This is a genomic window from Marinifilum sp. D737 (assembly GCF_026672275.1).
Taxonomy (GTDB): domain Bacteria; phylum Bacteroidota; class Bacteroidia; order Bacteroidales; family Marinifilaceae; genus Marinifilum.
The window spans coordinates 1-46,033 of record NZ_JANQCD010000033.1; the positions used below are offsets into that span (position 1 = coordinate 1).

39 protein-coding genes are annotated in these 46,033 nt (G+C 35.2%); 14 read left to right on the plus strand and 25 right to left on the minus strand.

What is annotated here, in order from left to right; genetic code table 11:
• Positions 1 to 430: 430 nt before the first annotated feature.
• The 8 genes from NQ163_RS16515 to NQ163_RS16550 all read right to left on the minus strand — a co-directional run bounded on the left by NQ163_RS16515 (position 431) and on the right by NQ163_RS16550 (position 9,942).
• A complete protein-coding gene (locus tag NQ163_RS16515; protein ID WP_268191435.1) occupies positions 431 to 1,057 on the minus strand; it encodes a tetratricopeptide repeat protein in 627 nt (208 codons plus the stop codon).
• Positions 1,058 to 1,062: 5 nt separating this feature from the next.
• Positions 1,063 to 2,418 (minus strand): tetratricopeptide repeat protein, encoded by a 1,356-nt coding sequence (locus tag NQ163_RS16520; RefSeq protein WP_268191436.1) that lies wholly within the window; start codon positions 2,416 to 2,418, stop codon positions 1,063 to 1,065.
• Positions 2,394 to 4,616: an urea transporter gene (locus NQ163_RS16525; protein ID WP_268191437.1), complete on the minus strand. Its 2,223-nt coding sequence runs from the start codon at positions 4,614 to 4,616 to the stop codon at positions 2,394 to 2,396. Before NQ163_RS16525 ends, NQ163_RS16520 begins: the two co-directional genes overlap by 25 nt.
• Positions 4,616 to 5,965: a hypothetical protein gene (locus tag NQ163_RS16530; protein ID WP_268191438.1), complete on the minus strand. Its 1,350-nt coding sequence runs from the start codon at positions 5,963 to 5,965 to the stop codon at positions 4,616 to 4,618. The genes NQ163_RS16525 and NQ163_RS16530 overlap by 1 nt, the downstream gene beginning before the upstream one ends.
• A gap of 49 nt (positions 5,966 to 6,014) precedes the next feature.
• Positions 6,015 to 7,061, minus strand: a complete 1,047-nt coding sequence (locus NQ163_RS16535) for an ATP-grasp domain-containing protein (RefSeq protein ID WP_268191439.1) — start codon at positions 7,059 to 7,061, stop codon at positions 6,015 to 6,017.
• An 11-nt stretch (positions 7,062 to 7,072) separates the two neighbouring features.
• Complete coding sequence (locus NQ163_RS16540) at positions 7,073 to 7,315, minus strand: PqqD family protein (protein ID WP_268191441.1); 243 nt, start codon at positions 7,313 to 7,315, stop codon at positions 7,073 to 7,075.
• A gap of 182 nt (positions 7,316 to 7,497) precedes the next feature.
• A complete protein-coding gene (locus NQ163_RS16545; protein WP_268191442.1) occupies positions 7,498 to 8,103 on the minus strand; it encodes a helix-turn-helix domain-containing protein in 606 nt (201 codons plus the stop codon).
• A 231-nt stretch (positions 8,104 to 8,334) separates the two neighbouring features.
• Positions 8,335 to 9,942: a hypothetical protein gene (locus NQ163_RS16550; protein ID WP_268191443.1), complete on the minus strand. Its 1,608-nt coding sequence runs from the start codon at positions 9,940 to 9,942 to the stop codon at positions 8,335 to 8,337.
• Between the two features lie 257 nt (positions 9,943 to 10,199).
• Here NQ163_RS16550 and NQ163_RS16555 point away from each other — a divergent pair, with 257 nt between their 5' ends.
• Positions 10,200 to 10,886, plus strand: a complete 687-nt coding sequence (locus NQ163_RS16555; protein ID WP_268191444.1) for a LuxR C-terminal-related transcriptional regulator — start codon at positions 10,200 to 10,202, stop codon at positions 10,884 to 10,886.
• A 135-nt stretch (positions 10,887 to 11,021) separates the two neighbouring features.
• Here NQ163_RS16555 and NQ163_RS16560 read toward each other — a convergent pair whose 3' ends face one another.
• The 3 genes from NQ163_RS16560 to NQ163_RS16570 all read right to left on the minus strand — a co-directional run bounded on the left by NQ163_RS16560 (position 11,022) and on the right by NQ163_RS16570 (position 15,198).
• Positions 11,022 to 11,774: a nuclear transport factor 2 family protein gene (locus tag NQ163_RS16560; protein WP_268191445.1), complete on the minus strand. Its 753-nt coding sequence runs from the start codon at positions 11,772 to 11,774 to the stop codon at positions 11,022 to 11,024.
• Between the two features lie 107 nt (positions 11,775 to 11,881).
• A complete protein-coding gene (locus tag NQ163_RS16565; RefSeq protein ID WP_268191446.1) occupies positions 11,882 to 12,808 on the minus strand; it encodes a nuclear transport factor 2 family protein in 927 nt (308 codons plus the stop codon).
• 338 nt (positions 12,809 to 13,146) lie between these two features.
• On the minus strand, positions 13,147 to 15,198 hold the full coding sequence (locus tag NQ163_RS16570; RefSeq protein ID WP_268191447.1) for a TonB-dependent receptor plug domain-containing protein: 2,052 nt from the start codon (positions 15,196 to 15,198) through the stop codon (positions 13,147 to 13,149).
• Between the two features lie 396 nt (positions 15,199 to 15,594).
• Between NQ163_RS16570 and NQ163_RS16575 the strand changes: the two genes are divergently transcribed.
• Genes NQ163_RS16575 through NQ163_RS16590 form a run of 4 tightly spaced genes read left to right on the plus strand, consistent with a single transcriptional unit; the run spans position 15,595 to position 18,133 of the window.
• On the plus strand, positions 15,595 to 15,852 hold the full coding sequence (locus NQ163_RS16575; RefSeq protein WP_268191449.1) for a hypothetical protein: 258 nt from the start codon (positions 15,595 to 15,597) through the stop codon (positions 15,850 to 15,852).
• Positions 15,853 to 15,877: 25 nt separating this feature from the next.
• Positions 15,878 to 16,210 (plus strand): hypothetical protein, encoded by a 333-nt coding sequence (locus tag NQ163_RS16580; RefSeq protein WP_268191450.1) that lies wholly within the window; start codon positions 15,878 to 15,880, stop codon positions 16,208 to 16,210.
• A gap of 21 nt (positions 16,211 to 16,231) precedes the next feature.
• Positions 16,232 to 16,474 (plus strand): hypothetical protein, encoded by a 243-nt coding sequence (locus tag NQ163_RS16585; RefSeq protein WP_268191451.1) that lies wholly within the window; start codon positions 16,232 to 16,234, stop codon positions 16,472 to 16,474.
• 3 nt (positions 16,475 to 16,477) lie between these two features.
• Entirely contained in the window at positions 16,478 to 18,133 is a 1,656-nt protein-coding gene (locus tag NQ163_RS16590; RefSeq protein ID WP_268191452.1) for a hypothetical protein, read from the plus strand.
• A gap of 642 nt (positions 18,134 to 18,775) precedes the next feature.
• Here NQ163_RS16590 and NQ163_RS16595 read toward each other — a convergent pair.
• The 8 genes from NQ163_RS16595 to NQ163_RS16630 all read right to left on the minus strand — a co-directional run bounded on the left by NQ163_RS16595 (position 18,776) and on the right by NQ163_RS16630 (position 30,700).
• Entirely contained in the window at positions 18,776 to 19,039 is a 264-nt protein-coding gene (locus NQ163_RS16595) for a hypothetical protein (protein ID WP_268191453.1), read from the minus strand.
• Between the two features lie 116 nt (positions 19,040 to 19,155).
• Positions 19,156 to 20,433 carry a DUF4302 domain-containing protein gene (locus NQ163_RS16600; RefSeq protein WP_268191454.1) on the minus strand — a complete coding sequence of 426 codons (1,278 nt, stop codon included), beginning with the start codon at positions 20,431 to 20,433 and terminating at the stop codon, positions 19,156 to 19,158.
• Between the two features lie 78 nt (positions 20,434 to 20,511).
• Positions 20,512 to 21,396 carry a zinc-binding metallopeptidase gene (locus tag NQ163_RS16605; protein ID WP_268191456.1) on the minus strand — a complete coding sequence of 295 codons (885 nt, stop codon included), beginning with the start codon at positions 21,394 to 21,396 and terminating at the stop codon, positions 20,512 to 20,514.
• An 18-nt stretch (positions 21,397 to 21,414) separates the two neighbouring features.
• Positions 21,415 to 22,926, minus strand: coding sequence for a RagB/SusD family nutrient uptake outer membrane protein (locus NQ163_RS16610; RefSeq protein ID WP_268191457.1), 1,512 nt, complete (start codon positions 22,924 to 22,926; stop codon positions 21,415 to 21,417).
• Positions 22,927 to 22,939: 13 nt separating this feature from the next.
• Complete coding sequence (locus tag NQ163_RS16615; protein ID WP_268191458.1) at positions 22,940 to 26,542, minus strand: SusC/RagA family TonB-linked outer membrane protein; 3,603 nt, start codon at positions 26,540 to 26,542, stop codon at positions 22,940 to 22,942.
• A 149-nt stretch (positions 26,543 to 26,691) separates the two neighbouring features.
• A complete protein-coding gene (locus NQ163_RS16620) occupies positions 26,692 to 27,876 on the minus strand; it encodes a FecR family protein (RefSeq protein WP_268191459.1) in 1,185 nt (394 codons plus the stop codon).
• Positions 27,877 to 28,017: 141 nt separating this feature from the next.
• Complete coding sequence (locus NQ163_RS16625) at positions 28,018 to 28,536, minus strand: RNA polymerase sigma-70 factor (protein WP_268191461.1); 519 nt, start codon at positions 28,534 to 28,536, stop codon at positions 28,018 to 28,020.
• Between the two features lie 301 nt (positions 28,537 to 28,837).
• Positions 28,838 to 30,700, minus strand: a complete 1,863-nt coding sequence (locus tag NQ163_RS16630) for a tetratricopeptide repeat protein (RefSeq protein WP_268191462.1) — start codon at positions 30,698 to 30,700, stop codon at positions 28,838 to 28,840.
• Positions 30,701 to 30,898: 198 nt separating this feature from the next.
• On the opposite strand from NQ163_RS16630, the gene NQ163_RS16635 reads away from it, so the two are divergent.
• Complete coding sequence (locus NQ163_RS16635) at positions 30,899 to 31,423, plus strand: hypothetical protein (RefSeq protein ID WP_268191464.1); 525 nt, start codon at positions 30,899 to 30,901, stop codon at positions 31,421 to 31,423.
• A gap of 48 nt (positions 31,424 to 31,471) precedes the next feature.
• On the opposite strand, the gene NQ163_RS16640 is transcribed toward NQ163_RS16635, so the two are convergent.
• Entirely contained in the window at positions 31,472 to 32,032 is a 561-nt protein-coding gene (locus NQ163_RS16640) for a leucine-rich repeat domain-containing protein (protein ID WP_268191466.1), read from the minus strand.
• A gap of 225 nt (positions 32,033 to 32,257) precedes the next feature.
• Here NQ163_RS16640 and NQ163_RS16645 point away from each other — a divergent pair, with 225 nt between their 5' ends.
• The 3 genes from NQ163_RS16645 to NQ163_RS16655 all read left to right on the plus strand — a co-directional run bounded on the left by NQ163_RS16645 (position 32,258) and on the right by NQ163_RS16655 (position 35,260).
• The gene (locus NQ163_RS16645) at positions 32,258 to 33,799 is read left to right on the plus strand and encodes a YjjI family glycine radical enzyme (protein WP_268191468.1); all 1,542 of its coding nucleotides are present in this window, start codon (positions 32,258 to 32,260) and stop codon (positions 33,797 to 33,799) included.
• The gene (locus NQ163_RS16650; protein WP_268191469.1) at positions 33,774 to 34,631 is read left to right on the plus strand and encodes a YjjW family glycine radical enzyme activase; all 858 of its coding nucleotides are present in this window, start codon (positions 33,774 to 33,776) and stop codon (positions 34,629 to 34,631) included. Before NQ163_RS16645 ends, NQ163_RS16650 begins: the two co-directional genes overlap by 26 nt.
• A 239-nt stretch (positions 34,632 to 34,870) precedes the next feature.
• On the plus strand, positions 34,871 to 35,260 hold the full coding sequence (locus tag NQ163_RS16655) for an FKBP-type peptidyl-prolyl cis-trans isomerase (protein WP_268191470.1): 390 nt from the start codon (positions 34,871 to 34,873) through the stop codon (positions 35,258 to 35,260).
• A gap of 56 nt (positions 35,261 to 35,316) precedes the next feature.
• Here NQ163_RS16655 and NQ163_RS16660 read toward each other — a convergent pair whose 3' ends face one another.
• Positions 35,317 to 35,832, minus strand: coding sequence for a hypothetical protein (locus NQ163_RS16660; RefSeq protein WP_268191472.1), 516 nt, complete (start codon positions 35,830 to 35,832; stop codon positions 35,317 to 35,319).
• Positions 35,833 to 36,290: 458 nt separating this feature from the next.
• Between NQ163_RS16660 and NQ163_RS16665 the strand changes: the two genes are divergently transcribed.
• Complete coding sequence (locus NQ163_RS16665; protein ID WP_268191474.1) at positions 36,291 to 38,744, plus strand: DUF294 nucleotidyltransferase-like domain-containing protein; 2,454 nt, start codon at positions 36,291 to 36,293, stop codon at positions 38,742 to 38,744.
• 13 nt (positions 38,745 to 38,757) lie between these two features.
• Here the strand turns inward: NQ163_RS16665 and NQ163_RS16670 are convergent, their stop codons facing one another.
• The 3 genes from NQ163_RS16670 to NQ163_RS16680 form a co-directional block, all read right to left on the minus strand.
• Positions 38,758 to 39,426 carry an acetyltransferase gene (locus NQ163_RS16670; protein WP_268191475.1) on the minus strand — a complete coding sequence of 223 codons (669 nt, stop codon included), beginning with the start codon at positions 39,424 to 39,426 and terminating at the stop codon, positions 38,758 to 38,760.
• Positions 39,386 to 40,249 (minus strand): 3-keto-5-aminohexanoate cleavage protein, encoded by an 864-nt coding sequence (locus NQ163_RS16675; RefSeq protein ID WP_268191477.1) that lies wholly within the window; start codon positions 40,247 to 40,249, stop codon positions 39,386 to 39,388. The genes NQ163_RS16670 and NQ163_RS16675 overlap by 41 nt, the downstream gene beginning before the upstream one ends.
• Before the next feature lie 200 nt (positions 40,250 to 40,449).
• Positions 40,450 to 40,749 (minus strand): hypothetical protein, encoded by a 300-nt coding sequence (locus NQ163_RS16680; protein ID WP_268191479.1) that lies wholly within the window; start codon positions 40,747 to 40,749, stop codon positions 40,450 to 40,452.
• 310 nt (positions 40,750 to 41,059) lie between these two features.
• Between NQ163_RS16680 and NQ163_RS16685 the strand changes: the two genes are divergently transcribed.
• Positions 41,060 to 42,112, plus strand: coding sequence for a quinone-dependent dihydroorotate dehydrogenase (locus NQ163_RS16685; RefSeq protein ID WP_268191480.1), 1,053 nt, complete (start codon positions 41,060 to 41,062; stop codon positions 42,110 to 42,112).
• On the opposite strand, the gene NQ163_RS16690 is transcribed toward NQ163_RS16685, so the two are convergent.
• Positions 42,107 to 42,568: a hypothetical protein gene (locus NQ163_RS16690; protein ID WP_268191481.1), complete on the minus strand. Its 462-nt coding sequence runs from the start codon at positions 42,566 to 42,568 to the stop codon at positions 42,107 to 42,109. The genes NQ163_RS16685 and NQ163_RS16690 overlap by 6 nt on opposite strands.
• Positions 42,569 to 42,786: 218 nt before the next feature.
• Here NQ163_RS16690 and NQ163_RS16695 point away from each other — a divergent pair, with 218 nt between their 5' ends.
• The 3 genes from NQ163_RS16695 to NQ163_RS16705 all read left to right on the plus strand — a co-directional run bounded on the left by NQ163_RS16695 (position 42,787) and on the right by NQ163_RS16705 (position 45,799).
• On the plus strand, positions 42,787 to 43,827 hold the full coding sequence (locus NQ163_RS16695) for a helix-turn-helix domain-containing protein (protein WP_268191482.1): 1,041 nt from the start codon (positions 42,787 to 42,789) through the stop codon (positions 43,825 to 43,827).
• Positions 43,828 to 43,951: 124 nt separating this feature from the next.
• Positions 43,952 to 45,445 carry a reductive dehalogenase gene (locus NQ163_RS16700; protein ID WP_120241360.1) on the plus strand — a complete coding sequence of 498 codons (1,494 nt, stop codon included), beginning with the start codon at positions 43,952 to 43,954 and terminating at the stop codon, positions 45,443 to 45,445.
• A 63-nt stretch (positions 45,446 to 45,508) separates the two neighbouring features.
• Positions 45,509 to 45,799: a hypothetical protein gene (locus NQ163_RS16705; RefSeq protein WP_268191483.1), complete on the plus strand. Its 291-nt coding sequence runs from the start codon at positions 45,509 to 45,511 to the stop codon at positions 45,797 to 45,799.
• Positions 45,800 to 46,033: the final 234 nt, after the last annotated feature.

Sequence of the window (46,033 nt, forward strand, 5' to 3'; positions counted from 1 at the left end):
ATCACTGTGTTTTTAGCCAACAGCTAATTATTCATTGTTCATTATTAATTACTCATTATTAATTATTCATTGTATTTGCTATTGAGAATCCGAACTCTAGTCGGAGTCTCAAAATTACTGTGTTTTTAGCGGTCAGCTAATTGATTTTTACAAATGCTTCTTCGCGCACCGGCAATATGATTCATAAGTATGTATTTTGTTATGTAATAAGATCTTGTTAAATTTGAAAGTGTAGTTTTATTATGAGAGATTGATACACAGCTAGGCAAAATATCTCTTGCAAAAATAAAAAGTCCGTTAGACAGGATTTTAGAAGATAACGCCCGCTACCTTACGATTCCCTTCGTGTGGCTCAATTTCTAAAATAAAACCACACGAGAGGACTCGTGCGGTAGCGAGGGGAAAAACACGGAATAAGGATTCTTTGAAATCAATCTTCATTTGCACCCAATAATTTAAGACCTTCCAAAGCAGATGGATCTTGGGGGTAATACAACAGACTTTTCTCAAAAAGAATTATGGCCTCCCTCCTTTTTCCCATATGATAATTGGTCCATGCCAGCATAATAAGAGCATCATATTTGAAAGGGTATAAATCCACCACTTTCTTGAAGTAAAAATGTGCTTTTTCATAAGCCTCTTGCCCATAATAAATAAGTCCCAATCGATAATTGGCTACAGTTTGGTTTGGCGAGATCTTCAATATCTCTTTGTAGATGTTTACCACCTCAGACCATTTCCCCATAGCCGCTTTAGGCAAAATCAGGCCAAATTTTGCCTCTTCTGCATAGGGCTTTAAATTTACTGCTCTCTGATAGTGAGCAATTGACTCTGTAAATACCCCTGCCTGATAATTGAGCCAACCCAAACGCAAATTAATTTCATACGAATTTTCGTCATAAACCTGTTTTAAGTTCTCCACGGCATGAGAAAAATCGCCTTCTTTCTCATATTTGTAACTCTCGTTAAAAGCCATTCTAACAGCCTCGAAATTCTGCCCCGACAGCTTATTACACACACTGAATATGATGAGAATATTCAATGATAAATATTTCATTATCCTTAGAAGTTCCATTTTATGCCTCCAGTTATCGATTGAACATTGATGTATTGACTATTTGTATTATTATTTTCTATATAGATGTTTTTTTCCTCCTGATTTTGATATAGAAGAAACAGGCTTACTTTCCCTTTAAACAGATATTGACAGCAGCTTACTTTTATCCTGTTTTTCACAGGATTTACTCCATTGAATACTGAATACCCTTCATTCTCTACCTGTTTATACATATCACCGACATTATATCCTACCTGAACCCAGCTATTTTTTGCAAACTGAAAACCCGCGCCACAATCCCAATAGTTGCGATTCAACCAATCTCCCTTCCCTTTTTCCTCCATTTGATTGCAAATGCCAGCCCATAGGTAGAGTTTTACATTTCCTTTGGGATAGTAGTAAATTGTCAATTCCTGCTGCCAGCGATGCAAATTGTCGATATCAGAATACAATAGTCCTGCATGCATCTTCCATTTGGATAAATCCTGATCTATTCCGAGGTATCCAATGAAACCATTTTGAGTGACACCATAAGTATAGGTTTTAATATCCTGTACTGAATTATTAAACTCTCCTGGACCATTGCCTTTTACCCATGGTCCCTGCACCACTGCATTGGGGAGCTGCTCTGTGTGAGAATAGCCAGACACCTCTGTTTGTACCCAGTGTGCAGCCAGAGCCAGCCTTGTGCCATAAGCCAGTTGAAAATGACTTTTTAGATAATATTGATTTTGAATGACCTCTTCGTCAAAGGAAATTCCTTCCGACACTACCGTATTTTTTACATCCACCCAGCTGTACGCATGATATAAGGCAAGCCTGTTACCCAATTTATGATTTACTCCAAAACTGTAGTGATATAATTCATTTCGAACCGTTTGTTGTTGTACCAAATCTGAATCAATGGCATAATCATCAAGAAACTCATATTTGGTTTCTGCATATACTCCTGAAATGAATTTTAATTTACGAATTCTATATTTTTCAATGATTGACCCAGGCAGTTTTTTTTGTATGCGCACGGCATCCATATTTCTGCCTCCTAGCAGGTAGGAAAAGTACAAATATTCTTTCAAGCTATTATCATCGGGGTTTTGTTCATGCAGTTTTTTAAACAAAACAGCTGACTTCCTATAATTCTTCAGCTCATAATAGGCAATGCCCATTCTCAAGCGCAAATAGTAAAAGTCAATGTCATGAGCAATAGCCTTTTTAGCTAACAAAACCAGTTGTTTCCACTGTTGTTTTTGATAAAGTGCATAAGTTTCCCGGTTTACCTGGCCTACACTCAATGAATTCTGAGCCTGCACATGCGAACTTAAGAGAATGATCCCAATTAATATGCTTGCATATTTCCACATTTTATCTCTAATGTTTTATCTTTTTTATAAATTTTCATTCGAAGTGAAGCCCCACTTTCCACTGTAATTTCACTTTTTATAGAATGATTCCTGTTCGAATAGGCAGAAATTACTTTAGAGGCAAGCTCTATTTTTTCCGATATAATTCCCTCATTTTTATTTAAATATTTCAATTGATACTCTGCCTTAAGGTAAATGTAAAAAGGTGCAATAAAATCCTGGACAAAAAGATTTCCAGAACCATAAACAAGATTAGGAGGGACTTCTGTTCTAACACTTAAATTTGTATAGTAACCCAGATAAACTTTATGGCAGCAGAGGTACAGATAATACAATAAGGAACGTCTATTCCCCAAATAATTGTGAAATTCCAAAACATTGGCATTAACACTAAAATAGGCACGCGAATTGGTCAATCCACAGTACAGGTACGAATGTTTCAGAGCATCTGATTTCACCTCGAAATGCCAATTCTTTTTGGGTAATATCATGTTTTTATATGGTTTTGATACCACCTCAAGAACAAACTTCTGCCCAGGTTGAAAATTAAACACCTGCAGTAAAAGAGGATGAGCTTCTCCCCTTATCAATTTGGCAGACTTTAATGGTTTAGAATACGATTTAAGAACCACCTGCTTTGCAATCCGTTCCAAGTAATGAGGCAGGGAGACCTGAAAAGTAGCTGAACCAATGTAAGGGGTAGTTTGAAATTGAAAATGGATGTGTGGAAAGGGTGATCTTCCAGAGTTTCCACATTTCCCCAAGACATCACCTTTTTTCACAAAATCGCCTTTTTTCACCTTAAAACTGGCTTCCCTGAAATGACTCAATTGAAAATAGAGTCCGTTTTGATGATGAATTACCAGACTATTTCCCCAATTCTGATCTAAATTCATTTCACCAATTTCATTATCTGGAACACCATCCAGAATGTTTACTACCTCACCATCTGCCGGACACAAAATCGTTTTATTGTAACAATAGTAATCTCCTACATGATTGCCCTTTTGCTTAAACTGCTTATTGAAATTGTCAGTAATGGAAAAATCCCAGGCGTGTCGCCATTCATCCTTATGCGTATATTCACCATCATGAGCTTGGGTAACTGTCCACTCTCCAATAAAAGGCAATTGAAAATCGGTTAATCCTTTGGAAGATATTCTAAGGGCATTATTTTTCAGGAAATACAGGTTCCTTTCCGGTGAATTATGCTGCACAAGTACTTCCAGCAACTTCGCATTTGGCTTATATCTCAATTTTAAAATATACAAGAAAAGTAGTGTTACCACATTAAATGGAAGAGCATAAATAGACAGTCGATAAGGTGCAAACCAATGTATACTGCTTAGGGTAATCAACACCACAATAGGCAAAATCAGTACAATCCATAAATAGGAATACAAAGAGGGGATAATGTAAAAACCTCCCAGAGCAATCGACGTAAGAATAAAATTAAATCCAATATAGGTATAGCTTAACTCATTGATGTTTGCACCAACAAATCCATAAAAGAAGTAAGCAAGGTAGAAACCAAATATCGCTAAAGTAAAGGCTATTCTCGAATAAAAAAGTAAACCCAGAAGAATGAACAGACCTGCCAGCCAGTTGCTTTGAAAAAAAATAGCCCCAAGTGATTTAAGAAAAATAGATATGGAGTCAAAAAGAGCATAGCTTTGAATACTATGATATAAATTTACCAGGGACTGACCTCCTATTTCATAAAATTCATTGGCCTCATAAATACCTCTTTCACTAATTCCAAGACTTGCAAAATCACTACTAGCCATCATAATCATCCACAATCCTAAAAGAAAAGGAATGCTTAAAAATGGCAAGGCATACTTTGCAAATACACCTTGAAGAAACAAGCTGATAAATAGGGTTAAAACAGAGGACAAAACAACCAGCAAAGTAATTTCAATCCCTGGCTGAAAATATAATCCTATTCCTAAACCAACCAGAAGACTATTAAAACCATAGGTACCATCTTTAATATAAACAGAGGGAAAGCCCATTATAAAGGCAATTACATTTGCTGTTACTATTGATATAAGACCAAATATCCCAGCCCAAAGATCAAAAAAACTAACCAAAAGGAGCAATAAAGCAAAAGCTTTGTTTCGTGAAAAAAACACCTGAGCATAACTATTTAAGATGGCCTCACCAAAAAATAATATATTCTTTCTGTAAAATTTCATTACCCTTTAAGATGCTCAGGAACATTTTCCATCGCATTAAATTGTTCATTGGTTTCTTTTTTTCGGATAAGGTGTATCTGTTTATCCGTATCAATTAGCAAAACAGGGGGTCTTAACTTAATAAACTGCATCCATTGTGTCATATTATAAGCTCCAATACGTGGGATTACAACTGCATCACCTCTTTGAAGAAGAGGAAACTGAACGGCTTCCCGAATCACATCTATATTCATACAAAGGGGACCATAGATGGTTGTATTTTCTGTTTGTTCTGATTTCAATTGGGTTGGTAACACCTCATGATCATACCAGAAAGAGGTAAACAGCATATTCACGCCTATATCTATTACGGTTGCTCTTCGGCCATCTGCCAGTCGTTTATTGGCCAGGACACTTCCCAACATAAAACCTGAATCGTCCACCAAAGCTCTGCCCGATTCTAAAATCAAAAGCGGTAGTCTTTCCGGCGGCAATTCACTGTCGAGCAAAACGGAAGTAATTGCTTCTGCATAATCATCGAAAGAGGGACAGGTATCAGAACCAGGAAGGTAAGCACCTTTAAGGGTATTCTTTGAAGCAAATCCTCCTCCCAGGTCAAGGTATTTCAATTCATACTTATATTTTCGGAACAAACGGTTGGTCAAATCGGCCATTTTTCGGGTTGCAACTGCATATGCATTTACCGAAGTTATATAGGTTCCCATATGAGTATGCAGTCCCAGCAACACCATATATTCATGCAACATAACACGATTCAGAACATTCCAGGCTTCCCCATTTTCGAGGTTAAATCCAAAACGATCCCACTTTGGATAAATACCAGCATCTAAATTGATCCGGAGGCCTACATTTGCTTTTTTATCCAGCTTATGAGCCAATTCTCCAAGATAATAGAATTCATCCAAACTGTCGAGATGGATCATAGCGCCGTCCTTTATGGCCCTCTCTAAATCTTCCCTGGATTTATCAGGACCATTAAATATGATCTGATTTCCTGGAATTCCATTTTCAATAGCCTTAGTATATTCAAAACCTGAAACTACTTCAGCCCAGGCCCCTTCGGAATGAAAAATTTTACAAACAGCATTTAAATAATTGGTTTTATATGACCATGCAAATTGCACACGCGGATAACGAGATAAAAAAGCCTTTTGAGCTTGTTGGAAAGTTTCTCGGATACAAGGCTCTGATATCACATAGATTGGTGAGCCAAACTGCTTCATAATATCGGTAATGGCAACTCCTTCAATATGGCTGATTACAGGCACTCGTGTACTCATCCCAAACTTATCGGGCATGCCAGCATTTACTTTATTAATAATGGGCCGTTCGTAATCTAATTTTTTCATTTTATTATCGTTTCATGTTCTAGTTATCCTTTTGCTGTACCATTTCCTCTTACATCTCACCACTCACCGATAAAGCACCAAATTGAGAAATATCTCCTATTAAATCGTATGAATACCTGATAAACATTTTCCCAACTTTATAATTCAAGAAAGGTGGAGGATTCAGACCTAAAGCAAGTTTAACCAGGGCTTCCGGCAAATTTTGTCCGGCCGCAACAGCTAAATAGACCCAGGCAGGAATTCTAGGATTAATTTCAATAAGAAAATACTCATTATTCATGGTTTTGATCAATTCTAATTCCATACCTCCCTGCCATTGGGTCTTTTTAATTAGATCTCTTGTCAGTTCCAACATGCTATCATTTGCAATGGTAACTCCTCCCCATGCTTTTCCCTTATCAGTAATATACTGTTTGCGCATTGGGACAGCACCAACAGTATTTCCCAAACCATCGCCTAAGGCAATCACATTTACCTCTGTACCCCTGATAAACTCCTGAATAATCACCGGCATTCCCCATTTGGCTGAAATTCTGTCGAAATGACTTTTTACCTGTTCCTCCGAATAAGCCAGATACGCATCATAAAATTTACCTTTTACAAGCAAAGGGTATTCAAATGATTCTTTGAGCTGCTCTATATCATGCCTGTGCACAATAACTTTACTCATTGGAACCTTAATTCCATACTTCTGTCCATATTTGCCAAGATTTGTTTTTTGTCGTTCCTCAAACTGATCGATTGTAGGTAAGAAAGTTTTAATTCCAATTGCCTTCAGTCTTTCTTTAGATTGAATGAAGGAGTAGAGCTCTGCATCAAAATTGGGAATAATAACATCAAGTCTTTCTCTTGAATGAATGTACTCAATTCGCTTTAGCAATGAATCCATTCCTGATGATGGATAAGGAATTTGATATGTTTTATCTACCATATCCGGCATGTAAATACCAGGCTCAAGGTTTTCATAGGCTAGGCCAATAATTCTCACATCAAAATCCTTACTTTCTCTGAGTGAACGAATTACCGGAATTCCCGGTCCCGGATTATCGGTATTATTTAATCCCGTTACAGCAATATGATATTTTGTTTTTTTCATATCCACTCTGGTTACCGGTCAAGCAATCCATGATGTTGCAATATTACCAGGAAATCTTCCATATTTTTCTCAAGACTTACCAAATCCACATCATATCGCTCTAATAGTAATTGTTTGATATCTGTCACACTTTGCCCCTCCTTTAATTGATTCAATATTTCTTTTCCAATAGGGTTAAGAATAAAGGAATCTCCTGTTTCCGGATTGAACAAAAATCCATTTTCACTAATCGCTATGTTTTTTTTTAACTTCATGATTTCAAGATTAACAAATGATCTGACCCGATTCTTTTTATGATTTTGAAACCATAAAAAGGTACATTAGTTTCAATAATTCCTAAAAAAAAGTTAAAACAAAAGCTCTTAAAGTCTGTTACAAAATTTTGTGAAAAAGTTATGAAATTCCATTTGGCAATAGGATGAAAATAAGGTGCTAATTAATACAAAGCATTTAGAGATTTTTTATTTTTCATCCTACTCTTTTTATATTCAGATACTGAAACTCCAGTTATCTTATGAAACTGGTTTGAAAGGTACTGCACGCTACTATAATCCATCAGATAAGCAATTTCACTAAGAGTAAACTCATCCTGATCAACCAATTCCTTTATACGTTCAATCTTATTTAGAATAATAAACCTCTCAAGCGTAATGACCTCATATTTGGAAAATAGTTTGGATAATTGTTGATAGCTCAGCCCCAGCTTGCCCACCAGGTATTCCGACTTTTGCGCAATGGAATCAGCGTTATTCATCTGATGAATCAACTCGATTACAGTACTTTTTATTTTCTCAACTAGTTGCTGTTCGTATCCAACAATAATCTCCATCCCATTTTTCCGAAGAATGCTATTAACTTTATCCAGATCCATTTTTTCTGGCTGGTAACTAATGATGGCCATTCCAAGTCTGACTTCTTCGACACGAATACCATTTTCCTCAAAATCCCTTCTTAAAACACGAACACAACAAGCACAGACCATGTTTTTTATATAGATGGTCTCTGTATGTAATTGATCATTACCAGGAAGCGATTTGTACATGATATAATGAGATGTGCTTACAATATGAATTATTTAAAGTACAGAGTGGGTAAAAGCATGAAAAACACTTATGTCCTTACAAAAGATCTTAATCTGCATATTATCCACTCTGTGCAACAATTAAAACAATGAGAGCACCCAATGTTAAGCATCCTTATTGTTTTACCAGTGAAGTTTTTTCATAAATTCGAACATTTGTTATTCGCTAACAAAATGTAGGTCAAGAACATACTATCTTCTGCCGCGTCTTCCACGACCTCCTCCTTCAGATGAATTCTCATCGTCACCTTCCGAAACTGTGTCATCACCATGTCCTTCTGGTCTATTTCCATGCGAATCTTCTTCCGGCACATAATTAAATGGTGAAAATTCGCCCCTAACAATAGGAACATCCCAAGTCCAGGTAGGTGTAGAAATTTCCCAAACCAAAAACTCTTCATTATTGTGCACTACCTCAAGCGCCTGAACATAATCATCTGCTTGACAAGCAAATCCAAGTGCACCGGTAGTAGGATTACCTTCCTTTTGTGTATACCTGTAAATTGCATTTGCATCAACAGTTAATGGTGCCTCTCCCATTAAGATATCATGCAAAACTAAATTATCTGCAAGAACCTCTGTATGTGAGCCTATTAATTCTCCGCTTACAGGATCATAATCACCTACAATTGTTACATAATCCAAAAGAGTTCTTTTAAACTTTTCCCTGTCATAACTAAAACTTGAATAATCCACATAGTAACGATAGCGTGAATATTGTTCCTTATTTGTTTTATCCATCATTCGAATTTCCTGTTCGATTGTTGGTAAATAGCAATTTACAATATTAGCAGTTTGATTAATATCATTTCCACTCACTTCCGGCACTCCCATAAACAGATTAACAAATACGATCTCGTCGATATTCAGGGTATTCGACTTGTCTGATCCTGCTGCCATACAGGATGCAGCCAAATTCATGATCAATTGATTTTGCTGGTCTACAGAAAAATCAAGGAACGATTTTGGAAGAGGAGCCCATTCTCCATCTACCCTAAGTTGTAGATCAAAGCCACCAAAAGAAGATTCCTCTTCAATTAGAAATTTCAAGCCATTATTTTCAGCCGATTGAGTAAATCCATGTAGCATGAGTTCCTTGTAAATGGCCAAATTCTCAAGGGGTGAATCGATTGGCTTATCTGCTTCTCCAAGTGCTATGGCTGCATCAGTTCTAAACATCATCACACGGCCACAAAAATCACGAGATACATTAGCAACAGAACCATCGCCAAAATTCTTAATAACCTCTGCTAATCTTCTTTCAATAACAGTAGAAGGTGATCGAATAATATCTAAACGTCCAAACTCAATAGGTACTACATGAAGTGCCACTTCAGGTAAAATTTCCCCTTCAGCATCATAGAGCGAAATTACATTTTCAGCACCTTCAACAAAGCCATTTTCATTAGGTATTATTGTAACGATCTCTGTAAGCGGATTGTCTTCTGACTCATAAATTACGTATCCATCAGCGTCACGTACCAATACTTCTAAGTCAAATTCTCCGTTAAGCCGTGGGTTTACAACATCAATGACTCCAACAACAGGCAGATCTTTATATTCTACATGATAATTTAATTCATAAAGGATTGGAACACCAGAATTGTAACGTTCCATTTCCCACAAATCGCCATACAAATCGGCTTGATCGACATCTGTTTGCTTTCCACCTCTTTTCAAGACATGGCTTTTTTGTTCCTGATTTCTATCAGGCTCTAAAAGCTCATTGTCACAAGCAGAGAAAAAAGCAAAACCAATAATTAGCAAGCACACACATGGTGCAAATAAATTGTTTTTCATAACATTTGGTTTTAAAGTGAACTAAAATAGATTGATAAGTAAAATACTTTTTGAATAGAAAACTTGAAGTAAAAAGTTAAGCAAAGCTAAAAAAATGATCAATCCTCATTTCGTGTATTTTAAGTAACCATTTTACTCACTCACTATCAACGTAATGATTAATCAATTAAGCAAAAAGAGCATTTTTTTTAAATTATCAGTAAAAAATTCTTAAAGTTTAATTTAAACATCGTAACTTTAATAAACAATATAAAATAATGCAGCAAGTTAAGACCATAAAAATATTGATATCCTATGACCAATGTATGGTAGCGGAAGGTTTTGAGTCAGTATTATCAAGCCATAAACGATTCCAGGTTTCGTTGATAAGAAAAAATAAGGATATGTATTACGATACCATAAGATCTGGTGAAGTAGATTTGCTAATTGTGGAAATTGAAGACGTATCGAGAGATAGTCTTAATTTCATAACTAAACTGCATCATGACTACCCTATGTTAAAAATATTAGTAATTTCAGGGATTCCTCCTCTTGAATTACTTAAGCCCCTTGTCAATGTTATTAATGGATATTTACTTAGATCTTGCTCGTCGGAAAAATTATTTTTAGCAATTCAGGAAATTTTTGAATCGGGGAAATATATCTGCTCAAAATTAATTCCCATACTTTTCAATGACAATAAAAAAGATAATTTCAACATCCATTTAACATCTAGAGAAAAGGAAATTTTATTCTTGCAGTTCACATTAAAAGACAATAATGAAATTGCCAAAAGACTTCATATTAGTCAAAATACAGTAAGAACACACATAAAAAATATAAGGCATAAATTTGGTGATTTTAACCAAATTCAAATGATGAGATACACTTGCAATAAAACTTTGCACAAAGATCACTGTCTTCCTCTTTGCCCAAACTGCAAATTTTTTGCTAATGGAAGCTAATACAAGTAATTCCAAATAGTAAAATAAAAGAATAAAACTCAATTAACTACTTCACAAACCGGAACTAGATTACTTTTGCTACAGTATCATTAATTGCAAGTATATTCAAATGAGATAAAACATTAGATACTACAATTAGTTTTCCACCTTAAAATACACCTGACCAGTAAAAAGATCTTTGAATTTTGATTTGTGCTTTTCAATCACCTCCTTGTACTTTTCATGTTCGTGAATTAAATCATAGTTGGCTTTACTCAACCATTTTCCTTCAAAAATATGGGTATAATCTATTTCATGTTCATTTGTTGTACTATAAATCACATATCCACATTCAGGAAATCCAATTTTTGCAATGGTCTCATTTATTTGTTTTAAGGGCTCATCAAGAACTGAAACCGAAAGTTTATCGGAAACCTTTAACAGGTGCATGCTTTTGTAATGTACAGGATCTTCTTTCTTTACATAGGTAGAATGAAATGAACCAATCAGCCATTTCTGCTTTTGCTTTTCCATATGATAGGTCTCAATGGCCTGCATGTTCATTTCCTCCTCGTTCATTGCTATAATTACATCAAACTTAACTACCAGCACTGCTGTTTTTTGCTTCACATCTGCTTTTTCAACTTGTATATCGATATCGATTTTTGCTCCTTCGAATGTTTTGACCAATTCGATAAATTCATCCAGATTGTTGAAGGTTTTGGCATTTTCTATCGCAAAGAAATCTTCAGTACAAAAAGTTCGTGCTGATTCATAATTAAAGACTTTCATTGCATCATAAAATCCTATGATGGCTTTTTCAGGCTCCTGATTACTTACGTCCTTATCTACCGAAACACAGGCTGATAACAAAAGTAAAACCGAAATAATATAGAAGTAATTTTTCATATTGTTTTTGCTTATTGAAGTGTATAAGATATTGTGTATAGCCTGCGTTCATAAATTAATGCAGGCTATTGTATTCTACTTTATGAGGCATTGTTTGGATCGTATCCTTACTTCTTTTTCTCGAAATGATTGCTGCTATACCACACAAATTCACGTATGATCTTCCCTTCTTTGTTAAATGTACAACTAAGCAAGTAAGGTACTTCAAAGATGCCATCTTTGCTCTTTTCTTTGTACAACCACCAAGAGTAAACCACATAGCCATCATCTTTTGCGTAGTACATACAATCCGGATAACCAACCTGTTCGATTGTAAATTTATTATCTGGTTTCATGAATCGACTCTCTTTCCAAATATCTATTTGTGTTTCCAAATCCCTCATTTTGCCCCATTTCATTGCCGAATTGCCAAACTTCACTTTCTCATCGTAAAAGCTTTTCCAGGTTTCCAAATCCTTCTTCTCAAAGGCATTAACCAATTTTCTAACTTTTACGATATAAGGATGATTGATAAATATCGTTCCATTTTCAATGGTTCTTTTGCTGTTACGAATTTCATCAAAAACATCTGTATCCATATAATATAACATTGTTGCAATCTTTCCATCCTTATTAAACTGGTAGAGATGATGAATGTGAAGACTCAATTTAATGCCAGTTTCCTTATGCTCACCTGTCACTAATAACCAATCTTGTACCCAAGTACCTGACTTTTTGTATTCAATGGCATCAGGATATGCAGGAGAATGATCTCTAATCTCAAGATCTACAAAATTCTTTTTATAAAAATTCACATAATTTATGGTCCCCTCCCTGGTCGCCTTTATATCTTTTCCATTAACAAATACTTTGGCCGTATCTGCCATTAAGCTTAGAAATCCTTCAGCATCACCAGCTTTAAACTTCTCCCATAAGTCTCTTGTTACCTCAATACTTTCATGCTCAGAATACACAACTCCATTCTTTTTTTGAGCATACAAGCTCGTACTGATCATGCCTATGCACAATAGTACAATCATCCAAAATTTTTTCATAGTTCTCCAATTAATATTAACATTCATAAGAAATAAATCTGTTAAAAACAGATTCAGTTAAGAATAATGTATCCTATTAGTCCATGAATGTCAATTAATTATGACTATCATTGTAAAATTACAGATCAAGAGATTTCTAGTGTAGATATTGATTTAAGACGGTTTAAAAAGAATTAAAAATTAAACAATTTCATTCTCTTGTGTATTTAATAATTCCTAAGCTATTTTTGTAAATTATTCGCAATTATCACTAATACCTGAATGTTAAAGACAAAAAAATCCCCCTTAAATTAAGGAGGATTTACCTGTATATTAATACGGATTGCAGAAATAATATCTTACTTAAACTTCAACTTGTAATTTAGTCCAAAGGTAAACCATCTGCCTGGTTGATTTAGGTTACCAATGTCGTTGTATTTTTCATCCAACAGATTGGTAATACTTGAATACAATAACAAATTCTTGTGCTGCCATTGCAATTTTAAATTCAACAAGTAGAAAGGATCGTAAGCTACTTCTCCGGTGTATTCACCATTCTCGAAATTCATATAGCTACCATTTCGGTCCTGATAACTCAATTGCCAATTGGCCGACAAGTTATTCCATATGCCATGATTCACCGTTAAATCGAATTTATGCTTCAGGTTATCCAATACATAGTTGGAAAAATACTCATCACTTCCCTTATCCAGTTTAATGTATGAGTAATTCAGCTTTACTTTTTTAACAAAGATCGACTTTCCAAATAATCTCTCGGGTGAAATATCAAGTCCGGTCTCAATTCCAAATGAGTTTACCTCTGTTAGATTTTGTGTTTTCCACTTCTCTTCCTCATTTTCTCTTACCCAATCGATTAAATCCTTACCATTTCGGTAAAAAGTATTGATATGTGCTTTTAAGGCTTTGTTATTGAATTTAAAACCTCCTTCGAAAGTCAGCGATTTTTCAGGCTTTAAATCAGGATTACCGATATTGGTAGGTCCATTGTAGTACAAATCGGTAAATGTAGGCATGCGCATAGAAGAGTTTACCGACGAGTAGACTTTTAAATCATCGCTAATCTGATAGGCTACATCAATACCCGGATAAATCTTCCAGTCAAAATCCAGATCGGATATCCAGTTGAACATGGCTCCTACCGAGATACTCCACCTATTTAGGTATAAGGAATGCTCGGCAAAATAGGAAACATGTGACCTGGAGTGAGATCGGGTAAAATACTGACCACTTTCTCCTGGAACTTTAATGGGCTCATCCATTTCTTCTCCCAACACATTGCTCCAAATGTTTTCTGATCGAAATTCAGCTCCAAAGGAAGTTTTTCCCAAACTGGAACTGAACCATGTATTTAAACCTGCCCCTAATACATCGGTTAAGTGATAGTTGTGTGTGGTATACCAACTTGCCGGATTATCGCGAAACAATTCGAAACGATCCTGATGACGGCGCCAGTATAATGAAGGTTTAAAGTGTAGTTTCTTTCCTGTTTCGTATTGCAGGGATGCAAATGTTGTTTTGGTTTTTTCGTACTGATTTGGAAATTTGGGCGTATAGAAACTATTGGCTCCAAATCCTTTTTGTGTGTAGCCCAATTGCACATCTAATTTTCCTGGTTCACTTTCCAGCTGTGCATGGTAAAAAATATTATGGGTTTCGAAATCGGTATTGTCGATGTATCCATCGGAAGATTTTCGATTTGCTGCTACAAAATGTTGAAGTTTTCCGGTACTAAACGCATAGTTTGCATTCAAATCCGACAAATTGTGCTCTCCATAAACAAGATCAACATTCAATTCATGATTCTTATTTTCTCCGGTAATGATATTAATGGCTCCCGAAAATGCATTTGGGCCATATACACGTGCTGCAGGTCCTTGCAGGATTTCCACTCTTGAAATGTTTTTTAAACTTACCGGAAGATTGAAGTTGTGATGTCCGGTTTGTGGATCGGAGATATTGATGCCATTTAAAAGAATTAAGGTTTGATCGAAGGAACCTCCACGAACCGAAATATCGGCCTGAACACCATGAACACCTCTTTGTCTGACATCAACACTAAGAGCGTATTCTAATAGTTCCTGAATACTCTGCACAGGAGCAGCCTCAATTTCCTCTCTCTCGATTACGGATACAATCCGCGCCACCTGCGAGTAGGTAACAGGCGATCTTTGGGCACTGACTTTGATCTCATCAAGGTCGTATTGCATGCTTACCTCCGATGACTGGTTTTGAGCAAAAACAATTTCAGGACTGATAACAATTAGGTAAACCACTAGTAAAACTGTAATTTTTACCTGCTTGCTAATTGCCTGAAATAATGAATAGTTTTTACCACCCCAGCGTCGGAATGTTAACATGCTAGCCCATTGGCTTTGTTTTAATACTTTCATTTACTTTTTATAATAAGGATGGCAAAAGTAAAAATAAAATTGATCTTTACAGTTTAAAGTTACTTTTATTTAGTCTACATTAAACCAATCCTTTGACTTTATTGCATTCTTATTATTAACAAACTCATTCAGTAAATGTGTACAGGGTCTACTTCATTTAATTGTAATTTTGCGTAAGTCTACACTCCTTTCGAACTGGTTATCAAGCTTGTTTTAATGATCACTCATCTAAAAGTTTAAATTAAGTTAAAATTATTTTTGCCTTTCGTATTTTTAGTTGTAACTTTTTATGAAAATTAATTGACTACTCTTAAGTTTTATCGAATTGAACAAGAGAGTAATTAAAACTATTACAATAATCGACTTATTAAATTTACTTAAGCGTTATATCTTAGTATGTCAGAATTAAAAAAGGCTGTTAAGGAACTGATGCAAGACCTCAACAGTAACGAAGTAGCTATCATTGAAAAAAGTGATTTTGATAGTTCATCCGCGAAGCTTCTATCCTATGGGAAGGTTGAATTAGGTGGTGATGCCGTACAGGTATTATCGAAAGAAAATCAACAATTCACACAATTACACAACGAATTATTGATCTGTTCAAGTAAAAACCGCAAAGCAGTTTGGGATTTTATTAGCAGATCGCTCCTGTAATATTACTAATTAAACACAAACTATTATGAGTATTAATGTAGAGCCTATTAAAAAGGCAATTAATGATGTCGCAACTCTTGAAGTAGCAACTTTAACCAATGCGAATGACAATAAATTTGATCTTACCAATGGATCAAATGAAAGTGTATTTGAAGCCATTCGAAGCAATCTTTCTCAATCGGATCTGGTAGCCTACACGCGCTTTGAACTGGATGGAGATGCAGTAAACTTTGTAAATAACAAGGAGGAACTTACCGCTTTGGTAGAGGATCATAGTATCCTGGTTGAATCTGCCCTGGAAACTCGCAAAACTCTTTTCAATACCATTTACAAAACGCTGAAAGATGTGATTAAATAACAAGCTTTATCACCTGAAACTGTGAAACAAAAAATCAAGTATATTTTCTGTACCCTTAAGATTAACCTTAAGGAGAATTCCTTTCAAGCTTCAAGCATTTGGAATGAACTAAAGGCACAAAATGCACAGGAAATTAATCCTTACCTAGAAGCTAATGAAGATCAAGCTCCTGTAGTGTCAGAGTATGGAAAATATACTATTGGTATTCAAAAACAATTTGTGAATTTTCTACAATTCATGAGAAAGAAGCTGAATAAATCCTAGATCATGTCGATACAAGAAATTTTTAAGAGTGAGTTTTTGAAACCCGAAACAGAGGTAAACTTTACTGCCATTCATAAACTGGAGTGTGAGGAAGTTCTGGATAATTTGGGTTATATTGAACTTGATCGCAACAGTGGTAAACAAACTGCCAGCTTTGAGCAATTAGAGGAAGGCATTTCTTTATTCAGGCAAGAATATGAAATGTACAAGCAGGATTTTCATAAAGATATTGATCGCTTTGGCACATTTAAAGGCCAATTACTTTCTGAAGAGGAACTTGACTTTCTGCATGAATTATCCTCTTTAGAGGGCGAATTTGAACTTCATCATTACCCTCTTAAAAAAATTGGACAAAATCCTATCCTATCCAGAGTTCTTAACTGGCGATTAGGTATTCTTTCCATATTCAATAATAGTATTACCAATCAATTATCAGATGATCTCACAAATCATCTTAACCTGTTAGGATCATGGTGTAAAATTTCTGATCATGAGCAAATTATTGAGTTATTGGGTAATATGGAAAATCTTTCCATGGCAATTGCAAAACAAGATTTCTACCCTGGTTCTGACTATCGACACCTTATCTATTTTAAAAACTCTTACAGAAAGTTAAAAGATAAAGGTGTTAAGTTTACAAGCAATAAAAAAAGATTCGAATCCAGATTACCATTTATTCCCAAGAAAAGCCAAAATACTTTAAAGCTGGTTCAAAAAAAGAAAGTTGCATTTGATAGCTTTCAAAAGGATCAATTGCATCAGCTTATGATTCGTTTGGTACAAATTAGACTGTGGCTATTGGGCAATTATCAAGGCAAGTTGGATAATGATCTTGGTCCTTTAAGCATTACCGGCATTCATTCTCTTATTTCCTATATACATGAAAGCTATGGAGGAAAGCAAGGGTATAAAATGAGTGATTTGCTAATGCGTTTAGGAAACGACAGATGGGTTTTAAATGTTAGCTACCTCTTTAAGGCATTGCTTCCTGTACTTGTTAGGATGGAAAGTGATAAGAAAATGGAAACCATATCCGAAGAATTTAGCACCATTATTAACAAGCTGGAAAAAGAAGAAGATAAAAAAGAGGTATTAAAAGTGATTGATCAGCAAATAAAGACTGAATTTGATTCTCCTTCGAATCGAAAATCCAAAACAAGAGGGGGCAAAAGATTACTTCGCTCGATTGGTCGATTTTTCAAACGCATTGGTGACTTTATAAAAGATGGCATTAAATGGGTTATCGAATCGATAAAAAACCTGTTTAAATGGTTTAAAAATGGAATTAAGATCTTAGTTCGTGAGTTAAAAAAGGCATTTCATATGGCCAAAACAGCCTTGTCATTTTTCTTTTCAAAAAGGATTGTAAAAACCCAAAACACCAACAGTCAACTAATCACCGATTACGATTTTAATTTCGACAGTTTAACTACAGTTATTGGAACAGACAAGGAATTAATTGAGGAACACATCCGCAAAAACAGGTGGATGAGCAATGCACTTGAAGAAGTATCTGAATTTTTAGGTACGCTTATTTCCATTGCCATTAAAATTGCCAAAGGACCTATGGGTTGGATTCAGCTTGGTATAGAAGTCATAAAATATCTGGTTGACAACAAATTTAAATACAATAGGTTATCACTTGATTTGGATCATTAGTAATATTCAACGGAAAATTTAAATAAAAAGGAAAGAGCGATTTCATCAAACACATCGAATCTCTTACACACTCATTCTATACACCTATTAATGAAATCGCTCAAATGAAGACTAACCCTAATTTTACACACATATAAATAGTCTTCGTTGCAAAGAATTAATAAGTTACAAATTTTAGGGCTAAAATGCTAATGCAAACTTGATGTCTGAATACATCAAGGAAATTTAGCTCTTGCTAGAATAATGTGTGCTTTTTACCCATGCAAAGGGATAATGTAGCATATCCTGTCAGCATTTATTCAAATGAATTTAATATGATTTAAGTGCTTATGAAGGGCATTTTATTGGGATATGCCATGTGCAGCTGGTAAGTTTTGAAATGAGAACCAGTTAAATTATTGAATACAAAGATAATTCTTTGTATTACGACGAATTACATTCTTGATGGCATTTTTGAACAAACTCAAGGAGCATTTTGTACTCCTTGAGGTGATATTATAAAGTAATAGTTAGCTTTGCGAGAATGTGAGAGGGCTTTCCCATTGATTTTTTTAAAGGATGTGTATGAATATCGGAGAAAGCCCTCTAACCACCAACTAAATCAATCTTTTGTGATCATTTAAAGATTGTCAAATCTTTTGTTTACTCGTTTCGTTTATTGATATATTCACGGGCATCGGTTTTTTGCCCAATTTCTCGTCTTCCCTTTTTGTTTAAGCGTTTAAAATTTAGATATTGAAACAGCAAACCGCCTAGTAAATAAATGGGAAGGGTATACAATTGTTTCCAGGTAATTAGTTCTTCGCTGGTTTCAACAGTAACCATGGTAATCCCAATAAACATGATAACTCCCCATATTAATCCAGGATAAATCCATGTTTTTAACCCAAAACTTGTATCGAACATTATTGCAATTTTAAATAAGAATATTTCTATTTAATGAGGAGAGCCCTCATAACCAATTGTATTTTGAAGTACAAAGGCCAGAGGGCTCACACCCTAATAATATTATTTTAGAATAACTAATTCTGCATACTGAAGAAGATCTCAGGATCGGAATTGCTAACAATGGCACAAGTACCACCATACTCTTTCACAACAAGTGGTACAACAGTCCAACCATTAGCATCGAAAAGTATGTCATACAAAGCTTTCCCCCCTTCATTGGCCATAAAGTCAGCTTCTTCATAGTCCCAACTATCAAAGCCACCATCGTGCATAATCAACTGGTCCTCATCGAATTTTTCGAATTTGGCAATATCAAAACCTACCGAAGTCCAATCATCAAAATATAGTGTAACATCATTCCAAAAATCATAGTATGCAGAAACATAGAAGTAGTTAATCTCTCCTTCTCCCAAGTCATTTAATGCAGAAATTTTTTCCAGAAGCTTCGGACTCAAGTATTCATAAGAATCCCATCCCATATCATAGTACATCTTGGCTGCACCTTTAAACTTACATGGAGCCTCTGCTTCAAAAACAACCTCACCATCAATTCCTTCATTGCTTACAAGAAACTTCTTGTTTTCTGCATCGTAAGCAAAACTTGTTACTTTTTTACCATCAATTACCAAAGGTTCATGTAAATCAAACCCTACAGGTGTAAAGTGAACGCCCATATTTATTACTTCATACTTTCCTTGATCATTAGTAAAAGAAAAATTCAGACGACGCATATCTTCAAAATAGGAAAGCATAAACTTTTGATCACTTCCTTCAACTACCAGATTTCTATAAAAAGGATGAATTCCCTCCTCTTTTATTAACTTGGCCTCCATATCTTTCAATTTGTTGATATTAGTCCAATCTGCCTGCGTTGCCCTAACAAGTACCATCGTGCTCTCATTGGTTTTTCCCTCAAGGTAAATGGTATCTTGGTTTTCGGAAACTCTTTCAAAATAGAGTTCATAGTCTCCTCCCATTCCAACACCTTGTTCTCCAATTTCCGGGTCGGTCATTTTGGAAAAATTGCTATACGTATCAAAAGCCAGTTGTGGTCTCTCAATTGAACTCAATTTGTAAAGCGAAGTTTCTACAGTTTCATTAATATCCCAAGCCACTTTAACCGTTCCATCCTCATTAAAATCAAACAGAAAAGTGAATCCGCCCAATATTTCGGCATTGGGGTAGTAATTGGTTATCCATCCGTTTTCGGCCGAAAGCAACAAGTCTTGATATCCATTTACAGCTTCACCTATTCTAGTATCTGCATCCAGATCAAAAATTCGATCTTCCTCGTTATCACAGGAACTGAACAGTAGTGCAAATCCTGTAAGTATATATAATAATTTCTTCATAATTTTATTTTTTCTATCTGCAATCCCAATGGGTATCAGGATTGCAGAAGATTTCAATTCATACCGTTTTTCTAAGGCTTATTTATTGGCCAGGTTCACTGTAACTTCATGAATATGGGCCTGCAATTCATAAAGATCAATATTCCAAACCTGAAGAAAGTAATTCACTACCATTTCCTCTTTCTGTCTGATTTTAGCTATTCCTTCCTCTTTTTGTTTTAATAGTAGTTCATAATCAGGATCCCAGCTTGATACATATGCACTCTCCACATACTTATTCCACTCTTCACGACTCTTGGTCAACATTTTGGCAATCATTTCTACAAAATCATCATTTGGATTGTTCATGGAATAGGCCGTAATAAATCCCATTACAAGAGCATCTGATTTGCCATAGTTCATCCATGCTGTGGTATATCCCGGAGTGATCTTTTCATACTCTAATGGATACATCACATTCTGATGTAAAATGTGTCCAAACTCATGTTGCATGGTAGAAAAGATTCGGTCCATAATTGTTTTATTGGCTGGGTCAAAATAGTTGATGTCAAATATGGTCACCTTTCTGCCATTTTCGGCTTGTCCCAAAATAATGGAACCGTTTTTATTATAATTATGACTTCCCACAAGTACAAGTAGCTTAGGAACCATCATCTTCACAAAATCTTCCCCACCATACTCAGCGTAAGGATCAATCCAAACGGTCTTCATGGCTTCCAAAAATGGACGAACCTTTTCCAGTTTTGCAGGAGTCAACACTTTACCGTTATCTACTTCGGCATCATCAAAACGGTATTTTACCTCAATATTATAAGGGATAGTAAAATTCTCACGAATCCACTGATCGGTTTCATTTAGTTCAGGGGTGGAAGTGTCAATTAACGACTCTCCCAAATCTTCATCATTACTACAAGAGCCAAATAAAAAGACTCCCAACATTAAAAAGCATATATATTTTTTCATAACAATCATTTTACAAGATTAACGTGGATTAGCGGGTAAACCATTGGCAATAGCTTGTCGTGGCAGCTGAATTACTCTTCTAAGGTCATTTTTAGTTAAAACCATTTCAGATCCTTCGTACATGTGAACCACTTCCATATTAAATCGGCGGATATCGAACCATCTAAGTCCTTCGTGAATAAATTCACGTTTACGTAAATCCAAAATAAAACGGATTACATTAACCTTATCACCTTCAATCGGATAGAATGCTTCAGCATTGTAGGTCTCTTCATAATAAGGAAGATCAGTGTCTGTATAAATGTTATTAATATAATCTACAGTAATATCAGGCGCTGCTCCATTTCCTGTTCTTTTGGTATGAAACGATTTCAAATCTTCAAACGCCTTCCCAAAATCATTATTCATTGCATAAGCTTCAGCACGATTCAACAGCACCTCTTCTGCCACAAACAAAGGACACATCATCATTGGGTAACCGATATTGGCATTTACACCTCCTGCTTTTTTGAAATACTCATCAAATTTTGGAATGTGATGGTTGGAATCATAACCTGCATCAGATGGTCTGTAGGCAAATCCAAATGGGTCGGTACCCCAAGTCCCTGGAAACAATTTATCCTTTATCTCTGAAACAAGGCTGAAACGCCAGATATAATATCCACGAGCCCACACGGTATTTGAACTACATAACAACAAATTGGCTTTTTCGGTAGAACTCACCATTTTGGCCATAATTTCCCCACGTGACATAGTCTGGTACGTACCATTCCAATCTCTTAGCATAAGAGCCGGATCTCCAGTCAACACCTTATCGGCATGCTCAATTACTTTTTCCCACTCACCCTTATATAGATAAAATCGGGACGCAAATGCATTGGCTGCATCCTTTGTAAAATGGTAGGCTGCAACAGAGTAGGCATCATCTCTAATCAGAGTTAAGCCTTCCACCAAGTCTCTTTCTATTTTTTCATATACTTGTTGAACCGTACCTCTTTCATAGTCAGCAAAAACAACCGTTTCCGGCTCCTCAATATAAGGTATTCCCATATCGGAAGATGCTGTAGTAGGATTGTAATGCTTAGAAAATAAATTTACCAGCATAAAATGTGAATAGGCTCTACAAATTAGAGCTTCTCCTTTTTGAGCTGTGTAATCCTCGGGATTTCCTACTTTGGAAATAGCATCCAAGGCTTGGTTAGCATGCGCAATTGCCTCATAACAATTGGCCCAATAGTAGGTTGGTGTATCCTGATCTTCGGTGGTGTGGTCATTCCAAAGATAAGCGTCTCGGTTTTCAGGAACATCATAAACGTAGGGACCTTCAACTTTATCTCCTACCAAATCAGACATTGTTTCTGTAAACTGATGATAGATTGCATTGGGATAAGCCGAAACCAGCAATTCTGTAACCGCTTCTGGAGAATCCAGAGTTGTACGGTTATCTGGCAACTTATCCAGATAGTCGTTACAACCAGACAAGGAAAACAAAAGTCCGGCTGCTAATAAATATATTTTATTTTTTTTCATGATTGATCGATTTTTAGATTCCTAACTTCAATGTAAATGTGTACTGCTTTGGTACAGGCATAGCAACACCCCCTGCCCCAAAGAACTCAGGATCCTGACCATTCAATTTTTTATCCGAATAGATCAAAAACAGATTTGTAGCCTGCAACTTTAACTGCATGGAATTCAAATTCATACTACTCAAAATGCTTTTAGGCAGATTATAGGCTAAAGACACTTCTTTCATTCTAACAAAAGAGCCGTCTGCAACACGGAAAGTTGAGTGATTGTACGCATTGTAAGTACTAATATACTTTCCATCGTAATCTCTTTGAGAAAGAATTACAGGGATATTTGTTTTATCCTCATCTCCTGGTAAAGCCCAGCGGTCGAAGAATTCCTTAGGCATGGCATCCAAATCAGAATAACGTGCTTTGAAAGAAGGATTCAAACGAATCTTGTTTCCAAACTGATAACTCATGTGCACATTTAATCTCCAATTCTTGTATTTAAACAAGTTGGTAAAACCACCGGCTACCTTTGGATCAATAGGGCCTTCATATTTTAGGTAATCAATATTTTCTGACTGGAAATTAATATCTGAAGCAGTTATCTCTCCATCTTCATTATAAAATGTAGGAATACCCTCCTGATTCAAACTAGCAAACGGAATAGAAAATAATCCTCTAACCGGATAACCTTCCAATGCTCCTCCAATACCTCTTACAAGGTCGTAAACAGTTGGTGAAGATTTTAAATTGGTAATCTCATTCTTCATGATAGAGAAATTCAGGTTTGTATCCCAATTGAAATCCTTGGATTTGATATTCTTAGTAGACAACATGAATTCAAAACCTTTTGATTCCATGTCAGCATAATTGGCATATTTCCAATACTGGCCACCAATACCTGAAGTACGAACAGCACTAATCAAATCAAAACCTTTTCTTTGATAGGCATCAAATTCCATATTGATACGATTCCCAAATAATCCTAAATCCAAACCAATGTTGGTTTCATATTGCTTTTCCCAGGTCAATTCAGCATTTTCCAACTCATCAATATACATTTGAGCTTCCTTTTCGGTAGTTAATGGACGATCAGCAATCTTACTCATTAAAATAAGAGATGAATTTCTGGCTGGTCCCATACTGGCAGTCAAACCATAAGTTCCACGAAGTGTCAAGTGTGAAATCACTTTTGAATCTGCCAGAAAATCCTCTGCATGTGCATTCCACGAACCACTCACATTCCAGGTTGGTAACCATCGTGATTTACGCGATTTACCTAGCTGATTAGATCCTTCGTAACGATAGGTCCCATTAACTGTATATTTTCCTTTATATGAATAACTCACTCTTGAGTAAAATGCCATCATTCTGTCAAAAAAGTCGCCCATTTCATAATAGGTAAATCCTCCCTGCAATTGTTGCTTAATGAAACGATAATCTACGAATGGAACTCCTCCTCTATCCCACTGGTAACCAATACCATTAAAATAACTATCGTTACGATCTGCATAACTCAATTCCTGCCCTATAAATACATCTACAATATGAGTTTCGTTATAAGTCTTGTTAAAAGAAATATTGTTACGTAACGAGTAACTCAACATTGTATTATCTACTCTGTTGTAGAAACCACCACGTGGTAGTACTACTACAGGAAGAGCATCAGGATTGTCTAAATCAGTATAAAGGAATTTATTGTATTTTGCCATCTCAGGATCATCGTCTGCACGATAAGCTCTGGCCATATTTGAATTCTCGGTAATTTTGTGCTCCTGTGTAGATTTTACATATCTAAGTGAACCTAGAAAGCTGTATTCAAAATTCTTATTGAATTTATATCCCAAATCTGCTTGTAGTTTCAAATCCAAGACATCAAACTCCAGGTAGTTATTTTTAACCTCTTCGATAATATTAAATGGTGCGTAGTTCATACGGAAATATTCCAATCCACCATTATCATTGTAAGGTCGCAATGCACGAGAAGTATTCAATGCATAAGAGAATGGGTTGATATCAAAATCTCTATCGTAAGATCCATCAATTGGATTCTCTACTCGTTTAAAAGTACCTGGGGCATTCTGCTGACGAAAAGATGCTGTTGTACTTAAACCAATATTCAATTTATCTGTCAACTTTACATTAGCCTTGGCATTGGTCGTGTATCTTCTTACTTTATCGGCTATAGACCAACCATCATCATTATACAAACTGGTTGAGAAGTAGAAGTTCCCCTTATCGGTTCCTCCTGATAAACTTACCGAATGGTTTTGAATGATTGAGTTCTTGAATAATATATCGAACCAATCGGTATTTGCCATTTCATACTTTTGTAAGAATTTAGCACGTGCTTCAGGCGTATTTTGCAAGCCAAATCCTGTTTCCGGATCATAAGAGTTGATTAAGTCATACATTTTTTTGTAAACTCCACCATTCTGTTGACGAGAAATATCGGCATGGTTCAACCATCCTTTTCTTTCTAATTCACGATATGCAGACATTTGCTCTTTAGAGTTCATGATGTTGTAGTCTGAATAGGAAGGCTTCAATCTCATTGTAAATTCACCGGTATATGAAACACTTGTTTTACCAGCGGTTCCTTTTTTGGTAGTAATTACAATTACACCATTCATTGCTCTGGCACCATATAATGCAGTTGCCGAAGCATCTTTCAACACCTCAAAACTTTCAATATCATCAGCATTTAAGCCAGCAACAGCGGAACTTATCAAAGTAGAAGGATCACCGGAAGACAGCTCGTCCGCTGAAACATCCACAACATCTTCCAATACCATACCGTCAACCACCCAAAGCGGTTTTGAATTACCATAGATAGAAGAAGCACCACGAACACGGATTTTTGGGGCTGCACCAAATGAACCAGAAACATTCTGAACAGTTACACCAGCAGCTTTACCTTCCAACATACGCCCTACGTCAACCATACCATTAACTTTAGCCTCTTCAGCTTTAACGGTAGTGGCCGAACCTGTAAATAAACGTCGATCCGTTTTTCTAAAACCATCAGAAACCACCACAACTTCGCTTAATTGCTCAGAGTCCGTTTTCATGGTAATTTTCAAATTTGTTTGATTGCTTACCACTACCTCCTGAGATTGCATTCCAATAAAAGAAATTACCAATACTGGTTTTCCTGAAGTTGGAATTTCCAATGTAAATTCACCATCGAAATTGGTAGATACACCTGTTGTTGTACCTTTTATTAAAACTGATACACCAGGTAGAGAAAGCCCCTGATCATCTACAACCACTCCAGAAATCTTTCTTGTCTTCTCTTGTTGAGCCTCGCCTGATGGCTGACTTTGTTGTACACTCTTGCGAAGTGTAATCGCTTCTTTCTTGAATTCATATTCAAGTTCACTGTCTTGTAAGCAATGTTTCAGTACAGATTTAACTGTTTCATCCTTTGCTTCAACGGATACATCTTTCACTCCCTCAACATCTTCCGAACTGTAAAGGAAGATCAGGCCTGTTTGTTCATGAATCTCCCACAATACCTGCTCCAGGTCTGCCCCATTCAAGTTAAGGGTAACTCTGGCATCTTGCGCTAAGGTATTTGCCGATACGCTCATCACACTGGCCAATAAAAACAAGGCTAGCATCTTCATAAATAACAACATTTTAAACAACTTTCGGGGTCGAAAGCCGTCGTTCCAACATTTTTTCATAACTTTGTGTTAATTTAGGTTGTACTTAAATTTTTATTTCTGTTACAGCAGAAATATCTGACGCAGGAAATGTTACAGCATTTCCTGTTTTATTTTGCACTAATTAGAATAGTTTTTCCATTTACTTCTACATTTATTTTTCTGGTTAATTCAAACATTTCCATAATTGATTCAATTTCTTCGTCCTTGTTAAAATGACCTCCAAAACGAAGATCTTTTACCACTGGATTCATGTAAAAAACTTTTAAATCATACCAACGAGTTAATTCATTCATGATATCTTCAAGTCTCTTTGCCTTAAACAAAAAAATACCTTCCTTCCATGATGTAAACAGATCTACATCAACATCCTGAACAAGTATTCCTCCCCTTTTATCATCAACTACAGCCTGTTGTCCAGGTTTGAGTAAGGTAGATTTCCCAATATCGGAAGCATTTACCTTCACACTCCCCTCAACCAGAGTGGTGACAATTTCATTTTCATCACTGTAAGCTTTTACATTAAATGAAGTTCCCAAAACCTCTATTCTGGTTCCTGACACATTCACTAAAAATGGATGTTCCCTATCTTTGGCTACCTCGAAGTAGGCCTCTCCGGTTAATTCCACTTCCCTTGTTTTACCAGAAAATTTGGTAGGAAATTTCAATGCACTCATCGAATTCAAATAAACTTTGGTTCCATCGGTTAAACAAAGCTGATAATTGGCTCCATTGGGAATTTCTACAGTATTATAAAGGACCTTTGATTTCGCATTTGCTTTATTCTGATATTTCAGACTACCTGCATCTCTTTCAATCAAAGTCCCATCTTTCTCTTTCAAAGCAACATTTTCTTCATTCTCAAGGTTTACTTTGCTGCCATCTGCTAAAATTAATCTTGCCTTTGGTTTCGATTGTTTTGAACTATTGACTTGTGTATACTGTTGAGGCAAGTTGGAAAGGTCATTGTATATATAGTATCCAATACCAGATAAAAACAGAGAAATCAAAATAACCGCCGCATATCTTAAAACTGTTTTAAAAACGTCAATGCTTCCATTTGGTTTAATGGTAGATTCGAATCTATTCCAACCTTCAGTAGTATTTATTTGATGCAAGCGTTGATCCCAATCCAAAAATTTTTCACGATTGCGAATGCGATAATACAAATCAAGATTTTCTTTGCTTTCATTCAACCAATGGTCTAACTCAAGTTTCTCTTCTCTGGTGAGTTCATAATTCACCTCTCGAGCAATCAATTGAGATATTCTTATGTGGTGGTCAATTTTATCCATTTAAAAATATTTAGTGCTAAAACAATTCAGAAATAAAAGTGGGTGGGTATCAACTTATTTTTTTGCAAAAAAAAATGCCAGAGCTCATATAAGCCCTAACATTTAATAATTATTCAACCCTTTATAAGTATAACAATGTCATCATAAAGACACTAAAATCATCAAGATAACAACAACATCCTGTAATCTTAATCGAAGTAAACGATATGCATTGGCCTTTACAGATTTTACCGTGTTTACTGAAATGCTTAATCGTTCAGCAATTTCTGGATTTTTTATCCCTCTCATGCTCATTTCAACTACGCGTTTCCCCTGTGATGGTAAAACTTCTATGGCATCATGAATCGCCTTGTAAGTTTCCTGTTCTATAATATGATCTCTATAAAATAAGTCTTTCTCCATAGCTTGTAAACTGTAGTCTAAAACAATTTTATTGTGTTTTAAATAATTCAGACAATTGTTTCGTGTTACAGTATACAGGAAAGCTTTAACCGCATTTTGATTCTTGAAATCATCCTTTCCTTTCCAAAGCTTAATGAAAGATTCTTGAACCATATCTGCTGCCACATCTGAATCTTGAACATACTTTTGAGCAAACAAACACAGCATGGGGTAAAAACTTTCAAAAAACTGTCGGAATTCTTTTGTCTTCCTTTTCACTCTGGCTGGTATTTATTGTTGGTTAATAATTTTTCAAAGAATTCAGAAGCTTTGGGAGACTTCTAATTCTTGCGTTTAAAATTATCTCAACAATTGCGTAAACACCTAACCTACAACACAGACAAAAGGGGTCGCAAGCTTATACCACACCCAGACAAAAGGGGTCGCAAGTTAAAAAGTAGAATTTTAATGATGATTTTTAACCAAGTTTTCTATAAGGACAGATAAAGTTCCAGCATGTAAATCATCACATCCTTTTTTGCAATGTGGTGAACATTTAGAACTTACTTTTAGCATGAAATTAGAATCGATTTATGTATTCAAATAAGCTATCAGTTGACTCTAAACTTAGCTTTTTTCTCAGCCTATATCGACGTTTCTCAATGGCATTAACAGAAATATTTAGGATTCTTGCAATTTCTTTGGCATCCAAATTCAACCTCAGATAGGCGCAAAACCTTAACTCATTTGTATTCAGATCGGTATGCCTATCCAACAAACTCTTAAAAAATCCTTGATGCACCTCCTCGAAATGCATTTTAAATTTATCCCAATCCTGGTCTAGGTGAATGTTACTTTCTATTTCTTGAATCAGCTTTCTTAATGCTATTTTTACCTCTTTACTTTGAGCCAGCAATGCATCTTCTGCGAGTTTTTTAAAACTATTCAGTGTTTCGTTTTTACTTACCATATGCAATGCATTGGCTGCCAACTCTCTCTCTTTGTGTTTTAACTCTGTCTTATACTTGAGTTGCTTCAACCTGTTAATTTCCTCGTTGGCCACCATCTCTTCGTTCAATCTCAAGTTCTCCTGCTCCTTTTCTCTTGTTTCAGCTTCCATTTTTTGCAGGGCCAGCTGATCCATCTGTTTTTCTTGTTCTAAAAGGAGGTTTTTACGTTCCAGATTCGACTGCTTCAGCTTTAGCACCCTTAAAATCAAAACACTAATCACAAGCAAGCCACCCAAAATAATAAGAAGATTTCTCTTTTGTGTTTTTATTCGATCTTGCAAAAACTCTATTTCATTCTCTTTCTTTTCGGTTTCGTATTTTATTTGAATCTCGCTAATTTGCTTCTGAGTTTGCTCATTATAGATTTCATCCTTGTACGAGAGATAAAGTCTTGTATTGCTCAAAGCCATTTTATAGTTTCCAGATAATTCATATGCATTGGCGAGTCCTTCATAGCATTCCATTACACCCGCTTTATCGTGATTTTCAAGTGATATTTTTAGTGCATTTTCGAAAAAATCGATTGCTTTTTCATGTTTCTTATTAAGAATATAATACTGTCCTAAATTTATAGATGAAGATATAATACCACTTTCAAAATTATTCTTTTCCGCAATTTTTAATGCATCCCAATAATCAGTCAATGCCTTATCAAGCTGCCCAACTTTTGAATATATATTTCCTCTATTATTCAAAGTAGATGAAAGTTTCAGTTTATTTCCCGAAGAAATAAAAATAGGAATGGCCTTATTCAAATACTGTAATCCCTCTTCGTATTTTCCAAGTTCGTCGTATATATTCGAAATATTAACTGATGTAAGTGCAATTTGAATTGAATCATTCTCAAGTTCGTAGATACTCAACAATTTAGTAAATAATTCAAGAGCTTTATCGTGATCTTTATATATGGAATAGATGATTGCAATATTATTCTGTAAGCCTATCTCTCTTTCTTTGTATTTTATTAGTTCAGCCTTTTCCAGAGCCTTGAAATAATAGGTTTGAGCTTCTTTGTAGTTCCCTATATGAAAATAGGTGATTCCTATTTCGTTCCAGGCATCTACCAAAGAATGATCTAACTTATTTTCAATGGCAATTTTTTGGGCTTTCTTAAATTTCTGTAGACCTTCAAAATAGTTTCCCAAATTAGAATGTTCACGTCCTAAATATATTAATGCCTTAATTTCGAGATTTGCTTGTTTCAATTTTCTAGCCAAATCAAGAGCTTGTCGACTGTAAAGGATACATTGCTTGGAATCTTTCTCTACAAGACATTCACACAGATTTAATAATATTTCCAGCTTTTCATGTCCTGAAGAACCAATTAATTTTGTTTCCAAACTGTCAAGCTTATTGATTTTTATAGAATGATCCGCATTGGAGTGTGAAATAAATAATATTAGAAGAAGTATTGTTAGTAGAAAGCTTTTCATAGGGCAAGAATTATACAGGTCAAATATATAGATTTAAACCTAGCTTGAAAATAATTTTATCCTTAGGATAGGTAAAAAAGGTCAGTAAGTAAGAGTTGAGTAGATTTAATTTGTTCAATTTCGTTCCACAAAATGATTTTTTTAATACGTGTATTGGTATCCTTAGCTGTCATACTAGTAAACCAAAACAATGAAAATATGAAAGCGAGAATATATACACTATTTTTTTTCCTGATTATATTGGGTATGCAATCGTGCAGCAAATCTGCCCTAAGCGATATTGAATTGACAGATCCATCACTCTTGAAAGTTTCGGTACGAATAGCACAGGATTACAACAACAATAAGGAAGTACAAGTTTTTATCAGGGATAAAAATAGTAGGCCTGTTCAACTGGAAAATGGTTGGGTTGAAGTAAATGGAATTGTTGCTCATTGGGATCGAGCTGATATTCATTCTTTAAATGAACGCGGTTATATTTACCGACCTGATAATTATGAGCATGACTTTCGTATATACATTCATTTGAATCCTCGTGATGTATACTGGTTTGATTTGAATCCATCAACTGGTTTTCCAGGTTTTATTCGCAACTATCCATTACATGATGATGAATTCCATCCTGAATATGATCCATACATCAATGATCACTACAAACTGTATGATATGCCTTTCAGAAATGAAGTTGTTAAAGTAGATTATAAAATTCTAAAACCCAGATAGTAATTGAAAGGTGGCTATTTTTACTCTGTAGTCACCTTTCTTTTTTGATTAAAACAAAAAGTTTTTCACCCTTGACAAATTTTCCTGTGAGTTTTCAATATGATTTTCCATTACATTTAAATCATTAATTACATTGGGTTTAATTAGATGGAAAGGAAAGTATTTTAAACGGTTATTTCTTAGATATATATTCCTTATTGATGTGGAATTTAAAATATTCTCAATGCCTTCGGATAACAAATTATCAGTAAAATCGATTAGGTTTAAAGTATCACAATCTTGAATTAATTCAGGAACTTTAGTAAATAAATTATTTCCCAGATATAACTTTTGAAGCATTGGTAAAGTGCTTATTGATTGAGGTAATTCTTGAATCTGATTGTTGCGAATATCAAGGCAAGCCAAACTCTTAAGTTCTTTAATTTCTTCAGGAATTGATTCCAATTGATTTTCCTGAATATCCAAAACCTGTAAATGTGTTAATTTAAATAGGGCAGCAGGCCAACACCCTTTCAAATTACACTTGGCAATATTTAGGTGGGTAACATGACCATGATCATTTAACTGGTAACCTTTAATCAACCAAGTCACTTTTCTTACTTGTTTCAAGTTTCGGTTAATTTGATCACTTAATTCCTCAATAATTTTCACATCCTCCATTTACGCTATGCAAGTTAATTTCTTAGCTGCAAAATAGTAAAAACTTAATAGGTGAACCAAACAAAATATTCATTCTTAATATATTTTCTGATTTCTTATACCGCCCTGCATTCTTTTGTATATTTTTGAGGCATTAAAATCCGTTGGATTGAAGAGAATAAAGAAAGTAGAAGAATGGAAGAGATCAAAAATAGAGTATTACAAGTTCTAAGCGATGGCAATTTAGATTATCGACAAAAAAAGCATCATTTGGCTTATATTGCAGAAAGCACACAGGATTATCCTGATATCTTAAAAGAAGCAACTGAAGCCTTAAATGAGAAAATTATTTGCGATTTATTTGAAGGTAATGCTCCTTATCGTCCCAGATATGTTCTTCCTGATTATGCTTATGCCTTAAAAAATGGAGTAAACTATCTTGAATTAGAGCCTCCTACAAATTTCGATGAGGCCATTAATTTTCTATCCATACTCTATCTTCAGGTTCCATCCATTACAGGTTATTCTGTCTATCTAGGAGATATCGACACATTACTGCTTGACTATGTTGGTGATTTGTCAGAAGATAAAATCTACAAAAAGATGAAGCTTTTTTGGCGATTTATTGACCGAACACTCCCTGATGCTTTTGTTCATATCAACATAGGACCAGAGGACAATGTAATTGCCAGAGTAATTTTAAGAATTGAACGGGAATTAAAACAGGTTGTTCCGAACCTTACATTGAAATATGATCCGGAAATTACATCCGATGAACTTTTGCTTGAGGCCAGCAAAACCGTATTTGAAGTAGCAAAACCTCATATTGCCAATCACAAGATGACTGCTGCTGATTTTAAAGGAGAATATGGTGTAGTGAGTTGCTACAACTCTTTGCCTGTAGGTGGTGGTTCTCATACTCTTATTCGTTTAAATCTTAAAAAGATAACGGATTTACACAGTGGTAATGCTGAAAGTTTTATATCAGGCACATTGAAAAAATATTGTGAGATGACATTGGATGTTATCGAAGCAAGAAGCAAATACCTGGTAGAATGTGTTAAGTATTACGACACGGATTTTCTTGCCAAAGAAGGAATTATTTCCCTGGATAATTTCTCAGCTATGTTTGGTTTTTATGGACTTGCCGAATGCGTAAACCAATTGATGAAACGCTGTGGTAAAGAACTTTGCTATGGAAAAGATGAAGAAGCCAATCAGCTTGCTCATCTTATTTTGGAAGAAATGAAGAAAATTGTAGATGCAAGGGAGCTTCCTTACTGCAAAGCAAATAATGGCAAAGCTTTTTTTCATGCTCAATCGGGTATCGATATTGATATAGAGGAAACTGCAGGAGCTCGAATTCCAATTGGAAGTGAGCCTGACATCTATTCACATATCAATACTGTCGCTCCACATCATCACCTGTTTAATGGAGGAATTAGTGATATTTTCCACTTTGATGAAACCGTAAAAAGAAATCCTGCAGCAATTCTGGATATTATCAAAGGAGCGTTTAGAAAAGGCATGCGAATGTTTACCTTTAATTTATCGAATGGTGAATTTATCCGTATTACTGGCTATTTGGTTAGAAGAAGCGATTTAAAAGAGTTCCGGGAAGAAGGATCGAGATATGGCAGTGCTCTGTTTGCGGCCAATTCTATGGACAATGCCAATGTTGACAATCGTGTTTCGAAACGAGTAATTTCCAATGAGCAAGTTGCAGGCAAATATTAGTGGAATCATCAAATCGAGTGTGATTGATGGACCAGGCAATCGCATGGTTATTTTCTTTCAGGAATGTAACTTAAACTGTATGTATTGCCACAATTCCCACACCATAGGATTGTGCAATTTGTGTGGTACTTGTGTGGATACATGTCCCACCAACAGTTTGAAGATTGATTCCGAAAACAAACGCATCATCCACAATGAAAACACCTGTACTCGTTGTGATGAATGCATTAAAGTTTGTCCTGAAAACAGCAGCCCATTTTACAAACAAATGTCGGTTGAAGATGTTATTTGTGAAATTCTTGAAGTAAAGGATTTTATTTCGGGCATTACCGTATCAGGTGGTGAAGTAATGCTTCATGCTCCATTCTTAAGCTTGTTATTTCAGGAAATCAAATCCCATTCTGACTTAAAACATTTATCCATTTTAATTGATTCCAACGGGAATATCGAGCAGGAAAAATGGAACTCTCTCCTCCCCTTAATTGATGGCGTGATGCTGGATATCAAGGCATATTCTGCTAAAACACACAAGCAAATAACAGGCTATTCTAACGAGAAGATCTTAAAATCAATTGAATATTTAAACGATAAAAACAAGCTAAAGGAACTTCGTTTTGTTTTGACTCCCGATTACAATAATGACGAAAGTGAATTGCGAGAAATTGCCAAACTAATGAAATCGGTATCTCCTAATGTTGGAAAAACTTTAATTAAGATGCGAAATTATGGCATCAGAAAAGAGTTTTCTTTTTTAAGAGAAGCAAGCAGTGAAGAAATGAATTTTGCCAAAAATATTTTTGTGCAAGCTGATATAGATATTCTTGTGATATGAAATCATATTTTACCACCGGTATATCAACAAATACAAAAGCAGCAAAGGAATAATAAGTAGAAAGCCAAACCATGCATTTGATTTGTTCTGACAAACCATCATGTACTTGGGTCTCTCCTTTCCTGAAATTAAAGATTGTATATACAGAATTGCAAAGCGAATTGCTCCTCCAACAAAACAAAAAATAGGATGCATGATTTTAATATCTAATTTTGTTGTTGCAAGATAGTACTATTATCATGAAGAGAAACAAATTTAAGCAACTTAACGAGAAAGAGATTCTAGCATATATCTCAAAACATCAGCTTGATGCACAAAGAACAGAATCAGGTTTGCACTATGTAATTGTAAGCAAGGGAGAAGGCAAAAGCCCCACTCCTGAGAGCAATGTCTCAATTGCTTATATTGGTTACTTGACCAATGGCAATATTTTCGATAAAAGTGAAAACCTGGAAATTAACCTATCGGTAGTCATCGAAGGTTGGAAAGAAGGCTTATCCTATTTTAAAGAAGGTGGAGAAGGAATTTTAATCATCCCATCACATTTGGCCTATGGAAGTACTGATTATGGAGCCATTCCTGGAGGTTCCGTACTGATATTTGATATTGTTCTAGGCAAAGTTTTTTAGTACAAAAAAACCTGACAAAGAATATGTCAGGTTAAATTTTATCAATTAGAACAGCTTTAGATTCTTTTCATCATGTGTTCAATTTCTTTAATTTGAGCTGAAAGCATTTTTTGTTTATCTAAGCTCTTGGCTTCCTGCAAGTAATACTTTGATAGCTTCTTGTTTCTTCTGGATAGATAAATGCCTGACAAATTCAAATTCGCAACCGCTTTATCCGTTTTCATTCTTAGACCGATATTTAAAGCCTTTTTAAACTGCTTTTCTGCCTGATTGTTTTTATGCTCTTGCGAAAAAATCAATCCAGATAAATAGTAGTAATATGCCTCTTGGCTTTTGATCATTCTTTCAGGATGCTTCACTCCACTCAGCACTTTACCTGCAGACTGAAATTTATTTTTTCTAAGAAAATAGAAAGCAATCAAGTTTTTCTCGTTCTTAAAATGCAACAATACAAATAATCCCGATAGCAGTACAGCAAGTATACCTAATCCAATGAAACTTTTAATAAACAGGAAGATTGAACCCAACAGTAGAATCCCAGCAATAATCAATCTTATAATCTTACTCAACATGATGTGTAAATTTTAAATTTGCAATACAAAACAAGTCATTTTTTGTTAAAAACCAAGAGTACACAGCCTGTGTTTTACTATTTAATATTCTTTCTATTTAAACCCAAGCTTTCTATTGATATTACAAGTATTTGAATGCGAGTCATCCACATACACAATATGCTTTTTCGCATTAGTAGCTCATGTTTTCAACTATGGCTTATAAATGGTATTTATAAGCAGTCAGCATTGTGAATTATTGAATTGCTTCATTACTTTGTTAATATAATATCTATGATGCAAATTGAAATGACCCCATCAAACAATCATATTCTTTTGAAATTCCCTATTGTTTTTTCAATTCAAATGCAAGCAGTCAGCTTTAATCATATATTGTATGAATCCGACTAATAAGTTTTACTATATTTACCTGAATACTAAAAGTAGGTTTTCTCTACTACTTCCAAATTTTTAATTGCATGAAAAAAGCCAATAATAAATTTATTTACAGCATTGTAATTCCTACAATTTTAGCAATCTCAATGTTTGTGATCACCTTCTATATTATCCTTATTCCTTTATTCGAACGCAGTATGATGGATCGCAAAAAGGAAACAATTTCCGAATTAACCAATGCTGCGTGGAGTGTATTATCGGAATATCAGGAAGCCTACCTCAATGGTGAAATTAATTTGTTGGAAGCACAGGAAAAAGCATCTGAACACATTGGGAAAATGCGATATGGTAACGAACAGAAAGATTATTTCTGGATTATTACCAGTAGTCCAAAAATGATCATGCATCCCTATCGTCCAGACCTTAACGGCACCGACCTTTCTAATTTTTCAGACAATCACGAAAATAAACTCTTTGTGGATGCTGCCGAACTGGTAAAAAATGAAGGAGAAGGTTTTATTCAATATTACTGGCAATGGAAAGATGATGCCTCTAAAATATCTCCTAAACTATCCTATGTAAAGGGATTTTCTGAATGGAATTGGGTTATTGGTACTGGCATTTACCTGGATGATGTTGAAATGGAAATCAGCCAACTGAAGAAGACATTATTAAAAATATCTTTCACCATTATTCTTTTTATTGCAGTCATTTTACTGTATGTGCTTCGCCAAACAAGAATTATTGAGGAAAAAAGATTAAAGGCTGAAAAACAATTGCTTTTATCCATTCAGAAATACAAAAGCCTTGTAAATGCCTCTACCGAAGGGACATTAATGTTAGTGGATGAGAAAGTAGTTTTTGCCAACAATAAGTTCACAAAGTTATTCGATAATGAAAACATAGTAGGATCCAATTTCTCAAACTTGTTTAAGATGAGCTGGACCGATTTGGTAAGCAAAATCGAGAACCCACAGAAAACCTCCACTTTTGAAACGGAACTGGTAAATGCTCAAGCGGGTCTCGAAACTGTTGTAATTTCCGTTACACAAATCACGCTGTCAGGCGAAGTAGGGTACATTATTGTTGCCAAAAATGTAACTGAAAAAAAGCGTTTAAGATTAGATGCCAATAAAATGTCGGAAGACATTCAGCTTTCCCTGCAATTGATGAATCAGCCAATTGATAACCTGATTCGAAAAAATGTATGCTGCAATATACAAACTCCTATTCATGAAGTTGCCAAATTGATGACTGCGCAGGAATGCAAGCTCGTTTGTGTAAAAGAAAATGATGAGGTTATAGGTATTATTACAGATACAGATTTAAGAACCAGAGTATTGGCACAGGAAAAGAGTACCAATAAAATGGTAGCTACCATTATGTCTGCGCCTATTGTAAGTATCAATCAAGATGCATTATTATACGAAGCAATTTTACGATTTAAGCAAAAAAACATATCGCACCTTTTGATTGAAAACAATTATGGTGAAATAGTTGGGAATATAAGTAGCAGACAATGTCATGAAATGCAGCAAAATTCCTTAACTCATTTAATCAATCAGATTAACGAATGCAGCACTGTGGAGAGCATCAAGCGCATACACAATAAAGTACCAATATTAATTCAAGCTGTTTTTACCAGCTCTGATAATATTAATAGTGTTTCCCGTATTATTACCTCTATAGCCGATACCATTACTTCCCGAATTATAGAATTGGCAATACAAGAGGTTGGGCCTGTTCCATGCAATTTTGCCTTTATTACCATGGGCAGCGAAGGACGTGAAGAACAAAGTTTAAAAGCCGATCAAGATAATGCCATAATTTTTGATATGGATAGCGATGAAAACAAATCCTACTTCTTGAGACTATCCGAAATCATTAATGAAAACTTACATGCCATTGGATACTCGCGATGCAAGGGTGATTTAATGGCTGGTAATCCTGAATGGTGTAATTCTATCGATGTTTGGAAAAACTATTTCTCGAAATGGATTAACAATCCGGATATGCCTAATGTTTTGGATAGTTCAATTTTTCTTGACTTAAGAAACATTTATGGCGACAACAAGTTGGTAGATGATCTTTTTGAACATGTATATGCAGAACTGGATCATAATCTTGATTTTTATAATCAACTGGCTAAAACTGTAATTGGAGTAAAACCAATCATGGGCAAAAAATCTGTTAATATTAAAAAATATCTACAACCCATTATTGGATATCTTAGAATACATGCACTTCACCATTCAATCCGGGAAACAAATAGTTTGCTGCGATTGAATCAATTGATGGCATTGGGTGTTATCCCCGAAAAAAGTGCTGAAGAAATCGAGGCCATGTATAACTTTCTGATGCATTTAAGAATTAAATGGCAAGTAAACTTAATACTAGATAATGATTGGCCTGAAAATGATGTATTGCTTAAAAATCTGACTGAAATAGAAAAAAATTCTTTAAAAAGTATCGAAAAAGAGATTGCATCTCTTCAGGATGATCTAAAATCTGCATTTAAGATTTCAGAATACCAATAAACAGTTCTGGCTTTTAAAAGTTCCAAATATCATTCTTTCGGATCAGCTTGCAAGGGTTTCCGAAAGCAATGCTGTTTGCAGGAATATCTTTGGTTACCACACTCCCCATACCAATAAATGTATTATCGCCTATCTCAACATTGTTCTTAACAATTGCACCGGAACCTATTTCACATGCTTTTCCAATCTTTACATTTCCTGAGGTGATAACTCCCGGATTAATATCAGTAAAATCGCCAATGGAATTGTGATGTCCTATTTTTGCCCCTCTTTTAATGCTAACGCCAAAACCTATCTTCGTTTGAGCACTAATCACACATTGATGATCTATTAACAGCGCTTTTTCAAGCTTGCTACTAACACTAACAATTGACGAATCTGCAATCAAATTATCGTAATCATCTCGTTCCAAAACCTTGGAAAAATCCTTGTAAACCGGGTATTTATTCTTAGGACTAGCCAAACCAAATAGAATTGGAAGCTTACGGTTTACCCTCTCAATTGCTTGTACCTGAAAATGAATTTTTTGAAGCCAATCATTAGCTTTGGTCTCCAATTCCATATTCAGGAATACATCAAAGGCAATTTCCTTCTCATGATTATGGTAGAGTAAATCGTGAATCACACAAATCCAATTGGGATCAAATCCCATTAACTGATACACATCTCTTTTTAACGCCATCGTTTCTAAATCCTAGGTTCCCAAATTCTTTAGGTGAAAAATACTGCTTGCCGTGAATTGAAATTAAAGAATGGATACGTTGAACCAGTTCTATATTCGTTGCTTTACGAGATCTGCTTTCATCCCACCAAATGTTATCCTCAAGTCCAACTCTTACTCCATATCCCATTGCAACTGCCGCTGCGTTTACTCTTAACTGATCAGCGGCTAATCCAGCTAATCCAATAAAATGATTCTCCGGAATATCAGAAACGGCTGTTCCTATTTGCTGAAAGTTTGCCTGAAATCCGGCAATATTTCCAAAAAGTAAGTTCCAATAAAACGGGCCTTCAATAATTCCTTTTTTAATTAGATATTTTCCGTAATTGATCATCCCCAAATCAAAGCATTCCATTTCTGTGTTTACGCCATAATCTTTCATTTTTTGAGCCAAGCGCTGAATCATATCAGGAGCATTTACTGATGCTTGTTTCACAAAATTCAAGCTACTCAGTGTCAGGGAACACATATCAGGTTTTAGCTCTATTACTTCAGACCTTTTCTCAAATTCAGGAAAATTTCTTCCTGAAGTACTGCCACAAATTATCAAATCAGGACAATGCTTGCGTACTCCTTCAAATATGTCACGATATACATTTCTAGTATAGGTCGGAATGCCATCATCTTCGCGTGCATGCAAATGAACAATGCTTATTCCTATTTCGTAAGCCTCATGGGTTTGTTCTATAATTTCTTGTGGCGAAATCGGCACAAATGGAGTCATGTCCTTGGTAGGTACCATACCAGTTGGACAAAAATTTATAATAATCTTATTGTTATTCATCTATTGTATGGTTAATGGTGTACTATTAAATATACAATATTTTTCTTTTTTTCAGCAATCAAAACAAGCTTAACTACTCGGTCTTTCAATACTTTAACTATTATTAAACAAGATTCATTAGAGAACGTATTATGCAATACTTCGCAAAAAAATCCCCTTTTTCTTAGAAAAAGGGGAAAGCATATCTTATTCAATTTTCTTTATTCAACTCCAATGGATATTCTGAATTGAAGTGCTTTTTCGCGAAAATCATCGAACTCTCCATATTCAATAAACCTGCTTACTCTACCATTACAGATCTTGCAAGTACCTTTTATCAGGATATCGTTCATATCATTCAAAAAATTTTCTTTTACATCTACCCCTTTGGTACACATCTCCTTGCAATGCACACAATATGTTCCTTCCTGGACAATATAGTTGTAAGCTGCTTTTTCCTCTTCATCTAAAAGAACATTTAGTTGAAATTGATTGAGCTTAATCTCTTTAAATTTACTCATTATATGATACTTAGCCTATTTAAAGTAGTAATTCCCAAAATTTAAATTGTATCACGAATTTAGGAATATTCTGACTTATGACAAATTTTTCCCGATGCTTTTTAAAAGCAATTTGGATATATTATAGGTAAAATAATGAGCTTATCATTAATTGCAGCTAAATCATTGGAAAAGCACAACGGTTAAATCAGTTACATTTTTTAAATTTAGGAATATTTACATATCATTTGTATAAGCTTTATTTAAATCGGACACAAAACTCTTTTTCTTCAAAATATCCTATTATCTTTGTATAAAATAATATTACAAAATGAGTTTATATCGCCTAATTATACGTCCTCTATTAATTCAATTCGATGCTGAAAAAATACACAAGTTTACTTTTTCGTGCTTAACACTTTTTCAAAAGATTGCCTTTATTCGCAAAATTTCTTCACTATTCCTTACCAAAAATCATCCTGAATTGGAACGTGAGCTATTTGGTTTAAGATTTCCAAACCCCGTTGGTTTGGCAGCCGGATTGGATAAAAATGCTGAAGCTTTCGATATGTTGGGTAGTATGGGCTTTGGTTTTATCGAGATTGGAACTTTAACCCCAAAGCCTCAAGATGGAAACCCAAAACCTCGCCTGTTCCGATTTGTAAACGACAAGGCAATTGTGAACAGAATGGGTTTTAACAATGATGGTGTGCTGGAAGCAGTAGAAAGACTAAAAAAGAAAAAAACAAATGTTATTATAGGTGGAAATATTGGTAAAAATAAAGTTACTCCTAACGAACTTGCCAGCGATGACTACATAAACTGTTTTGAAGCCTTATATCCATATGTTAATTACTTTGTTGTGAATGTAAGCTCTCCTAACACTCCAAACCTTAGGGCATTGCAAGATAAGGAACCATTAAAAGATCTTTTGAATAAATTAATGGGATTGAATAAAATCAAAAAGAAAACGAAACCCATTCTGCTTAAAATTGCTCCCGATATTAATGAAGCCCAACTGGATGATATCATAGAAATCGTTCAGGACACTAAAATTGCAGGTATTGTGGCTACAAACACAACTATTTCAAGGGATGGCTTGAGCTATTCCGAAAAAGAAATTGAAGCGGTTGGTGCCGGTGGTTTAAGCGGAAATCCTTTAAAGAAAAAATCTACAGAAGTAATACGATACATACATCAAAAATCAAATGGCAGCATTCCAATTATTGGTGTAGGTGGTATAATGACTGTAGAAGATGCTCTGGAAAAGTTGGATGCCGGAGCCTCATTAATTCAAATTTATACTGGTTTTATCTACAGCGGACCAAGTTTAATTAAAGAAATTAATAAGGCTTTAATCAAAAGAGCTAAAGTTAAGCTATAATATTTCTTCAATTGTATACGATTGATCTTTGAAGATAATCTGGTCTCCTTTTTGTTTTCCCTTAAAAGCTTGTACCAAATCGGATTGAAATGACACAATAAAATAGTTCTGTCCATGCAATTCCATTTGCCCCAACCCCGCCAAAATATAAAAAGATATTTTGTTGGTGATTACCAATGAGCCCAACTGCACAGTTTTATTTTTTACTTCAGGATTAATTCTATCGACAATGCTTTTAAGTTTTTGGTTATTTGTCAATTGTCGCATCACCTTTTCTTGCTCCAGGTGCATCATGGCTCTGCCCGTTTCATGCTTATCTCCAGCTGTACTTTTGCTTTCGCTCGCCACTGATTCTTTTAATGCGGATATCGAATTATGGTTTGCTTTGATTTTCGATTGAATTAGTTCCTGCGCCTTATTGTACAAGTCTACTTTTAATGTGTTTGGTGTATTCATTGTTGTATTCCAATTAAGAAATCAAATGTACTAATAAGAAATAGCAATCCCGATTAAGATTGAAAACAATCCTCTGTTCCTTCTCAAACTTTAAATCAAGTCAAGCTATTTTGCGATTTTTTAAAAAATACTTTACTTTTCGAAAAATCTAAACTAGCACTTATTCTCTTATGAATATTCCCTATTTGATCCTTTTTTGCTCAGCCCAAATTATTGGTTTGATCCTGATATTGCTACGCAAAAAATTCAGAACTCTACCTAACTTTATCTTAAAGCTCATATTTATTAATATTATATTTCACTACGTTTATTACTATTTCTTTTACAAAGGTTTTATTGCTTTAGATTCAAACTGGCCTTATAGCGTAGTTCCCATTGCCACAATGGCTCCAATGGTGGTATATTACTATGTAATGTCGGTATTGTATGGAAAACTTAAATTCACCAAAGTTAGTTTATTACACATTCTCCCATTACTAGTAAATGGATTCATATTTATTTTATATCTGAATACCAACTCTTTAAAAAGTACATACTTACTGATTGCCAAAAACATTTTGGTTTCCCTTTACATTATTTACCCTTTCCTGATTTTAAAGATGATTGGGAATTTTTACCAAATCAAAGGCATGTCGCTGAGTATATTCAATTACAACAAGAAAAGAACAAGCTTGATTAAGCTGCTATGCTTCATGATGAGTGTGCATTTTGTTATTCTGGAAATTAAAACCAACCTCCCACTTTTTGTCACAGGTTCTGCACCCACCATGGATATCATTAACCTTAGTTTTTTGATGCTTTTGGGCTATGCAATATCATATGTAATTGTAAGTGAACCCCGAACTCTGCATTTAAGCACCGAAAAAGTGGGTTTAGGTGGATTTAAAAAATATGACAAATCGAAGCTTACTCGCGAATTGGCTGAAAGGAATGTGATCAAAATGAATCAAATTATGGAATCTGAAAAACCATATCTTGATCCGGAGTTGAATTTATCGAGTTTCTCACAACAATGTAACATCTCTTCCCATGAAATTTCTGAAACCATGAATGGATTAATGAATCAAAGTTTTAATGATTACATTAACAATTACAGGGTGGAAGAATTTAAACGTTTGTCGAAACTGGAGGCATACAAGAACTACACCATATTGGCATTGGCATTCGAGGCCGGATTCAAATCGAAAGCTACCTTTAATGCCGCTTTTAAAAAACTCACCAATAAAACACCTTCTCAATATCTGAAAGAACTCGATTAGTTTTTCGATTTAAAATGAGGAGATTGATGGTACGATAAAATTGGAATACGTCCGAAATTATTGGTTTTGTCGCTATATCAATGTTTTAGATGCAGCTTTGAACTGTAACAAAAACATTGACGCAATGAGTAAAAACGAAAATTCATCAAAATTAAATCGAAGAGATTTCTTTAAAATTGGAGGAATAACAGCCGCTGTTGGTGCGGGTGCCTTAACTACTTTACCGCAAAAAACTGCAGCCAAAGAATTGGACAAACGTCTTGTGGATAAAATTGTAACCACACATGATGATTTTCCTGCAGAAGTACGATCAGACTATGTTCCACCGCGAAATTGGGATCATGTGCAAGCCCGATCGTTTTTCGTGAACGAAATACGAGCCATTGGCGAAACTGTAGAGGATGATATTGTTGCTGACGGACAAGCATTTGTTCAGAAAATGAACTTTGCTTACGATAACGACAAAATCGGTTACAACCAAGCTGATAAAGCCTTAATGGCTGGTGCCTGGGCCATGAATAATTATGCTGCAGGTCCAAGTCCGGCTGCAGTGCCAAACTTTGGAGTAAATTCATGGGAACAGCGTACTGATAAGGTGCAATTTGCTCTGTTTGATAACGACTATGTTGTAAAAGAGAAATACCAATTCGAAAACAAACAAGAGGCAGCCAATCAAATTAAAAGAGCAGCAAAACTTTTTGGTGCTGATTTGGTAGGAATTACTCGAAGAGATAAAAGATGGGATTACAGTAAATTCCTGAATCCAGTTCCTCCTTTATTTAGAAAACCATTGTTGGCTCCTCCTAGTAAGGAGCAAATGGAAGAACTTCACAATTGGGGTCCTGATAAGTTTGTTACCGATTGGAGTGACTTTCCTTTTGAACCAAAAACAGTGATTGTATTGGCTTTCAATATGGATTACGAGGGAATTTCCACCTCTCCTTCCTTTGTAGGAAGTGCTGCTGCAGGAGCGGGCTATTCTGAAATGGCAAAAGTTCCTTATCAGTTGGCTGTATATCTTAAAAACCTGGGATTTAATGCTGTATCTGCCGGTAACGATATGGGATTGAGTGTGCCGTATGCCATTGCTGCAGGATTGGGAGAAGCTTCAAGACTGGGACAAGCTGTTACTTATAAGTATGGTCCTCGTGTTCGACTGGCAAAGGTATATACCGATTTTGACTTTGTAGAATACGACAAACCAAAGTCATTCGGTGTAATGGATTTTTGTAAAAACTGCATGCGCTGTGCCGATGCTTGTCCAACCAAAGCCATCTCCTATGACAAAGAACCATCATTTGAACCAACTCACGACAACAAAGACAATGCCTGGTACAATCAAAAAGGAGTTAAAAAATACCATGTTGATGCAAAGAAGTGTTTCAAACTATGGGGCGAATTAGGTGATGATTGTGGAATGTGCATGGCTTCATGTCCATACAATAAACCAGATTTTTGGCATCACCGATTGGTAGATAGTATTACAGCAGCAATGCCTGGTCCGGTGCACGACTTAATGCGCGAAATGGATGAGCTCTTTGGCTATGGTAATGTTGAAGACAAGGAATCTATTAAGAAATTCTACAGTCCTAAAGGCAAAAGCTACGATGGACATTAATGCCTTTTTTACGGATTACTTACTACAGCAATTCATATTTATCACATTTTAAAAATCAAACACATGATATTTACAGGTATAGAAATATTGTTTTTTTCCCTGGGCGTAGTCACAACTCTTGCCATGGGACTAATATATTATTACAATCAAAAATTGAAATTTAATATCTCTACATGGATGAGCAGCTGCATTGGAGTGTTCTTATTCATATTTGGTATCGCCTGGTCCTTTAGCTCAATACTGGAAGGTGAGCCCAGAGCAGCGAGTATGGGATTAATCGTTTTCGTGATTCCTTCGCTCATACTGCTTCTTTTATCAAGGAAACTGGCATTAAAAAAAGCGGCAAGCAAATAGTTTTTGTTTCAGGAGATTCGGAGTCATAGATACGTATGGCTTCGAATCTCCATTCATTTGGATTCAATACAGTACATGAACCGAACATGTAAATTCAATCATATAATTTACACACAGGTAAATGATTGAATTTCTTGTGATCCCGAAAGCTTTCCCTTAGGTTTGCATAGTCATGGTTAATACAACTGATTTTGTAGTTTAGTGGTGATTAACCAGTCAGCAGAAGTAAACTAA

Coding starts and splice junctions, on each gene's coding strand:
- NQ163_RS16515 (WP_268191435.1), bottom strand. CDS start 1,057: ATGAAATATTTATCATTGAATATTCTCATCATATTCAGTGTGTGTAAT.
- NQ163_RS16520 (WP_268191436.1), bottom strand. CDS start 2,418: ATGTGGAAATATGCAAGCATATTAATTGGGATCATTCTCTTAAGTTCG.
- NQ163_RS16525 (WP_268191437.1), bottom strand. CDS start 4,616: ATGAAATTTTACAGAAAGAATATATTATTTTTTGGTGAGGCCATCTTA.
- NQ163_RS16530 (WP_268191438.1), bottom strand. CDS start 5,965: ATGAAAAAATTAGATTACGAACGGCCCATTATTAATAAAGTAAATGCT.
- NQ163_RS16535 (WP_268191439.1), bottom strand. CDS start 7,061: ATGAAAAAAACAAAATATCATATTGCTGTAACGGGATTAAATAATACC.
- NQ163_RS16540 (WP_268191441.1), bottom strand. CDS start 7,315: ATGAAGTTAAAAAAAAACATAGCGATTAGTGAAAATGGATTTTTGTTC.
- NQ163_RS16545 (WP_268191442.1), bottom strand. CDS start 8,103: ATGTACAAATCGCTTCCTGGTAATGATCAATTACATACAGAGACCATC.
- NQ163_RS16550 (WP_268191443.1), bottom strand. CDS start 9,942: ATGAAAAACAATTTATTTGCACCATGTGTGTGCTTGCTAATTATTGGT.
- NQ163_RS16555 (WP_268191444.1), top strand. CDS start 10,200: ATGCAGCAAGTTAAGACCATAAAAATATTGATATCCTATGACCAATGT.
- NQ163_RS16560 (WP_268191445.1), bottom strand. CDS start 11,774: ATGAAAAATTACTTCTATATTATTTCGGTTTTACTTTTGTTATCAGCC.
- NQ163_RS16565 (WP_268191446.1), bottom strand. CDS start 12,808: ATGAAAAAATTTTGGATGATTGTACTATTGTGCATAGGCATGATCAGT.
- NQ163_RS16570 (WP_268191447.1), bottom strand. CDS start 15,198: ATGAAAGTATTAAAACAAAGCCAATGGGCTAGCATGTTAACATTCCGA.
- NQ163_RS16575 (WP_268191449.1), top strand. CDS start 15,595: ATGTCAGAATTAAAAAAGGCTGTTAAGGAACTGATGCAAGACCTCAAC.
- NQ163_RS16580 (WP_268191450.1), top strand. CDS start 15,878: ATGAGTATTAATGTAGAGCCTATTAAAAAGGCAATTAATGATGTCGCA.
- NQ163_RS16590 (WP_268191452.1), top strand. CDS start 16,478: ATGTCGATACAAGAAATTTTTAAGAGTGAGTTTTTGAAACCCGAAACA.
- NQ163_RS16595 (WP_268191453.1), bottom strand. CDS start 19,039: ATGTTCGATACAAGTTTTGGGTTAAAAACATGGATTTATCCTGGATTA.
- NQ163_RS16600 (WP_268191454.1), bottom strand. CDS start 20,433: ATGAAGAAATTATTATATATACTTACAGGATTTGCACTACTGTTCAGT.
- NQ163_RS16605 (WP_268191456.1), bottom strand. CDS start 21,396: ATGAAAAAATATATATGCTTTTTAATGTTGGGAGTCTTTTTATTTGGC.
- NQ163_RS16610 (WP_268191457.1), bottom strand. CDS start 22,926: ATGAAAAAAAATAAAATATATTTATTAGCAGCCGGACTTTTGTTTTCC.
- NQ163_RS16615 (WP_268191458.1), bottom strand. CDS start 26,542: ATGAAGATGCTAGCCTTGTTTTTATTGGCCAGTGTGATGAGCGTATCG.
- NQ163_RS16620 (WP_268191459.1), bottom strand. CDS start 27,876: ATGGATAAAATTGACCACCACATAAGAATATCTCAATTGATTGCTCGA.
- NQ163_RS16630 (WP_268191462.1), bottom strand. CDS start 30,700: ATGAAAAGCTTTCTACTAACAATACTTCTTCTAATATTATTTATTTCA.
- NQ163_RS16635 (WP_268191464.1), top strand. CDS start 30,899: ATGAAAGCGAGAATATATACACTATTTTTTTTCCTGATTATATTGGGT.
- NQ163_RS16645 (WP_268191468.1), top strand. CDS start 32,258: ATGGAAGAGATCAAAAATAGAGTATTACAAGTTCTAAGCGATGGCAAT.
- NQ163_RS16650 (WP_268191469.1), top strand. CDS start 33,774: ATGAGCAAGTTGCAGGCAAATATTAGTGGAATCATCAAATCGAGTGTG.
- NQ163_RS16655 (WP_268191470.1), top strand. CDS start 34,871: ATGAAGAGAAACAAATTTAAGCAACTTAACGAGAAAGAGATTCTAGCA.
- NQ163_RS16660 (WP_268191472.1), bottom strand. CDS start 35,832: ATGTTGAGTAAGATTATAAGATTGATTATTGCTGGGATTCTACTGTTG.
- NQ163_RS16665 (WP_268191474.1), top strand. CDS start 36,291: ATGAAAAAAGCCAATAATAAATTTATTTACAGCATTGTAATTCCTACA.
- NQ163_RS16670 (WP_268191475.1), bottom strand. CDS start 39,426: ATGGCGTTAAAAAGAGATGTGTATCAGTTAATGGGATTTGATCCCAAT.
- NQ163_RS16675 (WP_268191477.1), bottom strand. CDS start 40,249: ATGAATAACAATAAGATTATTATAAATTTTTGTCCAACTGGTATGGTA.
- NQ163_RS16680 (WP_268191479.1), bottom strand. CDS start 40,749: ATGAGTAAATTTAAAGAGATTAAGCTCAATCAATTTCAACTAAATGTT.
- NQ163_RS16685 (WP_268191480.1), top strand. CDS start 41,060: ATGAGTTTATATCGCCTAATTATACGTCCTCTATTAATTCAATTCGAT.
- NQ163_RS16690 (WP_268191481.1), bottom strand. CDS start 42,568: ATGAATACACCAAACACATTAAAAGTAGACTTGTACAATAAGGCGCAG.
- NQ163_RS16700 (WP_120241360.1), top strand. CDS start 43,952: ATGAGTAAAAACGAAAATTCATCAAAATTAAATCGAAGAGATTTCTTT.
- NQ163_RS16705 (WP_268191483.1), top strand. CDS start 45,509: ATGATATTTACAGGTATAGAAATATTGTTTTTTTCCCTGGGCGTAGTC.